General features: G+C 72.8%; 48 protein-coding genes and 1 pseudogene (1 of these 49 cut by a window edge). 18 read left to right on the top strand and 31 right to left on the bottom strand.

The genetic code is table 11. From position 1 onward, the window contains the following. The 4 genes from pulA to ACLJPL_RS01005 all read left to right on the top strand — a co-directional run. Positions 1 to 2,758 carry the 3' portion of a pullulanase-type alpha-1,6-glucosidase gene (pulA, locus tag ACLJPL_RS01020; protein ID WP_411078715.1) on the top strand. The gene continues 2,564 nt to the left of window position 1, outside the view, so the window shows 2,758 of its 5,322 coding nt (coding positions 2,565-5,322); its start codon lies beyond the left edge, outside the window; its stop codon occupies positions 2,756 to 2,758. A gap of 196 nt (positions 2,759 to 2,954) precedes the next feature. After that, positions 2,955 to 5,261: an ATP-binding protein gene (locus ACLJPL_RS01015; protein WP_411078714.1), complete on the top strand. Its 2,307-nt coding sequence runs from the start codon at positions 2,955 to 2,957 to the stop codon at positions 5,259 to 5,261. A 109-nt stretch (positions 5,262 to 5,370) separates the two neighbouring features. Further along, a complete protein-coding gene (locus ACLJPL_RS01010; RefSeq protein WP_411078713.1) occupies positions 5,371 to 6,075 on the top strand; it encodes a DUF2470 domain-containing protein in 705 nt (234 codons plus the stop codon). Positions 6,076 to 6,234: 159 nt separating this feature from the next. Continuing rightward, complete coding sequence (locus tag ACLJPL_RS01005) at positions 6,235 to 7,134, top strand: GNAT family N-acetyltransferase (protein WP_411078712.1); 900 nt, start codon at positions 6,235 to 6,237, stop codon at positions 7,132 to 7,134. Between the two features lie 40 nt (positions 7,135 to 7,174). Here ACLJPL_RS01005 and ACLJPL_RS01000 read toward each other — a convergent pair whose 3' ends face one another. The 3 genes from ACLJPL_RS01000 to ACLJPL_RS00990 are packed head-to-tail and all read right to left on the bottom strand — an operon-like array spanning position 7,175 to position 9,955. Beyond that, positions 7,175 to 7,909, bottom strand: coding sequence for a TetR/AcrR family transcriptional regulator (locus ACLJPL_RS01000; protein ID WP_411078711.1), 735 nt, complete (start codon positions 7,907 to 7,909; stop codon positions 7,175 to 7,177). Between the two features lie 60 nt (positions 7,910 to 7,969). Then, positions 7,970 to 9,046: a PDR/VanB family oxidoreductase gene (locus ACLJPL_RS00995; RefSeq protein ID WP_411078710.1), complete on the bottom strand. Its 1,077-nt coding sequence runs from the start codon at positions 9,044 to 9,046 to the stop codon at positions 7,970 to 7,972. 3 nt (positions 9,047 to 9,049) lie between these two features. Continuing rightward, on the bottom strand, positions 9,050 to 9,955 hold the full coding sequence (locus ACLJPL_RS00990) for a metal-dependent hydrolase (RefSeq protein WP_411078709.1): 906 nt from the start codon (positions 9,953 to 9,955) through the stop codon (positions 9,050 to 9,052). A gap of 123 nt (positions 9,956 to 10,078) precedes the next feature. Here ACLJPL_RS00990 and ACLJPL_RS00985 point away from each other — a divergent pair, with 123 nt between their 5' ends. Both ACLJPL_RS00985 and ACLJPL_RS00980 read left to right on the top strand, forming a co-directional pair. Then, positions 10,079 to 10,834, top strand: a complete 756-nt coding sequence (locus tag ACLJPL_RS00985) for a class I SAM-dependent methyltransferase (protein WP_411078708.1) — start codon at positions 10,079 to 10,081, stop codon at positions 10,832 to 10,834. Between the two features lie 27 nt (positions 10,835 to 10,861). Beyond that, on the top strand, positions 10,862 to 11,359 hold the full coding sequence (locus ACLJPL_RS00980) for a hypothetical protein (protein ID WP_411078707.1): 498 nt from the start codon (positions 10,862 to 10,864) through the stop codon (positions 11,357 to 11,359). Positions 11,360 to 11,422: 63 nt separating this feature from the next. On the opposite strand, the gene ACLJPL_RS00975 is transcribed toward ACLJPL_RS00980, so the two are convergent. Continuing rightward, positions 11,423 to 12,976 (bottom strand): DUF1996 domain-containing protein, encoded by a 1,554-nt coding sequence (locus tag ACLJPL_RS00975; protein WP_411078706.1) that lies wholly within the window; start codon positions 12,974 to 12,976, stop codon positions 11,423 to 11,425. Between the two features lie 134 nt (positions 12,977 to 13,110). After that, entirely contained in the window at positions 13,111 to 13,653 is a 543-nt protein-coding gene (locus ACLJPL_RS00970; protein WP_411078705.1) for a carboxymuconolactone decarboxylase family protein, read from the bottom strand. 179 nt (positions 13,654 to 13,832) lie between these two features. Here ACLJPL_RS00970 and ACLJPL_RS00965 point away from each other — a divergent pair, with 179 nt between their 5' ends. Further along, the gene (locus ACLJPL_RS00965) at positions 13,833 to 14,330 is read left to right on the top strand and encodes a MarR family winged helix-turn-helix transcriptional regulator (RefSeq protein ID WP_411078704.1); all 498 of its coding nucleotides are present in this window, start codon (positions 13,833 to 13,835) and stop codon (positions 14,328 to 14,330) included. Positions 14,331 to 14,586: 256 nt separating this feature from the next. On the opposite strand, the gene ACLJPL_RS00960 is transcribed toward ACLJPL_RS00965, so the two are convergent. From ACLJPL_RS00960 to glnII, 4 genes are all read right to left on the bottom strand, one after another. Next, positions 14,587 to 15,234: a LuxR C-terminal-related transcriptional regulator gene (locus tag ACLJPL_RS00960; protein WP_411078703.1), complete on the bottom strand. Its 648-nt coding sequence runs from the start codon at positions 15,232 to 15,234 to the stop codon at positions 14,587 to 14,589. Then, on the bottom strand, positions 15,219 to 16,487 hold the full coding sequence (locus ACLJPL_RS00955; RefSeq protein WP_411078702.1) for a sensor histidine kinase: 1,269 nt from the start codon (positions 16,485 to 16,487) through the stop codon (positions 15,219 to 15,221). The genes ACLJPL_RS00960 and ACLJPL_RS00955 overlap by 16 nt, the downstream gene beginning before the upstream one ends. Before the next feature lie 290 nt (positions 16,488 to 16,777). Further along, entirely contained in the window at positions 16,778 to 17,446 is a 669-nt protein-coding gene (locus ACLJPL_RS00950; protein WP_411078701.1) for a winged helix-turn-helix domain-containing protein, read from the bottom strand. Positions 17,447 to 17,831: 385 nt separating this feature from the next. Further along, positions 17,832 to 18,866 (bottom strand): glutamine synthetase, encoded by a 1,035-nt coding sequence (gene glnII, locus ACLJPL_RS00945; protein ID WP_411078700.1) that lies wholly within the window; start codon positions 18,864 to 18,866, stop codon positions 17,832 to 17,834. Between the two features lie 361 nt (positions 18,867 to 19,227). On the opposite strand from glnII, the gene ACLJPL_RS00940 reads away from it, so the two are divergent. Further along, entirely contained in the window at positions 19,228 to 20,163 is a 936-nt protein-coding gene (locus ACLJPL_RS00940) for a Gfo/Idh/MocA family protein (RefSeq protein WP_411078699.1), read from the top strand. Here the strand turns inward: ACLJPL_RS00940 and ACLJPL_RS00935 are convergent. Continuing rightward, positions 20,164 to 21,622 (bottom strand): annotated as a pseudogene (locus ACLJPL_RS00935) (PLP-dependent aminotransferase family protein). It lies immediately after the preceding gene. 60 nt (positions 21,623 to 21,682) lie between these two features. Beyond that, positions 21,683 to 22,042, bottom strand: a complete 360-nt coding sequence (locus ACLJPL_RS00930; RefSeq protein ID WP_411078698.1) for an arsenate reductase family protein — start codon at positions 22,040 to 22,042, stop codon at positions 21,683 to 21,685. Between the two features lie 119 nt (positions 22,043 to 22,161). Between ACLJPL_RS00930 and ACLJPL_RS00925 the strand changes: the two genes are divergently transcribed. Continuing rightward, positions 22,162 to 22,467 (top strand): hypothetical protein, encoded by a 306-nt coding sequence (locus ACLJPL_RS00925; RefSeq protein WP_411078697.1) that lies wholly within the window; start codon positions 22,162 to 22,164, stop codon positions 22,465 to 22,467. Between the two features lie 204 nt (positions 22,468 to 22,671). On the opposite strand, the gene ACLJPL_RS00920 is transcribed toward ACLJPL_RS00925, so the two are convergent. Beyond that, the gene (locus tag ACLJPL_RS00920) at positions 22,672 to 23,649 is read right to left on the bottom strand and encodes a LysR family transcriptional regulator (protein ID WP_411078696.1); all 978 of its coding nucleotides are present in this window, start codon (positions 23,647 to 23,649) and stop codon (positions 22,672 to 22,674) included. Between the two features lie 29 nt (positions 23,650 to 23,678). Here ACLJPL_RS00920 and ACLJPL_RS00915 point away from each other — a divergent pair, with 29 nt between their 5' ends. From ACLJPL_RS00915 to ACLJPL_RS00905, 3 genes are all read left to right on the top strand, one after another. Next, positions 23,679 to 24,587 (top strand): serine hydrolase, encoded by a 909-nt coding sequence (locus ACLJPL_RS00915; protein WP_411078695.1) that lies wholly within the window; start codon positions 23,679 to 23,681, stop codon positions 24,585 to 24,587. Positions 24,588 to 24,733: 146 nt separating this feature from the next. Next, positions 24,734 to 25,684, top strand: a complete 951-nt coding sequence (locus ACLJPL_RS00910) for an MBL fold metallo-hydrolase (protein ID WP_411079426.1) — start codon at positions 24,734 to 24,736, stop codon at positions 25,682 to 25,684. A gap of 148 nt (positions 25,685 to 25,832) precedes the next feature. After that, on the top strand, positions 25,833 to 26,393 hold the full coding sequence (locus ACLJPL_RS00905) for a peptide deformylase (RefSeq protein WP_411079425.1): 561 nt from the start codon (positions 25,833 to 25,835) through the stop codon (positions 26,391 to 26,393). Between the two features lie 204 nt (positions 26,394 to 26,597). Here the strand turns inward: ACLJPL_RS00905 and glnA are convergent, their stop codons facing one another. After that, positions 26,598 to 28,007, bottom strand: coding sequence for a type I glutamate--ammonia ligase (glnA, locus tag ACLJPL_RS00900; protein WP_411078694.1), 1,410 nt, complete (start codon positions 28,005 to 28,007; stop codon positions 26,598 to 26,600). 280 nt (positions 28,008 to 28,287) lie between these two features. On the opposite strand from glnA, the gene ACLJPL_RS00895 reads away from it, so the two are divergent. Together ACLJPL_RS00895 and ACLJPL_RS00890 are read left to right on the top strand one after the other, a co-directional pair. Further along, positions 28,288 to 28,695 carry an RDD family protein gene (locus tag ACLJPL_RS00895; RefSeq protein ID WP_411079424.1) on the top strand — a complete coding sequence of 136 codons (408 nt, stop codon included), beginning with the start codon at positions 28,288 to 28,290 and terminating at the stop codon, positions 28,693 to 28,695. Positions 28,696 to 28,889: 194 nt separating this feature from the next. Further along, the gene (locus ACLJPL_RS00890; RefSeq protein ID WP_411078693.1) at positions 28,890 to 29,723 is read left to right on the top strand and encodes an NAD(P)H-binding protein; all 834 of its coding nucleotides are present in this window, start codon (positions 28,890 to 28,892) and stop codon (positions 29,721 to 29,723) included. Positions 29,724 to 29,877: 154 nt separating this feature from the next. Here ACLJPL_RS00890 and ACLJPL_RS00885 read toward each other — a convergent pair whose 3' ends face one another. From ACLJPL_RS00885 to lipB, 4 genes are all read right to left on the bottom strand, one after another. Further along, complete coding sequence (locus ACLJPL_RS00885) at positions 29,878 to 30,585, bottom strand: DUF4191 domain-containing protein (RefSeq protein WP_411078692.1); 708 nt, start codon at positions 30,583 to 30,585, stop codon at positions 29,878 to 29,880. A gap of 30 nt (positions 30,586 to 30,615) precedes the next feature. After that, complete coding sequence (locus ACLJPL_RS00880) at positions 30,616 to 30,816, bottom strand: hypothetical protein (RefSeq protein WP_411078691.1); 201 nt, start codon at positions 30,814 to 30,816, stop codon at positions 30,616 to 30,618. A gap of 283 nt (positions 30,817 to 31,099) precedes the next feature. Next, complete coding sequence (gene lipA / locus ACLJPL_RS00875; protein WP_411078690.1) at positions 31,100 to 32,077, bottom strand: lipoyl synthase; 978 nt, start codon at positions 32,075 to 32,077, stop codon at positions 31,100 to 31,102. A gap of 170 nt (positions 32,078 to 32,247) precedes the next feature. Further along, entirely contained in the window at positions 32,248 to 33,117 is an 870-nt protein-coding gene (gene lipB, locus ACLJPL_RS00870) for a lipoyl(octanoyl) transferase LipB (RefSeq protein WP_411078689.1), read from the bottom strand. A 290-nt stretch (positions 33,118 to 33,407) separates the two neighbouring features. Between lipB and ACLJPL_RS00865 the strand changes: the two genes are divergently transcribed. Beyond that, positions 33,408 to 35,156, top strand: a complete 1,749-nt coding sequence (locus ACLJPL_RS00865; protein WP_411078688.1) for a regulator — start codon at positions 33,408 to 33,410, stop codon at positions 35,154 to 35,156. Positions 35,157 to 35,330: 174 nt separating this feature from the next. Here the strand turns inward: ACLJPL_RS00865 and ACLJPL_RS00860 are convergent, their stop codons facing one another. After that, complete coding sequence (locus ACLJPL_RS00860; RefSeq protein WP_411078687.1) at positions 35,331 to 36,731, bottom strand: FAD-dependent oxidoreductase; 1,401 nt, start codon at positions 36,729 to 36,731, stop codon at positions 35,331 to 35,333. Positions 36,732 to 36,921: 190 nt separating this feature from the next. Beyond that, positions 36,922 to 37,821 (bottom strand): TIGR01777 family oxidoreductase, encoded by a 900-nt coding sequence (locus ACLJPL_RS00855; RefSeq protein WP_411078686.1) that lies wholly within the window; start codon positions 37,819 to 37,821, stop codon positions 36,922 to 36,924. A 183-nt stretch (positions 37,822 to 38,004) separates the two neighbouring features. Between ACLJPL_RS00855 and ACLJPL_RS00850 the strand changes: the two genes are divergently transcribed. Beyond that, positions 38,005 to 38,526, top strand: coding sequence for a GNAT family N-acetyltransferase (locus ACLJPL_RS00850; protein ID WP_411078685.1), 522 nt, complete (start codon positions 38,005 to 38,007; stop codon positions 38,524 to 38,526). A 36-nt stretch (positions 38,527 to 38,562) separates the two neighbouring features. Here the strand turns inward: ACLJPL_RS00850 and ACLJPL_RS00845 are convergent, their stop codons facing one another. The 8 genes from ACLJPL_RS00845 to ACLJPL_RS00810 form a co-directional block, all read right to left on the bottom strand. Further along, positions 38,563 to 39,084 carry a DUF4240 domain-containing protein gene (locus tag ACLJPL_RS00845; RefSeq protein WP_411078684.1) on the bottom strand — a complete coding sequence of 174 codons (522 nt, stop codon included), beginning with the start codon at positions 39,082 to 39,084 and terminating at the stop codon, positions 38,563 to 38,565. A gap of 62 nt (positions 39,085 to 39,146) precedes the next feature. Beyond that, on the bottom strand, positions 39,147 to 40,130 hold the full coding sequence (locus tag ACLJPL_RS00840) for a helix-turn-helix transcriptional regulator (RefSeq protein WP_411078683.1): 984 nt from the start codon (positions 40,128 to 40,130) through the stop codon (positions 39,147 to 39,149). A 150-nt stretch (positions 40,131 to 40,280) separates the two neighbouring features. Next, entirely contained in the window at positions 40,281 to 42,953 is a 2,673-nt protein-coding gene (gene aceE / locus ACLJPL_RS00835) for a pyruvate dehydrogenase (acetyl-transferring), homodimeric type (RefSeq protein ID WP_411078682.1), read from the bottom strand. Positions 42,954 to 43,220: 267 nt separating this feature from the next. Beyond that, the gene (locus tag ACLJPL_RS00830) at positions 43,221 to 43,844 is read right to left on the bottom strand and encodes a GntR family transcriptional regulator (protein WP_411078681.1); all 624 of its coding nucleotides are present in this window, start codon (positions 43,842 to 43,844) and stop codon (positions 43,221 to 43,223) included. Between the two features lie 147 nt (positions 43,845 to 43,991). Beyond that, entirely contained in the window at positions 43,992 to 45,803 is a 1,812-nt protein-coding gene (gene sucB / locus ACLJPL_RS00825) for a 2-oxoglutarate dehydrogenase, E2 component, dihydrolipoamide succinyltransferase (RefSeq protein WP_411078680.1), read from the bottom strand. Between the two features lie 62 nt (positions 45,804 to 45,865). Beyond that, entirely contained in the window at positions 45,866 to 47,254 is a 1,389-nt protein-coding gene (gene lpdA, locus ACLJPL_RS00820) for a dihydrolipoyl dehydrogenase (protein ID WP_411078679.1), read from the bottom strand. Between the two features lie 371 nt (positions 47,255 to 47,625). After that, positions 47,626 to 49,185, bottom strand: coding sequence for a leucyl aminopeptidase (locus tag ACLJPL_RS00815; protein WP_411078678.1), 1,560 nt, complete (start codon positions 49,183 to 49,185; stop codon positions 47,626 to 47,628). 319 nt (positions 49,186 to 49,504) lie between these two features. Further along, a complete protein-coding gene (locus ACLJPL_RS00810) occupies positions 49,505 to 50,287 on the bottom strand; it encodes an adenosylcobinamide-GDP ribazoletransferase (protein WP_411078677.1) in 783 nt (260 codons plus the stop codon). 89 nt (positions 50,288 to 50,376) lie between these two features. Between ACLJPL_RS00810 and ACLJPL_RS00805 the strand changes: the two genes are divergently transcribed. After that, positions 50,377 to 51,141 (top strand): hypothetical protein, encoded by a 765-nt coding sequence (locus ACLJPL_RS00805; RefSeq protein WP_411079423.1) that lies wholly within the window; start codon positions 50,377 to 50,379, stop codon positions 51,139 to 51,141. On the opposite strand, the gene ACLJPL_RS00800 is transcribed toward ACLJPL_RS00805, so the two are convergent. The 3 genes from ACLJPL_RS00800 to ACLJPL_RS00790 form a co-directional block, all read right to left on the bottom strand. Continuing rightward, on the bottom strand, positions 51,039 to 51,722 hold the full coding sequence (locus ACLJPL_RS00800; RefSeq protein WP_411079422.1) for a hypothetical protein: 684 nt from the start codon (positions 51,720 to 51,722) through the stop codon (positions 51,039 to 51,041). The two genes, ACLJPL_RS00805 and ACLJPL_RS00800, sit on opposite strands and share 103 nt — an antisense overlap. Before the next feature lie 333 nt (positions 51,723 to 52,055). Next, positions 52,056 to 53,165, bottom strand: coding sequence for a nicotinate-nucleotide--dimethylbenzimidazole phosphoribosyltransferase (gene cobT, locus ACLJPL_RS00795; RefSeq protein ID WP_411078676.1), 1,110 nt, complete (start codon positions 53,163 to 53,165; stop codon positions 52,056 to 52,058). A gap of 275 nt (positions 53,166 to 53,440) precedes the next feature. Beyond that, positions 53,441 to 54,643, bottom strand: coding sequence for a bifunctional adenosylcobinamide kinase/adenosylcobinamide-phosphate guanylyltransferase (locus ACLJPL_RS00790; protein WP_411078675.1), 1,203 nt, complete (start codon positions 54,641 to 54,643; stop codon positions 53,441 to 53,443). Positions 54,644 to 54,721: 78 nt separating this feature from the next. On the opposite strand from ACLJPL_RS00790, the gene ACLJPL_RS00785 reads away from it, so the two are divergent. Then, positions 54,722 to 54,931 (top strand): hypothetical protein, encoded by a 210-nt coding sequence (locus tag ACLJPL_RS00785; protein WP_411078674.1) that lies wholly within the window; start codon positions 54,722 to 54,724, stop codon positions 54,929 to 54,931. 76 nt (positions 54,932 to 55,007) lie between these two features. Here the strand turns inward: ACLJPL_RS00785 and ACLJPL_RS00780 are convergent, their stop codons facing one another. Further along, positions 55,008 to 56,174 (bottom strand): S1C family serine protease, encoded by a 1,167-nt coding sequence (locus ACLJPL_RS00780; RefSeq protein ID WP_411078673.1) that lies wholly within the window; start codon positions 56,172 to 56,174, stop codon positions 55,008 to 55,010. Positions 56,175 to 56,233 lie beyond the last annotated feature (59 nt).

Genomic DNA, 56,233 nt, shown 5'->3' with positions numbered 1-56,233 from the left:
GGTCACCTTCGAGGTGCCGCTCGTCGACGGGGCCACCTCGCTCAGCTACATCCTGCACAAGGGCGACGAGAAGGACCTCCCCAGCGACCAGTCCCTCGACCTTGCCACGTACGGCCACGAGGTCTGGATGCTCGGCGGTAAGTCCGGCTATCTGCTCCCGCAGATCGGCGGCGGGGCCGCCCCCGACCTCGGCAAGGCCGAGGCGCAGTGGATCGACGCCGACACCGTGGTCTGGAAGGTGAAGACCACCGACGCCACCAGCCAGCAACTCGTGTACGCGAAGAAGGGCGGCATCTCCGTCGTCGACGGGGCGCTCTCCGACGAGGGCCAGTGGCTGCGGCTCGCCCCGGCCGCGCTCAGTGACGCGCAGAAGGCCGAGCACCCGCACCTGAAGGACTATCCGGCCTTCACCGTCGACGCCCGCGACCGGGACCGCGTCCGGGAGTCCCTGCGCGGCCAGCTCATCGCCACCCAGCGCGCCGCCAACGGCGCCCTGCTCGCCGCCACCGGCGTACAGACGGCGGGCGTCCTGGACGACCTGTACGGGAAGAACGCGGCCTCGGCCCGACTCGGCCCGGTCTTCCGCGGGGACACCCCCACGCTCTCCGTCTGGGCCCCGACCGCCCAGGCCGTCGCCCTCGAACTCGACGGCCGTGCCCACCCGATGAAGCGCGACGACCGCACCGGCGTCTGGTCGGTCACCGGCAGGAAGGACTGGCGGGGCAAGCCCTACCGGTACGCCGTCACCGTCTGGGCTCCCACCGTCCAGAAGCTGGTCACCAACAAGGTCACCGACCCCTACTCCACCGCCCTGACCGCCGACTCCGCCCGCAGCCTCGTCGTCGACCTCACCGACCCGAAGCTCGCGCCGCGCGGCTGGTCCGCCCTGAAGAAGCCCGCCGCCACCCCGCTGCGGGACGCCCAGATCCAGGAGCTGCACGTCCGGGACTTCTCCATCACGGACCGCACGGCGAAGCACCCGGGGGAGTACCTGGCCTTCACCGACACCCGCTCGGCCGGCATGAAGCACCTGAGGAAGCTCGCGGACTCCGGCACCAGCCACGTCCACCTGCTGCCCGTCTTCGACATCGGGACGATCCCCGAGAAGAAGGCCGATCAGCGAAAGCCCGCGTGCGACCTGCCCGCCCACGCCCCCGACTCCGAGGAGCAGCAGGACTGCGTCAGCGAGGTCGCCGCCGAGGACGGCTTCAACTGGGGCTACGACCCGCTCCACTACACCGTCCCCGAGGGCTCGTACGCCTCCGACCCCGACGGCACGCGGCGCACGGTCGAGTTCCGGCAGATGGTCCAGGGCCTCAACGGGGCCGGGCTGCGCACGGTCATGGACGTCGTCTACAACCACACCGTCGCCTCCGGGCAGGACGACAAGTCGGTCCTCGACAAGATCGTGCCCGGCTACTACCAGCGGCTCCTGGACGACGGCTCCGTCGCCACCTCCACCTGCTGCGCCAACACCGCGCCCGAGAACACCATGATGGGCAAGCTCGTCGTGGACTCGGTCGTCACCTGGGCGAAGGACTACAAGGTCGACGGCTTCCGCTTCGACCTGATGGGCCACCACCCCAAGGACAACATCCTGGAGGTCCGCAAGGCGCTCGACCGGCTCACGCCCGCCAAGGACGGCGTGGACGGGAAGAAGATCATCCTGTACGGGGAGGGCTGGAACTTCGGCGAGGTCGCGGACGACGCCCGGTTCGTCCAGGCCACCCAGAAGAACATGGCCGGCACCGGCGTCGCCACCTTCTCCGACCGGGCCCGCGACGCCGTGCGCGGCGGCGGCCCCTTCGACGAGGACCCCGGCGTCCAGGGCTTCGCCTCCGGCCTCTACACCGACCCCAACTCCTCCCCGGCCAACGGCGCCCGCGCCGAGCAGAAGGCCCGGCTGCTGCACTACCAGGACCTGATCAAGGTCGGCCTCAGCGGCAACCTCGCCGACTACACCTTCACCGACGCCTCCGGCCGCAGGGTCAAGGGCTCGGACGTCGACTACAACGGGGCCCCCGCCGGATACGCGGCCGCCCCCGGCGACGCGCTGGCCTACTCCGACGCCCACGACAACGAGACGCTGTTCGACGCCCTCGCCTTCAAGCTCCCGGCCGGCACGACGGCCGCCGAACGGGCCAGGGCCCAGGTGGTCGCGATGGCCGCCTCCGTCCTCTCCCAGGGGCCCTCGCTCTCCCAGGCGGGCACCGACCTGCTGCGCTCCAAGTCGCTGGACCGCAACTCCTACGACAGCGGCGACTGGTTCAACGCCCTGCACTGGGACTGCCGCGACGGCAACGGCTTCGGCCGGGGACTGCCGCCGGCCGCCGACAACCGGGACAAGTGGTCCTACGCGAAGCCGCTGTTGACGGCCTCCGCCACGATCGCCCCCCGGTGCGCCCAGATCGAGGGCGCTTCGGCCGCCTACCGCGATCTGCTCACCATCCGTACGACGGAGAAGGAGTTCTCGCTCTCCACCACCGGCCAGGTGCAGTCCGCCCTGTCCTTCCCGCTCTCCGGCCCGGCCGAGACCCCCGGCGTGATCACCATGCGCCTCGGCAAGCTCGCCGTCGTCCTCAACGCCACCCCCGACACCGCTGCCCAGCGGCTCGCCGCCCCGGCGGGCACGACGTACGCCCTGCACCCGGTCCAGGCCAAGGGTGCGGATCCTACGGTCAAACGAGCCAGGTACGACGGGAAATCAGCCACTTTCACCGTACCGGGACGCACGGCGGCGGTCTTCTCCCTGCGCTGACGCCGACCGGCACTACGGTGTCGGCAGACGTCGGCGAAGGAGCCGCGACAGCCGTCCTGGTCCACCCGGCCGGTCCCGCTTCCCCCCTGGAGGGGAGGCGGGACCGGCCCGGTTCGTGCGGCAGGAGTTTCGCCCGGGGCGGGCCGGCTCACCGGCGCCCTCTGCCCCAGCGTGCCGGACGGTGATGATGACCAAGGTGGGATTCCTTCCCGAGGAGACGAGCAGCTTCGTCGGGAGGCGGGCCGAACTGGCCCGGCTGGACACCGCGTTGGCCACACGGCGGATGACCACCCTGATCGGGCCCGGCGGCGTCGGCAAGACCCGGCTCGCCGTCCGGGCCGCCCGCGCCGCCGCCGACCGCTACCCGGACGGCGCCTGGTGGGCCGACCTCTCCCCGCTCTACGACGACGGGTTGCTGCTCCCCACCGTCTCGGACGCGGTCGGGCTCGCGGACCACACCCTGCGGATGCCCGTCGAGGCGCTCTGCGAATGGCTCAGCGACAAGCGCCTCCTGCTGGTCCTCGACTCCGCCGAACACCTGCGCGCCGCCTGCTCCCACCTGCTGGCCGAGCTCCTCACCACCTCGCCCGGCCTCACCGTCCTGGTCACCAGCCGGCAGCCGCTCGGCACCCGGGGCGAGCACGTCGTACGCATCCAGCCGCTGCCGGTCGACGGCGCGCCCGACGCGCTGCGGCTCTTCGAGGACCGGCTGCGCGCGGGCGACCCCCGGGCGGGCCTGGACGCGCCGGGGGACCGGGCGGCCGCCGCCGACATCTGCCGCCGCCTCGAAGGCATCCCGCTCGCCATCGAACTCGCCGCCGCGGGCATCGGCCGCCACACCGTGGCCCAGCTCGCCACCCGCATCGGGACCCGCTTCGACGCCCCGGTCGACGCCGAGGACCTCACCGCCTCCCGCCTCGACCTCCTCGCCGACGACACCCTCTGGCCCCGCCGCCACCGCACCCTGCGCACCACGATCGGCTGGAGCCACGAGCTCTGCACCCCGCTGGAGCGGCTCCTGTGGGCCCGCCTGACCCTGCTGCGCACGGACTTCGACGAGGAGGTCGCCCGCGAGGTCTGCACCGGGGGGCCGCTCACCCCGCAGGAGGTGGACCGGGCGCTGCAAGGGCTCGTCGCCCAGTCCGTCGTCCAGCGCGACGGCCCCCGCTACCGGATGCTCGACACCCTGCGCGAGTACGGCCGCATGTGGCTCACCGAACTCGGCGAGGAGCGGGCCGCCGCCGACCGGCACGCCGCCAGCTTCCTGGGCCTGGCCCGCCGGGCCCACGACGGCTGGACCGGCCCCGACCAGATCTCCTGGTACCACAAGATCGCCGACACCCACCTGGACCTGTGCGCCGCCCTGGACCACCTGCTCGCCCGCGATGTGGCGGCGGCCCAGGAGATGGCGGGCCGCGTCGGCTTCTTCTGGGCGTGCTGCGGCCATCTGTCCGAGGCGCGCGGCTACGCCCAACGGGCCCTGGACGCAGGCCCGGTGGACGGCCCGCACCGGACCCGGCTGCAATGGGTGCTGGGTGTCGCGGCCCTGCTCCAGGGGGACTTCACGACCGCCGAGAAGTACGGGGCGCTCTGCACGGCCGTCGCGCTGTACGACCGGGACGACGAGGGGATGCTCGGCGCGGCCTACCTTTCCGGCCTCACCCAGCTGATGACGGGGGAGCCCGCGGCGGCGCTGGAGGCGGCGGAGCGGGTGCTGCGGATGACGGGGGCGGCGACCGACACCGCCGCTGCCGGGACGACGCCGGCGGAAGGGGCCGAGGCCGAGGCGGCTCCGGTCGACGCGGTTCACGCCGACACGGCTCCGGTCGAGGTAGCCCCGGTCGACGCGACTTCGGCGGACGCGGCTCCGGTCGAGGTAGCCCCGGTCGACGCGGTTCACGCCGAGCCGACCCCGGTCGACGCCGGTGAGGCCGCCGCCGCCGACCGGACCGCCGCCGAGTCCGCCCACCGGCTGCGCTGCCGCCTGGTCACCGTCTTCGCGCTCACCGCCCTGGGCCGGCTCACCGAGTCCGGGCGGGCCGCGACCGAGCTGCGCCGGTCCTGCGAGCGGAGCGGCGAGTACTGGACCCGCTCCTACGCCGACTACCAGCTCGCCCTGATCGCCCTGCTCCAGGGCCGCCCGGAAGCCTCCGCCGCGCACGCCCGGGCGATGCTCGCGGGCAAGCACCGGCTCCGCGACAGCTTCGGCATCGCGCTGGGCCTGGACATCCTGGCCGCCGCCATCGCCGCCCAGGGCGAGGGGGCCCGGGCGGCCAGGGTCTACGGCACCGGACACGCGTACTGGCGGATGGTCGGCCACCCCCAGCGCGGTACGCCGGAGCTGGGGGCGGTCCGCGAGACCTGCGAGCTCCAGGCCCGGGCCGCGGTCGGCGACGAGGTCTACCAGCGCGCCTTCGAGCGCGGCCAGACGGACAACGCGGAGGTCGGCCTCGCCGCGGCGCTGCACAGCGGACTCCCGCTCCGGGGGACCCGGGGAGGGTGATGCGTACGGACCGGTTCGGACGGCGGACTACCCTCGCCAACACGTCATGGGTTAGGTTAGGCATGCCTAAGTAACCACTTGGGTCCCCTGACCGCTTCTGGAGACTCGGATGCGTCCATTCAGCGCCCGTGCCACGCAGCCGACCCGCGCCGAGCGCGTTCGGTCGATCCTCGTCGTCGCCCATTCGATGACGGTGGTGAGCGACGGCGTGCAGACCGAAGTCCGCCGCCTGGACGGCACCGGGGCGATGGGCCACATCCACCTGCACGCCCCCACCGAGGGCGGTCACGCGCCGGCCGGCCAACGGGTCCCGGCCCGCCTGGAGTTCACGGACATCGCCCCCACTCCCGTACGCGACCGGCTGCGCGCCCGGGTCACGGTGACCGGGCTGCTGGCGGCCCCGTACAGCACCGACGCCGAGAGCTCCACCTGCATGGAGTTCGGCCAGGCGGTCCTGGAGGACGCCGAGGGCCGCACGTTCACCACGCTCGAAGAGCTGGAGCAGACGGAGACCGACCCGGTCGCCGCGTGCGAGGCGGGCATGCTGACGCACCTGCTCGACGACCACAGCGAGCTCGTCCCGCTGCTGCTGCGCCTGGTCCGCCCGCTCCCGGACCGGGGGATGGTCCGAGCCCTGCCCCTGGCGATGGACCGCTACGGCGTGACCCTGCGCCTGGAGTACCCGAGCACCCACCGCGACGTGCGGCTCCCGTTCCCGAAGCCGGTGACCGACATCGACCAGGCGGGCCCCCAGATCCACGCCCTCCTGGCCGCCGCCCGCCGGGTCTCCCACCGCAACGGCCTGCTGACCTGAGCCGCCCCGAGTGAGGGCCATCCCGCAGGCGCACCCGGGAAGCGGCCCGGAGCGGGGGATGAGGAGATGGGGATAGGGTCCTGCGGTGAACGGCGCGCCCACCGGGCGAACCCGCACACCGGACCTCGCCGCCCCTCACCCCCTCACATCGGAGGCGCCGTGTCGCTGCGCATCACCCCGCTGACGGACCCCGCAGACGGGGCGTACGGCCGGCGTCTCGCCTGGCTGGCGTCCGATGCCGATTCCATCCCGGTCGGGACGGCCTTCCTGCGCCTGTTCATCGACCCCGGACAGGCCCACCTGGCGGAACTGAGCCTCCAGGTCCACCCCGTGGAGCGACGCAAGCGCATAGCCACCCGGCTTCTCGAAGCCGCCGTGGCCGCCGCCCGGGACGACGGCCGACGCTGCGTCGTCGCGCAGGCGGGGGCCGGATCGCCCGGCGACCGCTTCCTGGCGGCGCGCGGCTTCCGCAAGGTCCTCACCCTGCGGTTCTTCCGCTTGCCGCTGGCCGACGCGGACCCGGCGGCGCTCGACGCGATCGTCGAGCGCCCGCATCCCGGCTACCGGCTGACGTCATGGCGGGGGACCGTTCCCGACGAACTCGCCGCGACGTTCGCCGCGTCACGCCGCGCCATGGACGACATGCCCATGGACGACACCGACTACGGCACGGTGACCTGGGACGTCGACCGGGTCCGGGCCGCGGCGAAGGCCGTCGAGGCGCGCGGCGAGCAGTTGCACACCGTCGCGGCCGTCGACGCCTCCAACGGCTCGATCGCCGCGTTCACCGAACTGGTCGTCCCCGGCGACGGCACGGGCGACGGCCAGCACTACGGCACCGGCGTGCTGCCCGAGCACCGGGGACACGGCCTCGGCCGCTGGATGAAGGCCGAGTCGATCCGCCGGATCCGCGCGCACTGCCCGGAGCTCGGGGGCCTCCTGGCGGACACCGCCGACAGCAACACGCATATGAGACGCGTCAACGACAGCCTCGGATACGCGCCCACGCACACCACACACCAGCACCAGTTGGACCTGGACGGCGTCCGAACGGGCTGACCGCCTGAGGGGGGGAGCCGGGGGCTGTCGGGCGTCGCCCTCAAGGCATGCCCCCGGGCAGCCGCTGCGCCGGGACCGCCGGTACGTCCGGGGCCAGGGCGGACAGCCGGGCCAGCAGGTCCCCGAACGGGCCGTCCAGCGGCTCCTGGGAGAGCACCCGGAGCACGATGCCCGCCATCTCCTGGTCGTACGCGGCGCTGACGGCGGCCAGTGCCGCGAAGTCGTGCACCAGCTGCGTCTCCAGCTCGGCGCGCGGGATGCGCCGCCCGTCCAGCCAGATCAGCGCGGTCGACTCCGCGAGCGAGACCCAGGAGCGGACCACCAACTCCAGCCGGGCGGGCGGGACGTCCACCCCGAGATGCGCGATGATCTGCTCGTACGCGGCCTGCCGCACCCCGTCGATCATGGCGTTCGCCGTCGACGAGCCCACCGCCGGGCCGCCGCGCATCAGTGCGGAGAAGCCCGGGCCGTGCTCCTCGACGAAGTCGAAGAACCGCCCCATCACCCGCAACAGCCGCGCCCCCAGCGGCCCTTCGAGCGGCTCCAGGAAGCGGGTGGCCAGCTCGTCGGCCGCTCGCCGCAGCGCCGCCTCGTACAGGCTCTGCTTCCCGGGGAAGTAGTGGTAGACCAGCGGCCGTGAGATCCCTGCGGCGGCGGCGATCTCGTCGATCGACACATCCTCGGGAGAGCTCCGGCTGAACAAGTCCAGTGCCACGCCGATGAGTTGCTGTCTGCGCTCGTCGACGCCCATCCTGCGCCGTACCCCGGTCGTCATCCGGACAGCCTAACCGGGGCACGGGACGGAGGGCCCCGCAGGTCCGGGAGTCGGCATCCGCTACAGGTCCAGGACGAGACGCCCGCCCCGGCAGCGGGAGACGCAGATCAGCATCGAGTCGCCGCGCTCGTCGTCGGTCAGCAGCTCGTCGCGGTGGTCGATCTCACCTGCCAGGACGCGCTGTTGGCACGTACCGCAGAAGCCCTGCCCGCAGGAGTACGAGACATGGGGCAGCTCCTCGCGGACGGCCGCCAGCACCGACTGCCCGGCCGCGACCTGTACCGTACGGCCGCTGCGGTGCAACTCCACCTCGAACGCGCCGGATTCCGCCGCATCCGCCGTCGCGGCCGAGAACCGCTCCAGGTGCAGGGTGCAGCCCTCGGGGAGCGCGGCGGTGACGGCCGCCATCAGGGGCTCGGGGCCGCAGCAGTAGACCGCCGTGCCCGGGGCGATGCCCGCCAGCACGCCGGCGGTGTCCGGGTGACCCGTCTCGTCCTGGGCGACCACCGTGACCCGGCCGCCGTCCGCGCCGAGCTTCTCGACCTCGTCCAGGAACGGCATCGAGGCGCGGGACCGACCCCCGTACAGCAGACGCCAGTTCGCCCCCGAAGCGGCCAGCGACCGCAGCATCGGCAGGACCGGGGTGATGCCGATGCCGCCCGCGACGAAGACGTACGCCGGGGCCTCCACCAGCGGGAACCGGTTGCGCGGCCCCCGCACCTCGATCTCCGCGCCCTCCTGGAGCTGCTCGTGCACCTCGCGCGAGCCGCCCCGGCCGTCCGCCACCAGCCGGGTGGCGACCGTGTACGTGTCGGGGTCGTCCGGGTCGCCGCAGAGCGAGTACTGCCGCACCAGACCGGACGGCAGCACCAGGTCCAGATGGGCCCCGGGCTGCCAGCGCGGCAGCCCCGACCCTTCCAGGCGAAGCTGTACGACGCCCTCGGCGGCCAGGGTCCGTTCGGTGATCAGCAGCCGCCGGACGGTCGTCGGCCGCCGCTGCGAGTGGCCGGATATCGGCTCCGCCAGGGCGGGCATCGGCCACAGCGGGGACCGGGCGATCCGGCGGCGCAGCGCCCTCCGGGTGAGCAGGGCGGTACCGGCGACGAGGGCTACGGTGCGCAGACGGGGCAGGGCCATGGGTCAGGACGTTCCCGTCGTACGGGCCTCGGCGGCCAGCGCCGCGGGCGATTGGGCGAGGTAGGCGACGGCCTGGGCCGTGCTGCCCTCCTGCGAGGGGTGGTAGGACCGGCTGAGGTAGCTGGGGATGGACCGCAGGATCGCGCCCGTGCTGGGCAGCGTGCCCTGCTTGCCGCTGGTGTGGAACGCCTTGAACGACGCCTTGCCGTGCAGCAGGCTCGGGTCGTTCTCCATGAAGAACCGGGTCCCGCGCTGCCAGAGGAAGACCAGCGCCGAGAAGGCCGCCGCCCAGGTCCGCACCCGCCTGCGGTAGCCGCCGTCGACGTGCATGAACACCTCGAACGCCACCGACCGGTGCTCCACCTCCTCGGCCCCGTGCCAGCGCAGCAGGTCCAGCATGGTCGGATCGGCCCCCCGGCGGTCCAGCGCCTCGGCGTTGAGGATCCAGTCCCCGAGGAAGGCGGTGTAGTGCTCGATCGCCGCGATCGTCGCCACCCGCTCCATCAGCCACCACTTCGACGCCCGCCCCGGCGGCAGCGTCCGGTCCCCGAGCAGCTTCTCGAAGAACCAGTCGACCTGCGCGGTGTACGGGGTCGGGTCGAGGCCCAACTCCCGCAGATGCGGCAGCACATCGTCATGGGCCTGCGAGTGCACGGCCTCCTGCCCGATGAACCCGATGACGTCCTCGCGGAGTTGCTCGTCGTGGATGTACGGGAGGATCTGCCGGTACACGTGGATGAACCAGCGCTCCCCGGCCGGGAGCAGCAGGTGGAGCACGTTGATGGTGTGCGTGGTGAACGGGTCGCCCGGCACCCAGTGCAGGGGGGTCTTCTCCCAGGCGAAGGAGACCTTGCGGGCCTTGAGCGGCGTCCGCTCCGACGCGACCGCCGCTGGCTGCGTGTTAGACATGGTGTCAATGTACTGACGGGTATGCCGGGGGGCCAGAGGCGTGCGTGCACGGATTTCCGGCCGGGTTAGGACGGATCTCCGGCCGGGCCGTGCTGGAATCTCCGGCCGGGTCATGCTGGAGGGATGACGACGAACGCAGACCGGGCCCGTTCCTTCGACACGGTGGCCGCCTCCTACGCCGCTCACCGCCCCTCCTATCCGCCCGCCCTGCTGGACGCGATCGAGGAGCTGTCCGGCCGGGCCCTGGCCGGAGCGCGGGTCGCGGACGTCGGCGCGGGCACCGGCATCGCCACCGCCCTGCTGGACGGCCGCGGAGCCAGGGTCACGGCGGTGGAGCCGGGTGACGGGATGGCCGCGCAGCTCCGCCGGGGCCTGCCGCACGTGCCCGTGGTCCGGGGCGACGGCAACCGGCTGCCGCTGCGCACGGGTTTGCTGGACCTGATCACGTACGCCCAGTCCTGGCACTGGACCGACCCCGCCCGGTCGGTCCCCGAGGCCCGCCGGGTGCTGCGGCCCGGCGGGGCGCTCGCCCTGTGGTGGAACGACTCCGATCCCACCGTGGACTGGATCGGTGACCAGGACCGGCGGCTGCGGAGCTTCTTCGGAGCCGAGGCCCCGACCGCGTACGACAGCCGGGCCCGCTTCCGTGCCGCGCTGCCCGAAGGGCTCGACTTCCGCACCCGGCTGGTGGCCTGGAGCCGCCGCGTACCGATCGACGTCCACCTCGCCAACATCGCCACCTACTCCGACTTCCTGGTCGCGGACCCGGCGGCGGTGCGGGACTGCCTGGACCGCGAACGCGCGCTGCTGACCGCCCGGTTCCCGGGCGAAGAGGTGGAGGAGGTCTACGTGGTGAGTCTTGCCGTAGCCCGCCCCTGAGCCTGCCTTTGGGTGCAGGATGGGCCGATGGCGACAGAACCGGAATGGCGAGTCGGAGCCGGTCCCCGGGCCGCGGGCGTCCTCCTGGCGGCGCTGCTGCTCCTGACCGGGTGCAGCGCGGCCGGCGACGCCGGGAAGGACCGCGCCGCCGGGAAGGGCGGGGCCGCCGCTCCGCCGGCCGCGACGGGAACCCTGGAGCAGCTGGCCGAGAAGGCCGGATGCGACCCCGACGTACAGACCGACGCCGACGAGCTCCGGCAGGCCAACTGCACGACGACGACCGGGCGTTACGTGCTGACCACCTTCGCCACCGACCGCGGCCAGCGCGAGTGGATCAACGAGGCCAAGGACTACGGCGGCTCGTATCTCGTCGGCCGGCGCTGGGTGGCGGTCGGTGAGGCGAAGGTGGTCGCGGCGCTGCGCGGCCGGCTCGGGGGGACGGTGGAGACCGCCTCGCCGCACCACTCGGGGGAGAGCGGCGATGGGGGGAGCGAGGAAGGGCACTCCGGTCACCACGGGAGCTGACCGCGCAGGTTCAGGGGGGCGGGGGGCAGTGGGCTGGGGGAGACGGGCGCGGCTGGTGCCGGATCAGCGGCAGCGGCGGCCGTCGTTGATGCACCGCACCATCTTCTTCATCAGCCGCTGATCGAAGACGTTGATGAAGTCGCCGTGGTCGGTGATCGGCTTGTGCAGCTGCTCGGGGAAGGAGTCGACGGCGAAGCCGGGCCCCGGCGGCACGTCGTACACGATCCGCTGGACGAGCTGCGGAACGGCCCGGAAGCCCCTGGGGCAACGCCCGTTGGGCTGGGCGAACGCCACATGGGTGCGGTGGTTGGCGCTGTCGGTGTTGCGCCCGTCCCAGCAGTTCTGGAACGCGAACGTACGCACCACCCGGCTCCCGGCGGGACAGATCGGGTACTTGTCCTTCAACTGGCGGTCCTCGAACCCGGTGCAGCTCCAGGAGGCGTTGGCGTTGGCGTCGCCGTTGGTGAACGCCTTCGCGTCCCCGGTGATGATCCGCAGGAAGCGGGGCATCGCGGTGACCTTGCCGACAGGGGAGCCGACGAACTTCAGGGTCACCTGGGACGGCGTCTGGATCTTGCCGGTGTTCTGGTCCCTGCCCCCGCCGTCCGCGTCCGCGTCGGCCTCGTCCTGTCCGTTCTGGAGCCGCAGGACGGGCCAGTAGTAGGTGGACCGGTCGCCCTGATTGCGGCAGGTGGTGGCGCCGTTCGCCAGAACGTCGTCGCCGGCGAACGCGTCGTTGGCCTGATTGCCGATGTAATCGTGCATATGGTGCGCGCCGTTGCTCACGCCGGGCGCGACGATGACGTTGTCCGGGTTGAACTTCCCGTTCTCGTTGCGGCCGCAGTCGGTGGTGAACGTGCCCCGGGACGCGCCGCGGCGCTGGCGGGGGCGCTGGGTATTGGGCTGGACGGACTGGATGTCGACGAAATCGGCGGCCACGGGGCCGTTGCCCGATTGCCCCTGCCCCGGGTCGGGGCCGGGGTCGGGGTTCTCGCCCGGGTCGGGGTCCTGGCCGGGGCCTTGGCCTTCGTTCTGGCCCTGGCCCTCGGTCTGTCCCTGGTTCTGGCCTTGGTCCTGCCCCTGTCCGTCGTCCTGGCCGCTGTCGCCGTCGCCTGCGCCGTTGCCGCCGTTTCCGGGGCGGCTGTCGTCGGCGCGCAGGCTGCACCCGGCCAGGCCGTCCAGTCCGTCCGGCCGTTCCGCGACGCGTCCGATCGCGATGCCGATGCGGTCGAGGCTCGCGGCCCGCTTGCTGCGCAACGGGCCGAGCACGGCGTTCTCCGCCAGCCCGGGGTCCCGGGCTATCTCCTCCTTCCGGTCGGCGAACTGCCGGTAGGCGTCGGTGATCTGGGTATCCATCGCCGCGAGCTCACGGTCGACCTCGGGGCGCGCCGGGTCGGGCACATCGGGCAGCCCGTTCACGGCTTCTGGGCAGTCGATGGTGGACATCTGGCGGCCGGCGTTCTGGGTCCTGGTGGGCGGAGAACCGGACGGTCCTTCTCCCGCGGAGGCGTAGACGTTGACCGCGACCAGCCCACCTCCCCCCAGGATCAGGGCGGTACAGGCGGCAAGGGCCCGGTTCGCCGGTGTGGAACGTTTCTTGCGGGTCGTGCGTCGCATGGGACTCCTCTGCTTCGAGGGAGAAGCGTGACGTCCCATACGCGCGGCCCCCACGGCCCGTTCAGCTCCCCGGCCGATTCGTGGGAACCTCCAAAGCCGGAAAGCGGCCGGAGAGCGGTCCGAGCGCCCGACTCTCAGGCGAAGGCGGCCAAGGGGGCGTCCACCGGTGCCGCGGTGAGCCGGTTGGCCAGGGTCGACAGGGTGTACGCGCCGATGCCCAGGACCACTTCCAGGGCGTTCTGCTCGGTGTAGCCGTGGGCCAGGAAGTCCCGCAGGTCCGCGTCGTCGACCGCGCCCGCCGATGCGAGCACCGTCAGCGTGAACCGGCGTACTGCTTCGAGGCGTTCGTCCGGCAGCGGGAGCCCCGCCGGGTCACGCAGGGCGGCGACGAGCGCCGGGTCGGCGTCCAGGGCGGCCAGCTTCGCGGTGTGCATCGCGACGCAGACATGGCAGTCGTTGCGGGTGGCCATCGTCATGATCAGGACCTCGCGGGAGAGCGGATCCAGCGTGCATGCCTCGAAGATCGCGCTGACCTTCAGGAAGCCCTCCAGGGTGTGGGGCGAGGCGGCGAGCCGGGCGATGGCGGCCGGCCGGTAGCCCAGCCGCTCCGTCACCGCCTCCATGGCGCGTCGCGAACCGGCCGGGGCGGTCTCGGGGGTGTGGTCGGGGAAGGGCATGGCGGGCCTTTCGGGCAGGCGGAAGTGCGGCGGAAGCCGGGGCGGAGGGAAGTGAGGGCGGAAGGAAGCGAGGGCGAGTAGAATCGACAACATGGTTGACGAAAAAAAGGTAAACCAGGTTGTCGAATTCTGCAACGCCCGCCGTGCTTGCCGTGCCTGCGACGTCTGGAATGTTCGCGATGTCTGAGGTGGCCGGGCGGGGAGCCGGGGAGCCCGGCGGCGGGGCCGGCTTCGAGCTGCCGCTACTCCTCCTCGCGGGCTTCCGCTCGATCATCGACGCCCTGCACCGTGACCTGGCCGAGCACGGACACCCCGAGGCCCGGCCCGCGTACGGCTTCGCCCTCCAGGCCGTGGGCCGCGAGGGTGCGGGCATCAGCGAGATCGGCCGGCGGCTCGGGGTCTCCAAACAGGCCGCCGGGAAGACCGTCGAGAAGCTGGAGGCGCTCGGCTACGTGGAGCGCGCCCCCGATCCCGTGGACGCCCGCCGCACCCTGATCCGGCTGACCGCGCACGGCGTCGACCTGCTGGCCCGGTCCGCCGAGGGCTTCGACCGGCTGCGGGCCGAGTGGGCCCGGGTGCTGGGGGAGGAGCGGCTGACGCACCTGGAGGCGGACCTGCGGACCATGGCTCCCGCGAACGTGTTCCGGCTCGACGCGGCGGGTTGGTTCACGGGCTGAGGGGCGTGAGGGCCCGGGCCGAAGGCGTAACGAACCCCGGAGGGGAGGCACACCGCACCCCGGCCCCGCACACCCACCGCGCCTGGCCCGCACACCGCCCTGCCTGGCCCGCACACCCACCGCGCCCCGCCCGGAGCCCCACCGCACCCTCGCCCCGGAACCCCGCCCCGCCCGGAGCCCCACCGCCCAGGAGTCCCATCGCACCCCCGCCCCGGAACCCCGCCCCGCCCCCGGCTTCAGCGGAAGGGCTCGTCGCTCAGCCGTGGTCCAGATAGGCGAGCACCGCGAGGACGCGGCGGTTGTCGTCGTCGGACGGCGGCAGGCTCAGCTTCCCGAAGATGTTCGACGTGTGCTTGGCGACCGCCCGCTCCGTGATCACCATCTGCCCGGCGATGGCCGCGTTCGACCGGCCCTGCGCCATCAGCTCCATCACCTCGCGCTCGCGCGGCGTGAGCCCGCCCATCGGCTTGTCCTGCGAACGCCGCGACAGCAGCTGGGAGATGACCTGCGGATCCATCGCCGTGCCGCCCGCCGCCACCCTCCGTACGGCGTCGATGAACTGGTCGGCGTCGAAGACCCGGTCCTTCAGCAGATAGCCGATGCCCCCGTCGCCGTCCGCCAGCAACTCCCGTGCGTACAACTGCTCCACGTGCTGGGACAGCACCAGCACCGGAAGGCCGGGCCGCGCCCGCCGGGCCGCCAGGGCGCACTGGAGGCCCTCATCCGTGTGGGACGGCGGGAGCCGGACGTCGACGACGGCGACGTCCGGCTCCAACTCGGCCAGGGCCTTGGTCAGTTCGGGCCCGGTCTCCACCGCCGCGGCGATCTCGAACCCGTACGCCTCCAGCATCCGCACCAGGCCGTCGCGCAGCAGGAAGAGGTCTTCGGCTAGGACAACGCGCAAGGAAGCTCCATGGTCACCATGGTGGGACCGCCCGCTGGGCTGCTGACGGCCAGGACACCGTCGAATGTACCGAGTCGCCGTTCGATTCCGCTCAGGCCGGAGCCCGATCCGACGCGCGCACCGCCTCCGCCGTTGTCGGTCACGGAGATCCGGAGCATCCCCTCGTCGTGGTGCAGGTCCACCCAGATCCGGTCGCCCCCGGCGTGCTTCACGGCGTTGGTCAGGGCCTCGCTCACCGCGAAGTACGCCGCCGACTCCACCGACGCCTCCGCCCGCCCCGGCAGCTCCACCGTCACCTCCGTGGCGACCGGCAGCCGCAGGGCCAGCGCCCTGACCGCGTCGCCGAGACCGCGTTCGGCGAGGACCGGCGGATGGATGCCCCGGACCAGGTCGCGCAGCTCGGTCAGCGCCTCCGCCGACGACTCCCGGGCCATGGCGAGCATCTTCTTGGCCTGTACGGGGTCCTTCTCGATGAGCGCCTCGATGGCACCCAGGTTCATGCCCATCGCGACCAGCCGGGCCTGCGCTCCGTCGTGCAGGTCCCGCTCGATGCGCCGCAGTTCGGAGGCCGCGGTGTCCACCGCCTCGTGCCGGGTCTCGGTCAGCCGGTCCACGCGCAGCGCCAGCGTCTGCTCCGGGGTGGGGGACAGCAGCGGGCGGGCGATCACGAAGTGCAGCCGCAGGAGCGGGACCGCCGTCCGGAGCCCGACGACGAGGAGGACGACCCCGAGGGCCAGCGCGGCCAGCCCCGTCAGCTGGCTGTCCACGGGGATGAACAGGAACCAGTACCTCTCGTTCTGGAACACCCGCCACAGCCCTGCCGCCAGGACGAGCCCCTCGACCGCCCAGACCATCAGGCCGCCGGCGACCACCGCCACGATCGGGCCGGCCGTCATGTCGACCAGCAGCCACTGGAGGTCCCGCCAGGTCGCCGGGTCCTTCAGTAGCGACGTGGTGCGCTCCACCTGCCCGGCGATGCCCCCGCGCGGGGCCGGCGGGAACGGGCGGTAGGGGGCCGGTATCCGTACGCCGGCCCAGTCGGCCGACCACCGGCGGCGCTGGTCGGCGTGGCGGCGCACCAGCTTCAGCACGGCCGGGGTGGTGAACACGCCGATGCCGAGCAGGACGAAGGTGATCGAGAGCACCGCGAGGACGAAAAGGATGATGGAGACCGCCAGCCCGTAGACCGACAGGAAGAGCCCTCGCCCAGCTGCCAGCATCGGTGGCCGTATCCGTGTCGCGAGCGCATCCATCGTCGTCCCTCTCCGCCGGCAGGGACCCGATCCGGCCCCGTTCCGCAGTCAGTCTCTCCTCTGCGGGTTCCGCCCCGGCAGCCGGTCCGCCGCCCGAACGGGGGTGTACCTGGCACCACCCCCGGTCCTGGCCCCAGCCCCTCGCGGACGGGGCTTCGACGGCTGGGGCGGGGTGGTCCTCCGTCGAGAGGCTCTGACACACGCGGGCGGCCCCGGACCACGGTGGGAGACCGTGGTCCGGGGCCGCCGGATGTGCGGGGGCCGCCGACGTCGAGCGGCGAACAAGGCGGTCAGGGCGTGTACTTGTACCCCACCCGGCGGACCGTCTGGATCGAACGGCGGTGCTCCGCACCCAGCTTGCGGCGCAGCCGGGCGACGTGGACGTCGACGGTGCGCCCGTCGCCCACGTGCCCGTAACCCCACACCGTCGTCACCAACTGGTCGCGGGTGTGCACCCGGTGGGGGTGCGCCACCAGGTGGGCCAGGAGCTCGAACTCCAGGTACGTGAGGTCGAGCGTGACCCCGTCGACGGAGGCCGTGCGCCGCGTCGAGTCGATCCGGACGGGGCCGGGCGACGGCTGCTCCTCCCCGACCTGCCCCTCCGCCGGCTGCTGCGGGAACGGCGCGCGGCCCTGCCGGTCCAGCTGGCGGGCGTGCTGGGAGGCGGCGACCGCACCGGCCAGCGCCGGCTGCTGGTCGGCCGGGACGAGCACCAGGTAGCCGATCATCGGCGGCTGCCCCGGCAGGGCGGGCAGCGTGTGCTGGGGAGCGGGCAGCCAGGTCGCGCCCGGCGGGAGGAAGTCGGCCACGTCGGACAGCCGGGCGACCTCGTCACGGTCGACGGCGCGCAGACGGTGCCGGTTGGGGGAGAGGGATCGGGCGGTGGGGGTGGCCGCAGCGGGCGCCGGGGAGGCTGCGGTGGCAGCGGTGGCGGCGGAGAAAGTACGAGTGTTCGCCATGGAGGGTCAGCTCTTTCGCGCGAGGAGTCGTCGAGGACGGACTTACGTCGTGCGCGCGGACCGAAGGCCGGGTGAGCGGCTTTAGAGGGCCTGCGCGTTCCACGCGCGGCAACACACCCGGTCGAAGTCATGGTGCTGACGGGAAGGCCAGAACGGCTCGAGGTCGCTGCGACCCGACGCGATGTACTGGAAGCTGGCCATGGCTCCATTGAAGCAGACATTGCGGCTGTGCATCAGACTCCTCTCACCCGTCGATACGGCGTCTTGACGTTACCTTCCTCACGCTGCGCTCCGATGCGCTCACGGCACGCCCGCGACACACGGCGAAGGGCCCGCCGGTTCACCGGCGGGCCCTTCGGCGGTGTTCGCCGCGCGGGGGGCGGGGTCAGACCTGGTCGGCCTTCTCCAGCGCGGTGCAGCAGGTGTCGACGATGAGCCGCGTGACGACGTACGGGTCGACGTTGGCGTTGGGGCGCCGGTCCTCGATGTACCCCTTCTGGTCCTGCTCGACCTGCCAGGGGATGCGGACCGACGCGCCGCGGTTGGAGACCCCGTAGCTGTACTCGTTCCACGGGGCGGTCTCGTGCAGACCGGTCAGCCGGTCGTCGATGCCCGCGCCGTAGTTCTTCACGTGGTCCAGCGGCTTGGAACCCTCGCCCAGCGACTCGCACGCGGTGATGATCGCCTCGTACCCCTCGCGCATCGCCTTGGTGGAGAAGTTGGTGTGCGCGCCCGCGCCGTTCCAGTCGCCCTTGACCGGCTTCGGGTCCAGGGTCGCGGACACGTTGAAGTCCTCGGCGGTGCGGTAGAGCAGCCAACGGGCCACCCACAGCTGGTCGGAGACCTCCAGCGGGGAGAGCGGGCCCACCTGGAACTCCCACTGGCCCGGCATGACCTCGGCGTTGATGCCGGAGATCCCGAGCCCGGCGGCCAGGCAGTTGTCGAGGTGCTTCTCCACGATCTCGCGGCCGAAGATCTCGTCCGCGCCGACCCCGCAGTAGTAGCCGCCCTGCGCGGCCGGGAAGCCGCCCTCGGGGAAGCCGAGCGGGCGGTGGCCGTCGAAGAAGGTGTACTCCTGCTCGATGCCGAAGATCGGGGCCTGGCCCGCGAACTGCTCGGCGACCGGACGCAGCACGGCCCGCGTGTTGGACTCGTGCGGCGTCATGTCGATGTTGAAGACCTCGCACAGGACGAGGACGTCGTCGCCGCCCCGGATCGGGTCCGGACAGGTGAAGACGGGCTTCAGCACCCGGTCGGAGGCGTGGCCCTCGGCCTGGTTGGTGCTGGAACCGTCGAATCCCCAGATGGGCAGATCCGCCACGTCCTGCGACGGCGTGCCGTCCATGATCTTCGTCTTGGAGCGAAGCTTCGCGGTCGGCTCGGTGCCGTCTATCCAGATGTACTCAGCCTTGAACGTCACGGACGCCATCCTTTGCGGGTGCAGCGGTCTATGCCGCGCAGCTTGGCAAGGCGCGATTTCCCGTCCGTTGCCCGAGTGTGAACCCCGTGTTACCGAGGTTGTCTGCGTCAAAAGAGCGCCTTGTCGGGGTGCGTCGGGCGAGCGTACAGATGTTCTCCCCAGGCCGCAGCGCCCCCGGCCGCCGTACGTCGAAACCGTCCGCGTCGTATACGGGGTTGACGTGCACCACGGCCGTCCGCCGACCCAGGTCCAGCCGCTCGCGCCCCCCTGCAGCACCTCGCCCGCCGGCCCCGCCCCGTCCCCGGGAGGTGTACGGGGGTCTCCTGGCCGCCCCCGCCGCAGCACCCGGCACACTGACCCCATGACGACAGCCGCCGACCGCACCACCGCCCCCGACCGCACCGCCCCCCTCCGCATCGGCCTGCTCGGCGCGGGCCCCTGGGCGCGCAACACCCACGCCCCCGCGCTCGCCGCCCACCCCGGTGTGGAGCTGACCGGGGTGTGGGGCCGCCGCGCCGAGGCGGCGGACGCCCTCGCCGCCGTCCACGGAGCCCGGCCGTACACCGGTGAGGCGGGGATCGACGCGCTCCTGGAGACGAGCGACGCCGTGGCCTTCGCGCTGCCGCCGGACATCCAGGCCCCGCTGGCGGTCCGGGCGGCGGAGGCGGGCCGCCACCTCCTGATGGACAAGCCGGTCGCCACGACGGTGGAGGGAGCACGCGCGGTCGCGGAGGCGGCGGCGAAGGCGGGGGTCGCGTCCGTCGTCTTCTGCACCCTGCGGTTCGCGCCCGAGACGGCAGCGTGGATCGCCGAACAGGCGGCGGCGGACGGCTGGTTCACCGCCCGCGCCCAGTGGCTGGGCTCGCTCTACGCCCCGGGTTCCGGCAGCGAGTACGCCGACTCGCCGTGGCGACGCGAGAAGGGCGGGCTGTGGGACGTCGGCCCGCACGCGCTCTCGGTGCTGATCCCGGTCCTGGGCGACGTCACGGAGCTGACCGCCGCCCGGGGCCCCGCCGACACCGTCCACCTGATCCTGCGCCACACCTCCGGGGCGTCCAGCACGGTGACCCTCGGCCTGAGCGCCCCGCCCGGCGCGGCGGGCGTCGAGATCCAGCTCAGGGGCGAGCGCGGAACGGCCGTACTCCCCGGCTGGAGCGGCGCGGAGGCCGCGTTCCGGGGAGCGGTGGACGCGCTGGCGGACGCGGTACGCACGGGGACGCCGCATGCCTGCGACGCCCGCTTCGGCCTCCACCTGACGGAACTCCTGGCGGAGGCGGAGGCCCGGGCGGCCGGCTGATCAGCTCGGCGGAAGCGCCCGGCACAGGGCCTCCAACGCCTTTGGGTAGGCGTGTTCGCCGGGGGTCGCGTACCCCACGACGAGCCCGTCCCGGGCGGTGTCGGCGGCGGCGGTGTCGGCGTGCGCGCGCCGGGGCTCCCGCGCGCCCGCGTACGGTGTCGCCCCCGGGTGCAGGTAGTCGGCGAGCCCCTCCACCGCCAGCCCCTGCCGGGCCGCCGCCCGCACCACCGAACGCTCGGTGCCCGGCGGCAGCTCCACCACCGCGTGCAGCCCGGCCGCGATCCCGGTGACCCGGACGTGCGGGGCGTGCTTCTCCAGCGCCGCCACCAACTGGTCCCGGCGGCGGCGGTGGCGCTGCCGCATCCGGCGTACATGACGGTCGTACGCGCCCGAGTCGACGAAGTCCGCCAGCGTCAGCTGCTCGGTGGCGCTGGAGTACGGCTCGCGCTCGCCCTTCGCGGCGACGACGGGCGCGACCAGCCGCTCGGGCAGGACCATCCACCCCAGACGCAGGGCGGGGGACAGGCTCTTGCTGACGGAACCCAGCAGCACCACATGCTCGGGGTCGAGCCCCTGCACGGCCCCCACGGGCTGTCGGTCGTAGCGGAACTCCCCGTCGTAGTCGTCCTCCACGACCAGACCGCCGGTGGACCGCGCCCAGTCGACCGCCGCCGACCGCCGCCCGGGGTGCAACGGACCGCCGGTCGGGAACTGGTGGGCCGGTGTGAGCAGCACCGCCCGGTCCCCGCGGGTCAGTTCGCCGACCCGTGCGCCGTCGCCGTCCACGCCCACCGGCCGGGTGCCGACCCCGTGGGAGGCGAGCAGCCCGCGGTGGAACGGCAGCCCGTACGCCTCCGCCGCCCAGGGGCCGCCCACCACGTCCGCCAGCAGCCGCAGCCCGTGCGCGGCCCCCGAACAGAGCACGATGCGCTCCGGCGAGGTCCGCACCCCGCGCACCCGGGCGAGATAGCCGGCCAGCGCCTGCCGCAGCTCGGGCCGCCCGTGCGGATCGCCGGGCCCGAAGGCGTCGTTGGGGGCGGCGGCGAGGGCCCGGCGCGCCGAGGCCAGCCAGGCGGTCCGGGGGAAGGCCGCGGGATCCGGCTGCCCCTGGACCAGGTCGTGGACGGGGCGGGAGGGGCGCTGGGGGGTGCGCGGGCGGTGGGCGGGGGTGACGGGCGCGGCCCGCTCGGCGACCCGGGTGCCCGAACCCTGGCGGGCGGCGAGCCACCCCTCCGCGACCAGCTCCGCGTAGGCGTCGGCGACGGTGTTGCGGGCGAGACCGAGGTCGGCGGCGAGCGAACGGTAGGGGGGGCAGCCGGGTGCCCGGAGCGAGCCGTCCGCTGCGTACGGCGTCGCGCAGCGCGCTCATCAGGAGGGCCCGGCGGTTGCCCGCGCCGGAAAGCTCCAGAGGCAGATCGCTGCCCAGGATCTCCGCTGAATCGACCCATGAATCCGCCACTGAAGTGCTCCCCGCAACCGGTCGCTCGTCCTCGCCTGGAACCGGAGTCGCCCTGGACGACTACCGCCCCAGCGCGTCCCGTACCGCTTCATCGCTCCGTGCCACCACGGCCGTGCCGTCCTCAGCCGTGATGATCGGCCGCTGGATCAGCCGGGGATGCTCGGACAGAGCGGCGATCCACCGCTCCCGCGAACCGGCCTCGCGCGGCCATCCCTTGAGCCCCAGCTCCTTCGCCGCCGCCTCCTGGGTCCGCGTGATGTCCCACGGCTCAAGCCCGAGCCGGTCCAGAACGGCCCGGATCTCCTCGATCGACGGCACGTCCTCCAGGTATCGCCGGACGGTGTAGTCGGCCCCCTCCGCATCGAGCAGGGTGAGCGCGCTGCGGCACTTGGAACAGGCCGGATTGATCCAGATCTCCATGGGGCCAAGGTTACGCGAGGGACTGCCGAAATAGCCTCTGGCCAGGGGCGATTGTCAGTGGGGGGCGGTAAAATGGAGGAAGTTCGTGAGGGTTCCACCGCCGTGCCAGGAGGTTGCCGATGGCCTTTGCCGCAGTCACGACCGAGCCGCTCGACAAGCAGCTCCCGATGCCCTTCCACCCGCCGCTTGCGACGCCGCAGCAGAAGAAGCGCCTGCCCGCGGGCCGCCCCCGCGAGTGGTACGTCTCCCACAACCGCCGCCTCAAGGCCATGCGGCTGGCGATCGCCCTGCTCGACAGCGGGGTCTACCAGCCGTCCAGCGCCGGCAACCACAAGATACGGACCACCGCCGAGCGCCTGGGCATCCACCCGCCGTCCGACACCACCTGCCGCATGGTCCGCGCCCTGATCCGTTACGGTCGCTGACCCCACCGGCACGCCGAGCGACCTGTGCCCCCGGACGGGACCGTCCGGGGGCACAGGCACATCAGGTGCTGAGAAGCGCCGTCCGCGCCACGCGGCACGCGGCAGCCGGAAACGGCCCGGAGCCTGCCGCGAGCCCGCCCGCGACCAGCGCGTCAGCGCCTGCCCGTTGCCCGCCCCGCCGTCCCGCCCCACCCCGGCACGGCGTCAGCTCGGAGCGTCGTACACCACCGACCACGGCCGTGGCGGCCCGTCCGGCGGGCGCGGGCCCTCGTCCCGCCGCCCTGTCGCCGTACGGTCGCGGGCGAGCACATCCGCCGCCAGCTCGGCGAAGTGCGGTGCGGCCGGATGGGCGGAGCGCCCGGAGGGCCAGGCGCCGTTCGTCCGCCGGGTGAGGGGCCGGCCGGCCAGGGGACGCCAGACCACCCGGGGCTCCTTGCGGGCCACCGGCCCCTGGTCGAAGGCGATGCCGTGGCCCGCGTGGACGAGGGCCAGCAGGAACTCGGGGTTGGAGGCGTGCCGGAGCCGTCCGGGCACGAAGCCGTTGGTGCGGCAGGTGTCGAGGATCCGGTCGTACCAGCCGGGAGCCTGGGCGCGGGGGAAGAGCACGAGATCGTGGCCGGACAGATCGGCGAGCGCGATCTCGGCGATCCGGGCCAGCGGCGAGGTGCGGGGCAGGACGACACCGAGCTCCGCGCGCACTTCGGGCCCGAGGTCGAGTTCGGTGGCGTCCACGGGCTGGTGGACGAGGCCGACGTCGAGCCCGCCGGAGGCCAGCAGCCGCAGCTGCTCCCCGGTGGTGATCTCCTGGAGATCGACGGACAGACCCGGCGCGTGCTCCGCGCAGGCCGAGAGCAGGGTGGAGAGCGTGGCGACCGTGGTGTCAGGAGGAATGCCCGCGCGCAGGGTGCCCAGCGCACCGTCACCGGCGCGGTGGGCCAGCGTACGCAACCGCTGCTCGCGGGCCAGGAGTTCGCGCGCCTCGTCCAGCAGCAGCAGACCGGCGGCGGTGAGCCGGACCTGGCGGTGCGATCGGTCGAACAGCTCGGCTCCGAGGTCCTTCTCCAGCCTGCGCACCGCCTGGCTGAGCGGCGGTTGGGCCATGCCAAGCTGGTCGGCGGCCCGGCTGAAGTGCAGCTCGTCGGCGACGGCGACGAAGATGCGCAGGTGGCGAAGGAGATCCACAGCCGGAAACCTTACGTGAGGGCGTACCGATGGTCGAGGAACGGATCCGGGAGATCTTCGCGCGGGCGGGGGCAGACGGGTTGCTGCACGCGGTCCCGGTGGGCGGGACGCCGCTCACAGAGGTGACTGCCGGAGCGGAGGTTGCCGTCGGCGCGGACGAGCCCGTCGTGATCGCCTCGGTCTTCAAGGTGCTGCTGGTCCTGGAGTTCGCCCGGCAGGCAGCCGCCGGCCAGCTCGATCCCCGGGAGCGGGTGCGGGTGGGGGCGGCCGACAGGCTCGGCGGCTGGGGCACGGCGGGATGCGCGGACGACGTCGAACTGTCGCTGCGCGACCTGGCGTTCTTCGCGATCTCGGTGAGTGACAACTCGGCGGCCGACCTTCTCCTGGCGCGGGTCGGCCTGGACACGGTGCAGCTCCTGGCCGGAGAACTCGGGCTCGACCGGACCCGGATCGTGGGTGGCCCCCGTGACGTCCTGGATTCGATGCTCGCGGAGGTCGGCGCGCGCGACGAGGCGGAGTTCGCCCTCCGGTACCCCGCTCTGCCGGACGACCGGAAGAGGCGGCTGAGCGTGCTGGATCCGCTGCGGACCAACGCCGGCACGCCCCGGGAGATCACCCGGCTGCTGCGTCTCATCTGGCGCGACGAGGCGGGACCACCGGAAGCCTGCCTCCAGGTAAGGGAACTGATGACTCGTCAAGTATTCAGGCATCGCCTGGTGTCGGGGTTCCCCGACGAGGTGACGGTCGCGGCCAAGACCGGCACCCTGCCCGGACTGCACCTGGAAGCAGGGGTCGTTCGGTATCCGGACGGCGGCTGCTACGCGATATCCGTCTTCGCCCGGACCCGGAAGCTGGCCGCCTCGCGTACGGCGGTGGATGCCGCGCTCGGCGCCGCGGCGCGAATCGCCGTCGATTCTCTTCGTGGCAAGGGGCTCTGACGTGCGGTCATATGCGGACGCATATGACCGCACTCTCATTCTGATCTTGGACGTGGAGGCATGCGCCCTGATCTCCTTCCGCCATGAGCGACGACACAGACGCACGGCGCCCGAAGCGGCGCATCCAGGCACTCGGCCGACGTACGGTGCTGCGCGGAGCCGCGATCGGCGCGGCAGCCCCGCTGCTCTCCACCCCGGCCGCCGCAGCCGCCGAGACGGCAACGCGCCCGTCCCGTAAGACGGGTTCGGTGTCCTTCCGCTGGCTGGGCACCTCCGGATGGCGCATCGACGCCGCTGGGCGCACGGTGCTCTTCGACCCCTACATCACCCGGTTCGGGACCGGCCTGTTCGACGGCGGAGGCTTCAAGCCCGGCACCAGGCTGAGGTCCGATCCCGATCTCGTACGGAAGCACGTCGGCCGCCCCGAGATCGTCCTGGTCAGTCACTCGCACTGGGACCACATCGCCGACGTGCCCCACATCGCCAAGTCCACCGGCGCACGGGTCGTCGGCACGGAGACGACCTTCCATCTGCTGGTCGCCTTCGGCGTCGACCCCGCACAGATCTCGGTGGTGAAGGGCGGCGAGGTGCTGGACTTCAACGGCATCACTGTCCAGGTCGTGTCGAGCCTGCACAGCCGCAACGAGCGACGCTCCTATTTCGCCCCGGGCACGCTGAACGCTCCGCCGGCAACGCCTCCGAGGACCATCTCGGACCTGCCGGAGGGCGACACGCTCGCTTTCCAGGTGACGGCGGGCGACGGACCAGCGGCGTTCCTGATGGGCGCCAGCGACTTCTCCGAGCAGGCCGTGCAGGGGCTGAGCCCCGATCTCGCGATGATCGCGGTGCCGTCCACCACGGCCACGTTCCGCTATGTGCCACGGCTGCTGCACGCGCTGGACCGACCCGGCGTCGTCGTGCCCGTGCACTGGGACAACTTCGAGAGACCACTGAGCGAACCGCCGCGCCGCGACCCGGACGTGGACCTGGACGGCTTCGTCGCCCAGGTCCGCCAGGAGTCCCCGGCGAGCCGCATAGTCGTCCCGGACTACCGCACGACCTACGGCACGGACATGCGCGCCGCCCGCGCACGGTAGGAGGGGGAGGGGAGCGGGGGCGGCACCGCTCCCCTTCACCGCTCAGGAGCACGACCACGCCCGCGCCGCACGCTCGGTATCGTCTGGAGTGGCGGTTCCGGGCACAGCCCGAACCCCGGACGGACCAAGGAGAGTTCAGGTGACGGACATGCGGCCCAGTCAGCGGATGCGAGACCTCGGAGTCGTCCAACAGGATGCCGCCATCCTCACCGAACCGGCCCGTGCGTTCGACCTGCCCGCCGAACGGGATGAAGCCGAGCGCGTCGTCGACGAGTTGTTCGCCGCCATGGACCGCATCAGCCAGGTCCACCCTTTCGCCAAGGGCATGGGCCTCGCGGCACCGCAGATCGGCATCAGCCGCGCCGCCGCTGTCGTCCAGCCGCCGGGCGATGAGCCCGCCGTCGTCCTGCTCAACCCACGCATCACCGAACGCTCCGATGGTTCGGACGAGCATTACGAGGGTTGCCTCAGCTTCTTCGACGTGCGCGGCCTCGTACCCCGCCCCGTGAAGATCACCGTCGAGACCACGGCCCGGACCGGTCAGACCGTGACCACGGTGTACGAGCGCGGCCTCGCGCGCCTCATCCACCACGAGATCGACCACCTCGACGGCCTGCTGTACACCGCGCGTATGAGGGCCGGAGCCCACCCGATTCCCGTGGAGCTGTACCGGCAGACCGGGCAGGCGTGGGCTTACGACGAGTCGTGATCCCGGGGCGCCCAGGAGGAGGATCGAAGCGGCTCTCTACGGCGACGGCACCGAGGAGCTCCTCCAGAAGGCCCGGTCCTTCTGAAGCTGGGACCAGCGCGGCCGCCCCTGGAACGGCATGGCCGAGGGCCGCCCTCCCCTCGAAGGGGCGGGCGGCCCTCGGGGCCTCCGGCGTCAGGCGCCGCGTTCAGCGCGCCTCGCGGCTCAGATGTCGAAGTAGAGCTCGAACTCGTGCGGGTGCGGGCGCAGCTGGATCGGGGCGATCTCGTGCGTGCGCTTGTAGTCGATCCAGGTCTCGATCAGGTCGGGCGTGAAGACGCCGCCCGCCTGGAGGTACTCGTTGTCCGCCTCCAGGGCCTCGAGCACCGCCGGGAGCGAGGTCGGGACCTGCTGGACGTTGGCGTGCTCCTCGGGAGCCAGCTCGTAGAGGTCCTTGTCGATCGGCTCGGCCGGCTCGATCTTGTTCTTCACGCCGTCCAGGCCCGCCATCAGCAGCGCCGAGAAGGCGAGGTACGGGTTGGAGGACGGGTCCGGGGCGCGGAACTCGACGCGCTTGGCCTTCGGGTTCGAGCCGGTGATCGGGATACGCATCGCGGCGGAGCGGTTGCGCTGCGAGTACACCATGTTGACCGGGGCCTCGAAGCCGGGGACCAGGCGGTGGTAGGAGTTCACCGTCGGGTTGGTGAAGGCCAGCAGCGACGGGGCGTGCTTGAGGATGCCGCCGATGTAGTAGCGCGCCATGTCCGACAGGCCCGCGTAACCCTGCTCGTCGTAGAAGAGCGGCGTGCCGCCCTGCCACAGCGACTGGTGCACGTGCATGCCCGAGCCGTTGTCGCCGAAGATCGGCTTCGGCATGAAGGTCGCGGTCTTGCCGTTGCGCCAGGCGACGTTCTTCACGATGTACTTGAAGAGCATCAGGTCGTCGGCCGCGGCGAGCAGCGTGTTGAACTTGTAGTTGATCTCGGCCTGGCCGGCGGTGCCGACCTCGTGGTGCTGGCGCTCGACCTGGAGGCCGTTCTTGTCCAGCTCCAGGGAGATCTCAGCACGCAGGTCGGCGAAGTGGTCGACCGGCGGGACCGGGAAGTAACCGCCCTTGTAGCGGACCTTGTAACCCCGGTTGTTCTCCAGCGCACCGGTGTTCCAGGCGCCGGCCTCGGAGTCGATGTGGTAGAAGCTCTCGTTCGCCGACGTCTGGAAGCGGACGTTGTCGAAGACGTAGAACTCGGCCTCCGGGCCGAAGTACGCGGTGTCCGCGAAGCCGGTCGAGGCGAGGTACGCCTCGGCCTTCTTGGCGATGTTGCGCGGGTCGCGGCTGTACTGCTCGCCCGTGATCGGGTCGTGGATGAAGAAGTTGATGTTGAGCGTCTTGTCGCGGCGGAACGGGTCCACCCGAGCCGTCGACAGGTCGGCGCGCAGCGCCATGTCGGACTCGTGGATCGCCTGGAAACCGCGGATCGACGAGCCGTCGAAGGCGAGTTCCTCGGCCGGGTCGAAGCTCTTTGCCGGGATCGTGAAGTGCTGCATCACCCCGGGCAGGTCGCAGAACCGGACATCGATGAACTTGACGTCGTTGTCCGCTACGTACTTCTGCACTTCGTCGGCGTTCTGGAACATCCAACTCCTCCTACTCCCGGCCCGGGAGGGACGGGGTTGTAGCTCGTTGTGCGGCCAGTGCGGTGGCACACGCTGGACCCGACCATAGGCAGGCGGGATTTCTCAAGCATGACCCATTTGTTTCGCCCAAGTTAACCGGGGCGGGGTCGGGCGGCACCTCAGCGGCTGTTTCCGTGCCCCGCCCGGCCGGGCGCAAACATGGGCGCAGTACCGTGGACGGGTGGACAACAGGCAAGCAATCGGATCGTGGCTCTCGGGGCCCCGGGCGGCCGCCGAAGAGATGGGCGCCGACTTCGGTCACCGGGGCAAGAGGCTCGGGCTGCCCGAGGAGGGGCCGGGAGCGGTCGCGCCGCTCGGCCGCCGTTTCGGGGCCCTCTTCATCGACTGGTCGCTCTGCATGGTGATCGCATACGGGCTGCTCGCTCGCGGTGACCAGCAGGCGGCGGGGAACTGGGCGCTCGGCGTCTTCTTCCTGCTGAGCGCCCTCACAGTCGGCACCATCGGCTGCACCCCGGGCAAGCGCCTGCTGGGGCTCCGCGTGGTCTCCGAGGACGGCGGCCGCCTCGGCTTCGGGCGCGTCCTGGTGCGGACCGTGCTGCTTGTACTGGTCATCCCCGCCCTCGTCTGGGACCGCGACGGCCGCGGACTCCACGACCGCCTCGGCCGCGCCGTCCAGGTCCGGATGTGAGGACGACCCCGGTGAGTCCGGGGGAGTGAGAGGGGCGGAGGCGCAGGCGGTGTCTGCGTACGCGTCTGTGTATGCGTACGCCGGAGTTCGCACGACCGGCAGCGCGCCTGCGGCCGAGAGCTTCCTTGACCTCAAGCGTCATCGAGGTTCTAGCGTGTCATCCAGTTGATCATCTGACGACAGGAGACACGCTCATGATCCTCGTGACCGGAGCCACCGGAAACATCGGCAGTGCCCTGCTGGCGCAACTGCACGCCCATGATGTCGGGCCGCTCAGAGCACTCACCCGTGACGCCGCCCAGGCCGTCTTCCCCGAAGGGGTCGAGGCCGTGGAGGGCGACTTCGCGGAGCCGGCGTCGTTGAAGCCCGCGCTGGACGGGGTGCGCTCGCTGTTTCTCCTGTCGCGGCTGGGCCCGGACGCCGGTGTCCTCGAGGTCGCCCGGCAGGCGGGTGTGGAGCACGTCGTGCTGGTGTCGTCGATCACCGTCCAGACCCACCCCCGCCTCGGCCCCGCCGGCGAGAACCTGGCGGTGGAGCGACTGCTCAAGGCGAGCGGCATGGCCTGGACGATCCTGCGGCCGACGCAGTTCGCCTCGAACACCCTGATGTGGGCGGCTTCCATCCGTGGCCACGAGACCGTCCGCGCGCCGTACGCGGACATCGCACTGCCGACCATCCACCCCGCGGACATCGCGTCGGTGGCGCGGGTGGCGCTGACCGAGCCCGGCCACCAGGGGCACACGTACGCCCTGACCGGTCCGGAGCCGGTGAGCGCCCGGCAGCAGGTCGAGGCCGTCGCGGCGGCGCTGGGCCGGGAGGTCCCCTTCGCCGAGGTCAGCCGCCAGGAGGCGTACGCGGGGATGGTCGCGGTCTTCGGGGCCGAGGCGGCGGACGCGGTGCTCGACGTCACCGGCGGGGACGTGAACGACGAGTTGCTGATGGTGCGCGACACGGTCGCACAGGTCACGGGAGCGCCGGGCCGCCCGTTCGGGCAGTGGGCTTCGGAGAACGCCGACGCGTTCCGCTGAGCCGTCCGAGCCCGAGTACGTCTCGTGCATCCCCTGCATCCCCTGCATCCCGCCCGGCCATCCCGTACATCCGGCCCGGCAGCACTTCGTCCCGCCGGATGGATCCGGCGGGACGAAGTGATCAAGGCTTGTGGCGTACGTCGTGCGCCCGAGGTCAGCGCATCTTTCCGCCGCGCGGCATCCGCATGCCCTTGGGCATCGGACCCTTCGGCAGGGGCATGTTGCTCATCAGGTCCCCCATCGCGCGCAGCCGGTCGTTGGTGGAGGTCACCTGGGGGCCGGTCAGGACGCGGGGGAGCTTCAGCATCTTGGTGCGGACCTTCTTCAGAGGCACCTGGCCCTCGCCGTTGCCGACGATGATGTCGTGGACGGGGACGTCCACCACGATGCGGGCCATCTTCCTCTTCTCGGCCGCCAGCAGGCTCTTCACCCGGTTCGGGTTGCCCTCCGCGACCAGGACGATGCCGGCCTTGCCGACCGACCGGTGCACGACGTCCTGGCTGCGGTTCATCGCCACCGCGGGGGTCGTGGTCCAGCCGCGTCCGATCCGGTCCAGGACGGCGGCCGCCGCACCGGGCTGGCCCTCCATCTGACCGAAGGCCGCTCGTTCGGCCCGTCGCCCGAAGACGATCGCCATCGCGAGGAGGGCCAGGACGAAGCCCAGGATGCCCAGGTAGATCGGGTGGCCGATCGCGAAGCCGATGCCGAGGAGGACACCGAACGTGGCGATGCCCACGCCCGCGATGATGAGACCGATCTTGCTGTCGGACCGCCTGGTCATCTTGTAGGTCAGGGCGATCTGCTTGAGCCGCCCTGCGTTCTCGGCGCTGTCCGCGCCCTCGGTTTTTGCCTTCCTCGCCATGTATCGAAGTTTACGTGGCGCGGAAGTGGGCTAGGAACGGTGGTCGGCCACGGCCTCCCGCGCGTACGGCGTCTCCACCCGGTCCTTGGCCCGGCGGCGGTCCTCCAGGACGGCCGTCCAGGCGTTGCGGCGGGCGGTGCGCTGGCCGCTGCTCAGCAGCAGCGACTCCACGGCGCGCAGGGCGGTGGTGACGGACGGGATGGCGTGAGCACGGACCGGTGCGGTCTGCATCGTGGTGTTCCCCCTCGGAGCGGATGCGCCACCCGGGGCGCGGACTGAGTACGGGAAGCGGTGACGGGCAGGGGAAGCGGTGGCCGCGAGAAGCTGCCGCCGCCCATGTACCTAGGGTCACTGTTCGGTGTTACCAGCGCGTGACCGGTCGGTCAAACACCAATGAACCCTTCATTCCGGAGCCCCGCACGCCGGGGCGGCCCGTACGCGTCCCTCACCTGCGGGGAACGCGCGGGCCGCCTCGACCATGCGGTTACTGCTCGGTAGCCCGGGGTGAGCGGACTCACACGGCCTGGGCGGTCGGCACGCTTCCGGCGGTCGCGCCGCGCGCCTCCATCGCCTGCTGGAACAGACGGCCCGCGCGGTACGAGGAACGCACCAGCGGCCCCGACATCACGCCGGAGTAGCCGATCGCGTCGGCCTCGTCCTTCAGCTCGACGAACTCGTGCGGCTTCACCCAGCGCTCGACCGGGTGGTGCCGTACGGAGGGGCGCAGGTACTGCGTAATCGTGATGAGCTCGCAACCTGCGTCATACAGGTCCTGGAGCGCCTCGCTGACTTCCTCGCGGGTCTCGCCCATGCCGAGGATCAGGTTCGACTTGGTGATCAGACCGGCCTCACGGGCCCGCGTGATGACTTCGAGGGACCGCTCGTAGCGGAAGCCGGGGCGGATGCGCTTGAAGATGCGCGGCACCGTCTCCACGTTGTGCGCGAGCACCTCGGGGCGCGAGGAGAACACCTCGGCGAGCTGCTCGGGCTCCGCGTTGAAGTCCGGGATCAGCAGCTCGACCTTGGTCGCGCCCGCCTCCCGCTCGGCGGTCAGCGTGTGGATCTGGCGGACGGTCTCCGCGTACAGCCAGGCTCCGCCGTCCTCCAGGTCGTCGCGGGCGACGCCGGTGATGGTGGCGTAGTTCAGGTCCATCGTGACGACGGACTCGCCGACCCGGCGGGGCTCGTCACGGTCCAGCGCCTGCGGCTTGCCCGTGTCGATCTGGCAGAAGTCGCAGCGCCGCGTGCACTGGTCGCCGCCGATGAGGAAGGTGGCCTCGCGGTCCTCCCAGCACTCGAAGATGTTGGGGCAGCCCGCCTCCTGGCAGACCGTGTGGAGCCCCTCGCCCTTCACCAGCTGCTGCAGCTGCTTGTACTCGGGGCCCATCTTCGCCCGCGTTTTGATCCACTCGGGCTTGCGCTCGATGGGGGTCTGGCTGTTTCGGACCTCCAGGCGCAGCATCTTGCGCCCGTCGGGTGCGACAGCGGACACTCCGGCACTCCCTTTGCTTTCGCTGCATTGGATTCGCATCCAATTCGCATTGGATTCTTCGGCGAACACCAGGGTACGCCCGTAAATCAAACGGCTTTACGTCTGCCCAACCTGCGGCCGACGGAGCCTATTCCCCGGTCGGCGGTGGCCTACGGGGTTACTGACCGGTACTACGCCGGAGCCTGAGCCTGAGCCGGAGCCGAAGCTGCGGCCGGAGCCGGAGCCACCGCCTCGGCCGGGGACGCGGACACCGGCTGCTCGATCACGCGGGGCGCGAGCGCCGCGTTCTCCAGGATGTCCCGCAGGTGCTTCTCCACGACCGGCAGCACCTCCTCGATGGTGACCTCCCGGCCCAGCTCGTTGGAGAGGGACGTGACCCCCGCGTCCCGGATGCCGCACGGCACGATCCGGTCGAACCAGGTGTTGTCCGGGTTCACGTTGATGGCGAAGCCGTGCATCGTCACGCCCTTGGCGACCCGGATCCCGATCGCGGCCAGCTTGCGGTCCTCGCGCCGCTGGCCCGCGTTGGACGGGGCGTACTCCGGGCCGTTCAGCCGGGGGTCGAACTCCTCGTCCTGGAGCCGGGGGTCGAAGTCCAGCGAGAGCCCGCCGAGCGCCTGCCGCCGCTCGACCGGGTCGCCGAGCACCCAGACCCCGCTGCGGCCCTCGACCCGCGAGGTCTCCACCCCGAAGTCGGCGGCCGTACGGATCAGCGCGTCCTCCAGGCGGCGGACGTGCGCCACCACGTCGACCGGGCGCGGCAGCTTCTGGATGGGGTAGCCGACGAGCTGCCCCGGGCCGTGCCAGGTGATCTTCCCGCCCCGGTCCACGTCGATGACCGGCGTACCGTCCAGCGGGCGTTCGCTCGCCGCGGTACGGCGGCCCGCCGTGTAGACGGGCGGGTGCTCCAGGAGCAGGCAGGTGTCCGGCACCAGGTCCTCGAACCGGGCGGCGTGCACCTCGCGCTGCTTCTGCCAGGCCACCGTGTACTCGACGGCCTCGTCACCGAAGCCCAGACGGACGAACCGCAGCTCGCTCACGACAGATGCCTCCCTACGTCGGACGCCGTGTGCCCGAAGGGGTGTCCCCGGGATGACGGCGCCCTGCACTGGTCGCGCCCGCAACCACTGTACGACCGTCACCCGGCCGGCCCACCGGCAGGTGGAGAGCCCGGGGGCGTCCGGCCGCCGCCGTCAGCTCACTCCGCAATCCTCACACGATCGGATGAACGTGGAGCAAAGGGTGTCTCCGACCGCCCCGTCGGACGCTAAATTCGCGCCGTTCCCCAGGGGCCGGTCCGGGCCCCCGAAGGCAGGAGACCGTACAGCTGATGTCGGAACGACCCCCGCAGCGCACGCCCAACCGCCGCCTCGCCTCACTCATCGCGGAAGCCGGGTTCTCCCATGCGGGTCTCGCCCGCAGGGTCGATCAGCTCGGCCTCGAACACGGACTCGATCTGCGGTACGACAAGACCTCCGTCACCCGCTGGCTGCGCGGACAGCAGCCGCGCGGCACCACCCCCGCCCTGATCGCCGAGGTCTTCACCCGGCGGCTCGGCCGGCGGCTCTCCGCGCAGGACCTCGGCCTGGACGCCTGCGCGCCCGTCTACGCGGGGCTGGAGTTCGCGGCGTCCCCCGCCGAGGCGGTCGACATCGTCAGCGGACTGTGGCGCAAGGACTCGGGCTCCCACACGGAACTCCGGAAGATCGCCTTCACCCCCGCCGGTCTCGTCGTCCCCAGCCGGGACTGGCTGATCGGCCGCGCCGACGAGTGGGTGGCGCGCGACGGCGCGGCGGCCGGCCCGCACCGCAGGGGAGGAGCCGGTGCGAGCGGCTCACCGGCAGCGGCCCCCGCACCGGGCCGTACGGACGGGCCCCCGCGCACCGACCTCCGCGGCGCGCCCCGCCCCGGCGGACCCCTGCGCCCCGCCGGCCACCCCGTTCCGTCCGCCCCGTCCCCGGCCCAGCCGTCCGTGGCCGACCGGTCCGGCGCGGCCCTGCCCGGCGGCGTGAGAGGTCTGCCCGGAGCGGGCCCCGCCGGCGGCATGGGCGCGGGCGCCGCTGCCGGCCCGGGGACGGCGACCGGCCCGGGAGCCGCACCCGGCCCAGGAGTGGCGTCCGGTACGGAGGCGCTGCCCGTGGTCCCACGGCAACGCCAGACCGACCGGGGCCCCGGTCAGCGGGTCAGCGGCGGGGACGTCGCGGCGCTCCGCTCGGTCGGCGAGCTCTTCCGCACCCTCGACCACGCGTACGGCGGCGGCCACGCCCGGCAGGCCCTCGTGCGGTATCTGGAGCACGAGGCCGAGCCGATGCTCCGGGGGAGTTACGGCGAAGCCACCGGACGCCGCCTGTTCGCCGCGGCCGCCGACCTGACCCGGCTGGCCGGCTGGACCTCGTTCGACATCGCCGCCCACGGCCTGGCCCAGCGGTACTTCGTGCAGGCGCTCCGGCTCGCCCAGGCCGCCGGGGACCGCGGCTACGGCGCGTACGTCCTGATCACCATGAGCCGGCAGGCCGTCTACCTCGGCCACGGCAGGGAGGCCGTCCAGCTCGCCCGCGTCGCCCAGCAGGGCATCGGCTCCGCCGCCCCGCCCCTCGTCCAGGCCCTGCTGCACTCCGTCGAGGCGCGCGGCCACGGCATCCTCGGTGAGGCGCGCGCCTGCACCGCCGCGCTGACCCGGGCCGAAAACGCCCTGGAGACGGCGCGCCCCGGCGACGAGTCGCCGCACTGGGCCCGCTCCTTCGACGAGGCGCAGTTCGCCCATGAGCTCGGCCACTGCCACCGCGACCTCCAGCAGTACCGGACCGCCGCCCAGCACGCGGAACGCTCGCTCCAGCTGCGCGCCCCGGCGTACGCCCGGAGCCGGCTGTTCTGCCGGGTGGTGCTCGCCTCCGCGCGACTGGGTCTCGGCGAGCTCGAACAGGCATGCCTGCTGGGGGCCGAGGCGGCCCAGCAGGCGTCCGAGATGCGCTCGGCCCGGGCCACCGAGTACGTACGCGCCTTCGAGCGCAGCCTTGAGCCGTACCGGGACGCGAGCCCCGTGCGCGGCTACCGCGACCGGGTCGCCGCCCTGGGCTGACCCGGCCACGGCACAGGGGCGCCCGGCTGCCGCGCCCTCCCGCCCGCCGCACGCGGGAATCACCCGGCCGCAGCACACCGAACGCACCCGCACGCCGGAGGCGCCCGCACGCCGTAGGCACCCCGGGCGCACCCGCACCCGCCCCGGGCACCCCGGGCGCACCCGCACCCGCCCCTACGCCGCCTCCGGCAGCCCCGCGCCCCCCTGGTGCACCGGGCGTACGCCCAGGTCCGCGAGGATGGCCTCGGCCGCCCGGCGGCCCGAGTGCAGCGCCCCCTGGACCGTGCTCGTGTCGCGGTGGTCCCCGCACACGTACAGCCCGGCCAGCACCCGCACCGGGCGGCGCGGATCGTGCGGGGCCTCCATCGCGGGCACCGCCTCCGGGTCGTGGTGGGCGGCCAGCAGCTCCCAGTCGTCGGTCGGGGTCCCGTACAGCGCCGCCAGATGCGTGCGTACGGAACGGTCCAGGTCCGGCGGCGGAGTGCCGAGCACCGTGGAGGTGATCAGCGTCCGGCCCTCCGGCGCACGCGCCGGGTCCACCTCGCTCATCACCGCCGTGTACGCCACCGGCCCCGACCGGTCGGCGTCCAGCACCAGCGAACGGCCGGTCGGCGGCGGCGCGGGAGCGGTGTGGTGCAGGACCGTCACCGGGCGGAAGGACGGCACCCGCAGACCCGGCAGCAGCTCGGCCGCCGCCCCCGCGCCGGTGGCCAACAGCAGCGAACGGCAGCCCAGTTCACCGTGCTCCTTGGTGCGTACGGAGGTGATGCCGGCGGCCGTGACATGCACCCCGGTCCGCACCGTGCCGGGCGGCAGCGCGGCCGCCAGCAGATCCGGCAGCGCCCCCGAACCCCCCGCCGGAACACACAGCCCGCCCCGTGCGTAGTCCCGCAGGGCCAGGTCCGCGCACCGGCTCGACGTGGTCAGGTCCGGGTCGTTCAGCAGGGCGGACAGCAGCGGACGCAGGACGCCGTCCACCGTACGGGCGGGCATCTGGCCGTCCGCGAGGGCGGCGAGCGCGGTCCGCTCGGGGCGGGTCAGGAGCCGGGCGGCCGGGGTGGCGGCCAGCCGGGAGAGCGCCGCGCCCAGCCGGGCCCGGTCGATCGCCTCGGCCATCGTGCCGCCGCTGAGGCAGCCGCCGTTCCTCGGGCCGTCCGGCCCGGGTCCGCCGCGCGACACGATCCGCAGATGGCTCCCGTACCCTCCCGCCGAGAAATGGGGGGCGCTCGATCGGGTGCGTACCGCTTTGAGTGCGCCCCTCGCGCTCCGTATGTCGCCGGTGCGATGGCGGCGGCCCTCGCTGTGGACCAGTACCCCCGGCGCGAACTTCCGCAGCTCCGGGGCTCCGAGCCCCGGAGTGGAGCTCAGCTCCGGCCAGGAGGTGCAGAGCAGGGGGCCGAACCGGTCGAGGCGGAAGCCGTCCACCTCATGGGTGACCAGCCGGCCGCCCGCTCTGGGGGCGGCCTCGAGAACACTGACGCCGATTCCCGCGGCGGTCAGTCGGTGGGCCGCTGACAGGCCGGCGATCCCGGCCCCGATGATGACCACGTCCGCGTGGTGTGCCGTGCTGCGCACAAGCCCTCCCCGAGTCGGTGCGACTGGTGACTGGTGGGGGTCTTGCCCCCAACCGGTCCCCGGAATGCCGCAGTTCGCATCGAGGCTAGGAGGATGGCTGATAGTCAGTCAGACGCGCGTGCCCGGGAGCACCGGGGCACGGGGTCGCACGGAGCACCTGCGGACGACCGGGGGCGGGGGCGGGTGCGGCTCAGCGCAACGCCGCGCGGATCGCCGCGTCGATGCCGGGGAACGCGAACGAGAAGCCGGAGTCCAGCAGCCGGCCCGGGATCACCCGCTGGCTGCCCAGCACATCGCCGGCGAACTCCCCGAGCGCGACCCGCAGCGCGGGCGCGGGGGCCGTGAACAGCGTCGGGCGGCGCAGCACCCGGCCCATCGCGGCCGTCACCTCGGCGTTGGTGACCGGGTCGGGCCCGGTCAGGTTCACCGGGCCGGACAGCGAGTCGGTGTCCAGGATGTGGCGCAGGGCCGCGACGTGGTCGTGCAGCGCGATGAAGCTCCAGTACTGGCGGCCGTCGCCCATCCGCCCGCCCAGCCCGGCCTTGAACAGCGGGAACAGGCGGCCCCACGCCCCGCCCTCGCGGGCCACCACCAGACCCGTGCGGGCGTGCACCGTGCGGACGCCCCGCTCCTCGGCGGCGGCCGTCGCGGCCTCCCACTCCTCGCACACGGAGGGCAGGAACCCGTCCCCGGGCGGCGCGCTCTCGTCCACGGCGCGGTCTCCCGTATCGCCGTAGAAGCCGATGGCCGACCCGGAGAGCAGCACCGCGGGCGGGGTGTCGAGCGAGGCGACGGCCTCGGCGATCGCGGCGGTGCCCAGCACCCGGCTCTCGCGGATCTCCCGCTTGTAGTCGTCGGTCCAGCGGTGGTCGCCGACCCCCGCCCCGGCGAGGTGGACGACCGCGTCGCAGCCCACCAGCCCGGCCACGTCCACGTAACCGCGCTGGGGGTCCCACTCCACCTCGTCGCCGGACGTGGCGGGCCGCCGCACCAGGCGGGCCACCTCGTGCCCGTCGGCGCGCAGCGAGCGCACGAGCGCCGCTCCGATGAGTCCGGACGATCCAGTGACGGAGATACGGGAGGTCGGCATGGTGCCATCCTGCCCCACGCACCCCGGGAAACACGGCAGGTCCTCCGGAGGAGGGAGAGGGACGGGGAGGGAGGGGGACACGGAGGGACAGGGACAGGGACAAGGAGGGACAGGGAGGGGCAGGGAGAGATACGGGGGAGAACACCGTGGATCACCGGGGAGGGGCCGTGGCACAGTGACGCCATGGCCGCCGCACTGACACTCCACCCCGTCCGCCACGCCCTGCCCGCCGACGAGGACGAGCTCGGGGAGCTGGACCGTTCCGCCTGGTCGACACTGCACGCCGTGCTCCCGAAACCGCAGCCCCCGTACGCCCCCTTCTTCGGCGAGCGCCACCGGCCCCAGGACTTCCTGGTGGCGGACGCCGCGACGGAGTCCGGCGGGACGCGCATCGCCGGGTACATACGCCTGGTCCCGCCCACCCCGCTCGCCTGCACCGCCCATGTGCGGCAGATACAGGGCCTCGTCGTGGCGGGATGGGCGCGCCGGGCCGGTGTCGGGCGGACCCTGCTGCGGGCCGCGTTCGCCGAGGCGCGGCGGCAGGGGGCGAACCGGATGACGCTGCGGGTGCTCGGGCACAACGCCCCCGCCCAGGCGCTCTACGCCTCCGAGGGGTTCGCCGTGGAGGGCGTGCTGAGGGGCGAACTCTTCCTGGAAGGGCGCTATGTGGACGACGTGTTGATGGGCCGCCCGCTGACGCCCTGACCCGGCCTCGTCCAGGCCGGGGTGCGTCGGCCCGGCTCAGCGTGGCGCGAAGCGGTCCCAGAGCTCCGGGTAGCGGGCCGCCAGCGTCTCTTCGTCCTCGAAGTCGACCGGGGAGCCCAGTGGCTCGGCAGGCTGCGGCGGCAGGCCCAGATCGGGTGCGACGACGCCCGTGAGCTGCTCGTACGCCTCGTCGGCCGCGTACCCCAGCTCCTCGCCGTCCCCGTCGAACTCCTCGTCGAACTCCTCCAGCAGCTCGGCCAGGTCGTCCGGGTCGTGCAGCGCGCCCTCGAAGACCTCCCGGCCCTGGCCGATCAGCCAGCACCGGAAGTAGTCGAACGCGTCGTCGCTCGCCCCGCCGAGCAGCACGGCGGCCGCAGCCCACAGGTCCCAGCGGTAGGCGCGGTTGTAGCGGGCCTCGAAGTGCCGGGCGAAGTCCAGCACGGAATCGGGGTCGAGCCGCACCAGCCGTTCCACGAGCAGATCGGCCTGCTCGTCGGGGTCGCCCTCGGCGGCCTCGCGGCTGCTGTCGATGATCTCCCAGAATTCCGTCTCGTCCATCACGGGTCCAGCATCCAGCCTGCCGGGACCCCCCGCACGCCCAGACGGCGAAAAGAAGCCTTTCAGCGATACAGCTCGCGCAGGCGTTCGGCCGCCGCGGCGAACCGGCTGCGCAGCTCCCCGGGCTCCACGACCTCCAACTCGGGGCCCAGCGACAGCAGCTGGCCGTACGCCACGTCCAGTGATTCCACCGGCAATGTGACCGTGCGCCACCCGTCAGGACCGGCGGGAGGGGCCTTCGCGAGGGCCGCCGAGGCCGCCGCCCGGTCCCCGGAGTACGCGAGCTGCCGAGCACCCCTCTCGGACACCCGTACGGTCACCTCGGTACGCAGGAGGGACCGGGCGAACTCGGCGGCCCGCTCCTCCCAGAACCCGGGCAGGTCGAAGCCCTCGTCCCGCTCAAAGCGCTCGCCGGCCGGCTCCACCGCGGTGAACCGGTCGATCCGGTAGACCCGGAAGTCGTCCGCGACCCGGGCGCAGAGGTACCAGACCCCGGCCTTGAGGACGAGCCCGTACGGAGCGAGCTCCCGCGCCACCTCCGTACCCACGCGCTCCCGGCCGCCGCCCCTGCGGTAGCGGACCCGCAGCAGGCGGTCGTCCCAGACGGCGTCGGCGACGGCGGGCAGCAGCTCCGGGGGCTCGGGCTCGTGGTACCAGGACGGGGCGTCCAGGTGGAAGCGCTGGGCGGCGGAGGCCGAGGCGTCGCGCAGGGAGGGCAGCAGCGCGGCCGACACCTTGAGCCGGGCCGCCGACGCCGCGTCCTCCAGCCCCATCTCCCGCAGCGCGGAGGGCAGGCCGGAGAGGAACAGGGCCTCCGCCTCGTTCCGGGCGAGGCCGGTCAGCCGGGTGCGGTAGCCGCCGACGAGCCGGTAGCCCCCCGCCCGGCCGCGCTCGGCGTACACCGGGACGCCCGCCTCGGAGAGCGCCTGCGCGTCCCGGGTGACCGTACGCTCCGACACCTCCAGCTCGGCCGCCAGTTCGGCGGCGGACATGGCAGGGCGGGACTGGAGGAGCAGCACCATCTTGATCAGCCGGGCAGCGCGCATGGGCCCATTGTGGCGGCAGCGGAACCCCTCGGCCGCCCGCACCGAAACCGCCCCGGCCGCTGCCGACGCCGAAACCCCCGGCCGCCGGGGCGGACGCGTTGTCGGACGCGCCCGCCCCGGTGACCGGGGGCCTCGGAACCGTACGGCGGATCAGAGCCCGTAACGCTCCCGGGCCTCCTTGACCGCCGAGGCCGGGACCTCGCCGCGCTTGGCGAGCTGGGCCAGCGACGCCACGACGATCGACTGGGCGTCGACGCCGAAGTGCCGGCGGGCCGCCTCGCGGGTGTCGGAGAGGCCGAAGCCGTCCGTGCCGAGCGAGGACCAGTCCTGCTCCACCCACTGGCTGATCTGGTCCGGGACCTGGCGCATCCAGTCGCTGACCGCGAGCACCGGGCCCGGAGCGCCGGAGAGCGCCTGCGACACGTACGGGACCCGCATCTCACCGCGGAGGAGCGCCTCGTCGGCCTCCAGCGCGTCGCGGCGCAGCTCGCCCCACGAGGTGGCGGACCAGACGTCGGCCGTGACGCCCCAGTCGGCGGCCAGCAGCTCCTGGGCCTTCAGGGCCCAGTGGATCGCCGTGCCGGAGGCCAGCAGTTGCAGGCGCGGCGCGTCCGCCTTGGCGGGCGTGCCCTCCTTGAAGCGGTACAGGCCCTTGACGATGCCCTCCTCGACGCCCTCGGGCATCGCGGGCTGCGGCTTCGGCTCGTTGTAGACCGTCAGGTAGTAGAAGACGTCCTCGGCCTCGGGGCCGTACATCCGCCGCAGGCCGTCCTTGACGATCACCGCGACCTCGTACGCGAACGCCGGGTCGTAGTTGAGCGAGGCCGGGTTGGTGGCCGCGATCAGGTGCGAGTGGCCGTCCGCGTGCTGGAGGCCCTCGCCCGTCAGCGTCGTACGGCCGGCGGTCGCGCCGACGATGAAGCCCTTGCCGAGCTGGTCGGCGAGCTGCCACATCTGGTCGCCGGTCCGCTGCCAGCCGAACATCGAGTAGAAGATGTAGAACGGGATCATCGTCTCGCCGTGCGTCGCGTACGACGTGGCGGCGGCGATGAAGTCGGCCATGGCCCCGGCCTCGGTGATCCCCTCGTTGAGGATCTGGCCGTCCTTGGCCTCCTTGTAGTACATCAGCTGGTCGCGGTCGACCGGCTCGTACGTCTGGCCCAGCGGCGAGTAGATGCCGGCCGAGGGGAACAGCGACTCCATACCGAAGGTACGGGCCTCGTCCGGGACGATCGGCACCCAGCGTTTGCCGGTCTCCTTGTCCCGCATCAGGTCCTTCACCAGGCGGACGAACGCCATGGTGGTGGCCATCTCCTGCTTGCCGGACCCCTTGTACAGGGCCTTGAACGCGCGCTCCTCCGGCTGCGGCAGCGGCGCGGAGGCGTGCATCCGGCGGGCCGGGGCGGGGCCGCCCAGGGCGGCGCGGCGCTCCTGGAGGTAGCGGACCTCGGGGGAGTCGGCTCCCGGGTGGCCGTAGGGGACGAGACCGTCCTCGAAGGCGCTGTCGGGGATCGGGAGGCCGAGCAGCTCGCGCATGCCCTTGAACTCGTCGATCGACAGCTTCTTCATCTGGTGGTTGGCGTTCTTGGACTCGAAGCCCTTGCCGAGCGTGTAGCCCTTGACCGTCTGGGCCAGGATCACGGTCGGCGCGCCCTTGTGCTCGACGGCCGCCCTGTAGGCCGCGTAGACCTTGCGGGCCTCGTGGCCGCCGCGCGAGGTGTAGAAACACTCGGCGATCTTCGCGTCGGTGAGCAGCTTCGCCAGCTCGACGAGGGCGGGCTCGGCGCCGAAGAAGTGCTCGCGGATGTAGGCGACGTCACGGGTCGCGTACGTCTGGAACTGCGCGTCCGGGACCTCGCGCAGGCGGCGCAGCAGCGCGCCCGTGGCGTCCAGCTGGAACAACTCGTCCCAGGCGTTGCCCCAGAGCGTCTTGACGACGTTCCAGCCCGCGCCCCGGAACTGCGCCTCCAGCTCCTGGACCACGCGGAAGTTGGCGCGGACCGGGCCGTCGAGGCGCTGCAGGTTGCAGTTGATGACGAAGGTCAGGTTGTCGAGCTGCTCACGGGCCGCCAGCGCCAGGGCGGCGGTCGACTCGGGCTCGTCCATCTCGCCGTCGCCGAGGAAGGCCCAGACGTGGGAGTTGGACGTGTCCTTGATGGAGCGGTTGGCCAGATAGCGGTTGAAGCGCGCCTGGTAGATGGCCGAGAGCGGGCCGAGGCCCATCGACACGGTGGGGAACTCCCACAGCCACGGCAGCCGCCGGGGGTGCGGGTAGGAGGGCAGGCCCTCGCCGCCGGACTCCTGGCGGAAGTGGTCGAGCTGCCGCTCGCTGATCCGGCCGTCGAGGAAGGCGCGGGCGTAGATGCCGGGGGAGGCGTGGCCCTGGATGTAGAGCTGGTCGCCGCTGCCGTCCCCCTCCTTGCCGCGGAAGAAGTGGTTGAAGCCGGTCTCGTAGAGCCAGGCCGCCGAGGCGAAGGTGGCGATGTGGCCGCCGACCCCGTGCCTGGCTCCCCGGGTGACCATCGCGGCCGCGTTCCAGCGGTTCCACGCGGTGATCCTCGACTCCATCTCCAGGTCGCCGTCGAACGCGGGCTCGGCGGCGGTCGGGATGGAGTTGACGTAATCGGTCTCCAGCAGCTTGGGCAGCGCGAGACCGGCGCCCTCGGCGTGCTGCAACGAGCGGCGCATCAGGTACGCGGCGCGGTGCGGGCCGGCGGCCTGGGTGACGGCGTCCAGGGAGGCCGCCCATTCGGCGGTCTCCTCGGGGTCACGGTCCGGGAGCTGGTCGAGCTCGCTCGGAAGCTTTCCTACGGGGTCGGTCATGATCGCCGCCTTCCGGAGAGGAGGGGGGTGGAGAAGGCCCTGGCTGGCAGGACAGGGCGATGGGGCCGGTGGGCCCGCGAAGTGAACTGTAAGTCGCTGATCGATGATCGATCAAAGGATTGAAGGCAAAACTTCTTGATACGAAGAAAAGTGGCATGCGGTGCCTCGAAACGGGGCACGGAGTGACGCGAAAAAGCGCGCAAAAAGGGCGCTGACCTGCACGGAAGAGCAGGTCGCGCGCCAGATGATCGAGGCGGGCCGCGTGCGCTACGCCCGGGGCGCGCAGCCCAGCACATGCGCCTTCACCAGGGCCCCGATCTGCGGGTCCCCGGCGAGGAACGCGTCGATGAGGGCCTGGTGCTCCTCCGCGTACGACTTCTGCACCGTGCCCAGCCAGCGGATCGACAGGGCCGTGAACACCTCGATGCCCAGCCCCTCCCAGGTGTGCAGCAGCACCGCGTTCCGGGCGGCCCGGACCATCTCCCGGTGGAAGCCCACCGTGTGCCGCACCTGGGCCTCGCCGTCCGCCAGCCGGTCCGCCTCGTACAGCGCCGTCACGTGCGGCTCCAGCGCCGAGCAGTCCGTGCCGAGCCGGGGGGCCGCCAGCTCCGCCGCGATCTGCTCCAGGCCGGCCCGTACCGGGTAGCTCTCCTCCAGATCGGCCGCGGTGAGGTTGCGGACCCTCACGCCCTTGTTGGGGGCCGACTCGATCAGCCGCAGCGTCTCCAGCTCGCGCAGCGCCTCGCGTACGGGCGTCTGGCTGACCTCCAGCTCGGTGGCGATGCGGCGCTCCACGATCCGCTCGCCCGGCTTCCAGCGCCCGCTGACGATCCCCTCCACGATGTGCTCGCGGATCTGTTCGCGCAGCGAGTGGACGACGGGCGGGGTCATGGGGTGCTCCTTCTGGGCAAACCGGTGGTGCCTACACCATCACGTCGGCAGGCGCGACCGGTGGTGTTTAGACAATACGGCGGCGCCCCCGCCCGGAAGAGTTCCGGACGGGGGCGCCGCTGGTGAGGCTGGTTACAGCCGGAGCGTTCAGAGGCCGAGCTCGACCTCGAACTCACCCGCCTCCAGGATCGCCTTGACCGACGTCAGGTAGCGGGCGGCGTCCGCGCCGTCCACCAGACGGTGGTCGTAGGAGAGCGAGAGGTAGGTCATGTCGCGCACCGCGATGGTCTCGCCGAGGTCCGGGTGGTCGATGACCACCGGGCGGCGGACCGTGGCGCCGATGCCCAGGATGGCCGCCTGGTTCGGCGGCACGATGACGGTGTCGAACAGCGCACCGCGCGAACCGGTGTTGCTGATGGTGAAGGTGGCGCCGGACATGTCGTCCGGGGTCAGGCCGCCGCCGCGGGCCTTGCCGGCCAGCTCGGCGGTCTTCTTGGAGATGCCGGCGATGTTCAGGTCGCCCGCACCCTTGATGACCGGGGTCATCAGACCCTTCTCGGCGTCCACGGCGATGCCGATGTTCTCCGAGTCGAAGTACGTGATGGTGCCTTCGCCCTCGTTGATCCGGGCGTTGACGACCGGGTGGGCCTTCAGCGCCTGGGCCGCCGCCTTCACGAAGAACGGCATCGGGGACAGCTTGACGCCCTCACGGGCGGCGAACGCGGCCTTCGCCTGGTTGCGCAGCTTCATCAGCTTGGTGATGTCGACCTCGACGACCGAGGTCAGCTGGGCCTGCGAGTGCAGCGCCTTCATCATGTTGTCGCCGATGACCTTGCGCATGCGGGTCATCTTGACCGTCTGACCGCGCAGCGGGGACGCCTCCAGCTTCGGCGCGGCCTTGGCGGCTGCCGGAGCGGCGGGGGCCGGAGCGGCGGCGGCGGCCTTGGCGGCCTCCGCGGCGGCGACGACGTCCTGCTTGCGGATACGGCCGCCGACGCCGGTGCCCTTGACCGAGCCCAGGTCCACGTTGTTCTCGGACGCGAGCTTGCGGACCAGCGGCGTGACGTACGCGCCGTCGTCACCGGAGGGCGCGGCCTGGGCGGGCTGCGCCGGGGCGGCCGGAGCGGCGGGGGCCGCCTGCTGGGGAGCCTCGGCCTTGGGGGCCTCCGCCTTCGGGGCCTCCTGCTTCGGCTGCTCGGCCTTGGGGGCCTCCGCCTGGGGAGCCTCCTGCTTCGGCTCCTCGGCCTTCGGCGCTTCCGCCTTCGGCGCTTCCGCCTTCGGGGCCTCGGCCTTGGGGGCCTCCTGCTTCGGGGCCGCGCCCGGGGCGCCGATGACGGCGAGCTTCGCGCCGACCTCGGCGGTCTCGTCCTCGGCGACCACGATCTCCAGCAGCACACCGGCGACCGGGGCGGGGATCTCGGTGTCGACCTTGTCCGTGGAGACCTCGAGGAGGGGCTCGTCCTCCGCGACCTCCTCGCCGACCTCCTTCAGCCAGCGGGTGACGGTGCCCTCGGTGACGCTCTCGCCGAGCGCCGGGAGGGTGACGTCGGTGCCCTCGGCGGACGAACCGCCGGTGGCCGCCTCGGCGGTCGGGGCCTCGGCCGGAGCCTCGGTCTCGGTCGACGGGGCGGTGGGCGCCTCTTCGGCGGCCGGGGCCGGGGTGGCGGCCGGCTCCGTGGACTCGGCCTGGGCCGGAGCCTCGGACTCGGCGGCGGCGCCGGAGCCGTCGTCGATGACGGCCAGCTCGGCGCCGACCTCGACGGTCTCGTCCTCGGCGACCTTGATGGACGACAGAACGCCGGACGCGGGGGCCGGGATCTCGGTGTCGACCTTGTCGGTCGAGACCTCGAGCAACGGCTCGTCGGCCTCGACGCGCTCGCCCTCGGCCTTCAGCCAACGGGTGACAGTGCCCTCGGTGACGCTCTCGCCGAGCGCCGGAAGGGTTACGGAAACCGACATGGTTTCAGTTGCTCCTTACGAAAATGCGGAAGTGGTCGGTCGTCGCGCCCGGAACCGGGGGATCAGTCGTGCGAGTGGAGGGGCTTGCCGGCCAGCGCCAGGTGAGCCTCGCCCATCGCCTCGTTCTGCGTCGGGTGGGCGTGGATGAGCTGGGCGACCTCGGACGGCAGCGCCTCCCAGTTGTAGATCAGCTGCGCTTCGCCGACCTGCTCGCCCATGCGGTCGCCCACCATGTGGACGCCGACCACGGCGCCGTCCTTGACCTGGACGAGCTTGATCTCGCCCGCGGTCTTCAGGATCTTGCTCTTGCCGTTGCCCGCGAGGTTGTACTTGAGGGCGACGACCTTGTCCGCGCCGTAGATCTCCTTGGCCTTGGCCTCGGTGATGCCCACGGAGGCGACCTCGGGGTGGCAGTACGTCACCTTCGGCACGCCGTCGTAGTCGATCGGGACGGTCTTGAGACCGGCGAGGCGCTCCGCCACCAGGATGCCCTCGGCGAAGCCGACGTGGGCGAGCTGGAGGGTCGGGACGAGGTCGCCCACGGCCGAGATCGTCGGGACGTTCGTCTGCATGTACTCGTCGACCACGACATAGCCGCGGTCCATCGCGACGCCCTGCTCCTCGTAGCCGAGGCCCTGCGAGACCGGCCCGCGGCCGATCGCGACGAGCAGCAGCTCCGCCTCGAAGGTCTTGCCGTCGGCCAGCGTCACGCGGACGCCGTCCTCGGTGTACTCGGCCTTGTCGAAGAACGTGCCGAGGTTGAACTTGATGCCGCGCTTGCGGAACGCGCGCTCCAGAAGCTTCGAGCTGTTCTCGTCCTCGACCGGGACGAGGTGCTTGAGGCCCTCGACGATGGTGACCTCGGTGCCGAAGGACTTCCACGCCGAGGCGAACTCGACGCCGATGACGCCGCCGCCCAGCACGATCGCGGACTTCGGGACGCGGTCCAGCTTCAGCGCGTGGTCCGAGGAGATGATCCGGTTGCCGTCGATCTCCAGGCCCGGCAGCGACTTCGGCACGGAGCCGGTCGCCAGGAGCACGTGGCGGCCCTCGACGCGCTGGCCGTTCACGTCCACGGAGGTGGGGGAGGAGAGCTTGCCCTCGCCCTCGATGTAGTGGACCTTGCGCGAGGCGATGAGACCCTGGAGACCCTTGTACAGGCCCGAGATCACCTCGTCCTTGTACTTGTTGACGGCCTCCATGTCGATGCCCTCGAAGGTCGCCTTCACGCCGAACTGGGCCGAGTCGCGGGCCTGGTCCGCGATCTCGCCCGCGTGCAGCAGCGCCTTCGTGGGAATGCAGCCGTTGTGCAGGCAGGTGCCGCCGACCTTGCCCTTCTCGATCAGGGCGACGTCCAGGCCCAGCTGCGCTCCGCGCAGGGCCGCGGCGTACCCGCCACTGCCACCGCCGAGGATCACTAGGTCGAAAACGGTGCTGGCGTCGTTCGCCACGTCACGTCCTCCATGCATGTGCGCCGTACGCCGGGCCCCGTCGCTGGGGTGTGACCGGCCGGTCGGCTGGTGTTCGGCCGCTTTTGTCTTCGGCCCTGTGGTGGGGGCCCTGTCCTGCCGAGAACCCATCTTCGCACTTGTCGACGGTGGGCGGGACGCGGGGCCCGGGTCCGGGAGGGACGATCATCCGTTCCGGAGGGTTACTGCTGCGTAGATACCTACGGATTCGGCCGGTGTTCGTCGAGAGCGAAACCCGGCCCTCCTCCGTCACCGTTCCTCTGCCGCTCTTCCTTGCCGCTTTCGCTCCGACAACACGTACGGCCCCGGACCTATGCCCGGGGCCGTACGCGGGGCCGTTCGCGGCGGAGGGCTCAGCCCAGGTCGCCGGCGGCGGTGCGCTCGGCCAGCCGCACCAGGGTGCGGACCGCGGAGCCGGTGCCGCCCTTGGGCGTGTAGCCGTACGGAGCGCCCTCGTGGAAGGCCGGGCCCGCGATGTCCAGGTGCGCCCAGGCGATGCCCTCGCCCACGAACTCCTTCAGGAACAGACCGGCCACCAGGCCGCCGCCCATCCGCTCGCCCATGTTGGCGATGTCGGCGGTGGGGGAGTCCATGCCCTTGCGCAGGTCGGCGGGGAGCGGCATCGGCCAGGAAGCCTCGCCGACCTCCTCGGCGATCTCGTGGATCGACGTACGGAAGGCGTCGTCGTTGGCCATGATCCCGAAGGTGCGGTTGCCGAGCGCCAGCACCATCGCGCCGGTCAGGGTCGCCACGTCGACGATCGCGTCGGGCTTCTCCTCCGAGGCGCGGGTCAGCGCGTCCGCGAGGACGAGCCGGCCCTCGGCGTCGGTGTTGAGGACCTCGACGGTCTTGCCGCTGTACATGCGCAGCACGTCACCGGGGCGGGTGGCGTTGCCGGACGGCATGTTCTCGGCGAGCGCCAGCCAGCCGGTGACGTTGACCTTCAGGCCGAGGCGGGCGGCCGCGACGACGGCGGCGAACACGGCGGCGGCGCCGCTCATGTCGCACTTCATCGTCTCGTTGTGGCCGGCCGGCTTGAGCGAGATGCCGCCCGAGTCGTAGGTGATGCCCTTGCCGACGAGGGCGAGGGTCTTCTCCGCCTTGGGGTGGGTGTAGGCGAGCTTCACCAGGCGCGGGCCGTGCGCAGAGCCCTGGCCGACGCCCAGGAGACCGCCGAAGCCGCCCTTGACGAGGGCCTTCTCGTCGAGGACCTGGACCTTGACGCCGTGCTCCTTGCCCGCGGCGGTGGCCACGGCGGCGAAGGACTCGGGGTAGAGGTCGTTGGGCGGGGTGTTGATCAGGTCGCGGGCGCGGTTGATCTCCTCGACCAGGGCGAGGGCGCGCTCGACGGCCGCCTTGTAGCCCTTGTCGCGCGGCTTCGCGCCGACCAGGGCGACCTCCGCGAGCGGCAGCTTGGGGCCCTTGTCCTTGGCCTTCGCGTCTTTCGGGGCGAGCTTGTCCTCGCCGCCCTGGTAGGCGGTGAAGGCGTACGCGCCGAGCAGCGCGCCCTCGGCCACGGCCGCGGCGTCCTCGACGGAGCCGGCGGGCAGCGCGAAGCCGGCCTTCTTGGAACCGGCCAGCGCGCGGGCGGCGACGCCCGCTGCGCGGCGCAGCGCCTCCGCGTCGTACGCGTCCTCCTTGTCCGGGACCGGACCGAGCCCGACCGCGATGACGACCGGCGCCTTGAGGCCGGACGGCGCGGGCAGCTTGGTCAGTTCGCCCTCTGCACCCACGGCCCCCAGGGTCGCGAGAACGGTGGCGAGCTTTCCGTCGAACGCCTTGTCCACGGCCTCGGCGCCGGGCGCGAGGACCAGGTTCCCCGACGCGGACGCGGCGCCCTTCGCGACGCCGACGACGAGTGCGTCGGCGCGCAGCGTCGCCGCACCGGCAGTGCTGAGAGTGAGAGCAGTCACGGTGGTGAAATCTCGCTTCCGTTGAGTTCCAGTTCGGTCGAGGGGTGGGCCGACCGTGCCCGGCGCATCGTAGACGCCTCCGCGACGCGCCAGGAACGAGCCTACGCGCGCCGTACGCCGGGGGTTACGGCGGCGGGCCGTTCCCCGTCCGGCGGGGCGGCCGTTCCCGTTGGGCGGGGCGGCCGGTACCGGCGGTTCCGGGCGTACGGAGGCTGATCCCGCAGGCGTACGCACGTGGTCGGGCGCCCGGCCACGCTGCGGCCGGGGCCGAAGTGGCGGCGGCACGGCCACGCCGGTCGGCGCGCGCCCGCACGGGAGGTCAGGGCCCGAGTGCCAGCGCCACCAGGGCCGCCGTCGCCGCCGTCTCCGCCAGCCCGCCGAACACGTCCCCGGTCACCCCGCCGAACCGCCGCACACAGTGCCGCAGCAGGAGTTCGGCGGCGGCCAGGGCGCCCAGCACCGCCAGCCCGTGGTGCAGCGCCCCGTACGGGCCGAACACCGCGCCCGCCGCCGCGCACAGCCCCGCCGTCACCACGGCCGCGAGCACCGCCCGCCCCACCGGGACCGTGGCCGCCACCACCGCGCCGAGCCCCTCCGGCCGGGCCGCCGGGACCCCCTGACGGGACGCCAGGGTCAGCGCCAGACGGGCGGCGACCGCCGCGACGACGGCCCCGAGCGCACCGTGCGCCCAGCCCTCCCCGTACAGCTCGAAGAGGACCGCGACCTGGGCCAGCAGGACCAGGAGCAGCGTGATGACACCGAACGGCCCAATGTCGGACTGCTTCATGATCCGCAGCGCGTCCCCGGCCGGTTTCCCGCTGCCGAGGCCGTCCGCCGTGTCGGCCAGGCCGTCCAGATGCAGCCCCCGGGTGAGGGCGGCGGGCGCGGCGACGGAGGCGACGGCCGCGAGCAGCGGCCCCGAGCCCAGCAGCAGGAGGAGCGAGCCGAGCGCGGCGGCGAGCAGGCCCACGACGAGCCCCGCGAGCGGGGCGCGGAGCATGCCGGCCCGGGCGGTCGCGCGGTCCCAGCGGGTCACGCGGACGGGCAGCACGGTCAGGGTGCCGAAGGCGAAACGCAGCCCGTGGCTGTTCAGGGAGGTCACCGCGGGCAGGCTAGCCGCTCCCGCCCACCGATAGATTGGCGTGAAACGGACAGACCGTGACAAAAGGTCGAATGTCGGGAGCGGGTGGCATGGGCAACTGGTGGCACACCAACATCGCCGAACCGGGCAAGCTCCCCCTGCTCCTCGCGCTGGCCGCCTTCGTCCTGACCTTCGCGATCACCCGCACGATCACCCGGATGATCCGCGCCGGGAAGGGCCCGTTCCGCAACATCACCCCGGGCGGGATCCACATCCACCACGTGGTGCCCGGAGTCGTGCTGACGGTGATCGGGGGCTTCGGCGCGGTGGCGGCGGGCCGGCACGGGGTGGCCGCCGGGGTCTTCGCGGTGATCTTCGGGATCGGGGCCGGTCTGGTGCTGGACGAGTTCGCGCTCATCCTGCACCTGGACGACGTGTACTGGACCGAGGAGGGCCGCCAGAGCGTGGAGGTCGTCGTGCTGACGGCCTCGCTCGTCCTGCTGGTCCTGGCGGGGTTCTCACCGCTCGGGGTCGACGACGTCACCGACGAGGAGCAGCAGAGCCGGATCGGCGTCATCACGTCGTACGCGGTCAACTTCTGCTTCGTCCTGATCGCGCTGTTCAAGGGCAAGACCCGGATGGCGGTGCTCGGCACCCTGGTCCCGTTCGTCGCGCTGATCGGCGCGCTCCGCCTGGCCCGCCCCACCTCGCTCTGGGCCAGGCGCTTCTACCGCGACCGCCATCGCGCCCGCTCCAAGGCGGTGCTGCGGGCCTACCACCACGACGTGCGCTGGGCCGGGCCGCGCCGCAGGTTCCAGGACCTCATCGGCGGGACCCCGGACCGGAATCCGCCGCCGCCCGCCCGCACGCCCTGACCCCGGTCCTCCCGCCGCCGCCCGAGCCACTCCCGTACGCCGCACACCACCAGCACCACGGCGATGGCCGCCAGATGCTCGCGGCCCGCCAGGTTGTCCTTGACGAGGACCTCCACCACCATCGCGACGATCACGAGCGCCCCGGTGAACCAGGCCCGGTAGCCGTGGCAGACGTACACCGCGAGCCCCACCACCGCCGCCGAGGGGCCCGTGTCCACCACCTGCGCGTCCGAGGCGGGCAGCCCGAGGAACGCGTCCGGACCGAGCGCGATGCCGATCCGGGCGTACAACGTCCCCGCCAGCGTCGCCGCGAACGCGACGGCGAGCGTGCGCCACCGCCCCAGGCACAGCTCCGCGAGGCCGAACACCAGCAGGATCTGCGCCAGCGCACCCCACACCGGCAGATCGAGCGCCGGCACGAACAGCGACAGCGGGGTACGCAGCAGAGCGAGCCACACCGGGTCCTCGGCCCGGACCGCACCCAGGTTCTGCACGGGGCCGTAGCCCCACGCCTGGTTCTGGATCAGCTGGACGAGCGCCGTCAGCGTCACCGCGGTCAGCGTCAGCGCGAGCGCCCGCACCCCGTGTTCGGACAGTCCGGTGCGTACGGCGGTGACGAGCGGGCCCCACTCCCGCCGCGCGGCCCGGCGCAGCGCCGGAAGCCGTTCGGCACGTCTCCCGCCGGACAAGCGGCTCCCGCCGGACAAGCGGCTTCTGCCGGACAAGCGTCTCCCGCCGGACAAGCGGCTTCTGCCGGACAACATGAAACGGCCCCCGGATCGGTCGGTGCTCGGCGTCAGCGCTGGAGCGACTCGATTCGAGAAGACGGGCCGGAGCGCGGCGAAGTTGAGCGGCGTCGGAGTGATCCCGATCTCGCCGCGCGGCCACCGCGCCTCGGGCCGCGTCGGGCCTCGTCAGGTCGCGTCGAAAACCGTCGCCCCGTCGGCCGACCACTCCGCCGTGTCCTCGGCGTCCTCGGCGGCCTCCGGCGTACGCTCCGGCAGCTCGGCCGCGAGCGCGGCCGCCGCCTGCACCAGGGGCAGGGCCAGCAGCGCGCCCGCCCCCTCGCCCACCGTGACGCCGTGGTCCAGCAGCGGGGTCAGCGCCATCCGGTCCAGCGCCTTCGTCTGCGCGGGCTCCCCGCTGACCTGCCCGGCCAGCCACCAGTCCGGGGCCCGGAACGCCGCCCGCTGCGCCACCAGCGCACAGGCCGCCGCGACGACCCCGTCCAGGATCACCGGCATCCGGCGCACCGCCGACTGGAGCAGGAACCCCGTCATCGCGGCCAGATCGGCCCCGCCCACCGTGGCCAGCAGCTCCAACTGGTCGCCCAGCACCGGCCGGGCCCGGCGCAGCGCGTCCCGGATCGCGGCGCACTTGCGCATCCAGGCCAGATCGTCGATGCCCGCACCGCCGCGCCCGGTCACCACGGAGGCGTCCGTACCGCACAGGGCCGCCACGAGGGTCGCCGCGGCCGTGGTCCCACCGACGCTCAGGTCGCCCAGGACCACCAGATCGGTGCCGGAGTCGGCCTCCTCGTCGGCGATCGCCATGCCCAGGCGGACGGCCCGCTCGGCCTCGTCGGCGCTGAGCGCGTCCTCGACGTCGATGCGCCCCGTGCCCCGCCGCACCCGGTGGCGTACGACGGACTCCGGCAGCAGCTCGGGGTCGCAGTCGAGGCCGGCGTCCACCACCCGCAGCGGCACCGAGAAGCGCCGGGCCAGCACCGCCGCCGGGCTCGCCCCGTCCAGGACGGCCCGCACCAGCTCATGGGCGCTGCCCGCCGCCCGCCCGGAGACGCCCAGCTCCGCCACCCCGTGGTCACCGGCGAAGAGCACCAGGCGCGGCTGCTCGACGGCCTTGACCGGTACGGACTGCTGCGCGGCGCTCAGCCACTCGCCCAGCTCGTCGAGCCGGCCCAGCGCCCCCGGGGGGACGGTCAGCCGCTCCCGCCGTTCCTCGGCGTCGCGCCGCACACCCCCGTCGGGGCGTTCGATCAGGTCGGAGAAGTCGTCCAGGTTCACGGAGGTCTGCCTCGCGGGTCGTCACGTCGGTTTCCGGTCCCAGAACCCGGCGGCGGGTCCCTGCCGGGAACAGTACCGCTCGGCCCGCAGGAGCCGGGATCCCGCGTACTGACGCCCCCTCACCCCCGTAACACCGCTACGGCCGTCCGCCAGTCCCTGCCGCCACTCGGCCACGACCGCCCGCCCCTCACCCCCGCTACGACCGTCCGCCCGTCCCTGCCGCCACTTGGCCACGACTGCCCGCCCCGCTCACCCCGCCACGACCGCCCGCCCTCTCACCCCCGCAGCACCACCGCCTGCCCCGCCACCACCAGCAGGACCTCTTCGCACTCGGCCGCCACCGCCGCGTTCAGCCGCCCCAGCTCGTCCCGGAACCGCCGCCCGGCCGAAGTCGCCGGGACCACCCCCGCGCCCACCTCGTTGGTCACCAGCACCACCTGACGCCGGGTCGCGCGCACCGCGGCCACCAGCTCCGCGACCCGCGCCCGCAACGCCTCCTGGCCCCCGTCCCGCCACCGCGCGTCGTCCCAGGCGTCCACCCGGTCCATCGCGTCGGTCAGCCACAGCGACAGGCAGTCGACCAGCAGCGGCGGCCCGTCCGCGCCCAGGAGCCCCGCGACCTCACAGGTCTCCTCGGTCCGCCACGCGCCCGGCCTGCGCTCCCGGTGCAGCCCCACCCGCGCCGCCCACTCCGGGTCCCCGTCGCGCCGCCCGCCGGTCGCCACGTACACGACCTCCGGGAACGCCTCCAGCCGCCGTTCCGCCTCCAGCGACTTCCCCGACCGCGCGCCGCCCGTCACCAGCACCCGGCGCGGCACGTCCGGCACCGCGTGGAACTCGCCCACCACCAGCGTCGTCCCGTCCGGCACCGCCCGCGCCCCGGCCGCCGCGAGCCGCCGGTCCAGGGCCGCACCCGGCGGGGCGTCGTGGTCCAGATGGACCGCGATCACCTCGGTGGCCGGGCCGACCGCGCCGGCCGCCCGCAGCCGCGCCACCGCGTCGGGCCGCCCCACCACATCGCAGACGACCATGTCCAACGGCCGCTCCGCCCGTCCGTCGAGCCCGGCGGGCGCGGCCCCCGGCGGCAGGTACAGCAGCCGTTCGCCGTCCGGGGCGCTCACCTCGTAACCGGTCCCCGGCGCGTCCATCGGCACCGCCCGCACCCGGTGCCCGCTGATCAGCGTCAACACCTGACCGTCCGGCACCCGCCCGGCCGGGGGCAGTGCGGCGGGCAGTTCGACGGCGGGCCCGTCGTGCGGGTGGGTCAGCAGCACCTGGCGCACCGCGCCCAGCGAACGCCCCGCGCGGGCGGCCGCGAACACCGCTCCCGGGGTCAGGTCGAGCAGCAGCGCGTCGTCCACCAGCAGGGCGGTCGCGGCCCGCGCCCACGGGCCGCGGGCGCTCGCGCAGGCCGCGCAGGGGCAGGAGGGGCGGGGCAGCCCCTCGGGGGCTCCGGTGCCGAGCAGAGTCAGTTCCACACCTTGATCCTCCCGTGTCCCCGCTGTGGGTGCGCGCCCGGCTACGCTTCGGGCAGCAACGTGACCCAGGAGGCGGACATGGCGTGGACGTGGCGGTTCGAGAAGTCCGACGGTACGGAGACGGAGCCGGCGCTGCAGCCGGAGGAGTTCACCACTCAGGGCGACGCGGAGTCCTGGATCGGTGAGTACTGGAAGGAGCTCCTGGAGGGCGGCGCCGCACAGGTGACGCTCTTCGAGGACGGGACGAAGATCTACGGCCCGATGAGCCTTCAGGCGGACGGCGCCTGACGCTCGGGCGGCACAGATGGGGGCGGTACGGGGTTCCCGTACCGCCCCCATCTGTGCCGCGTCCGGGTCCGCCGGGTCAGATCTCCCCGAGCGTGACCTCGGCCGTCCTGCTGTCGCCGTCCCGGGTGTACGTCACGGTCACCTTCTGGCCCGGCTTGTCGCCCGCCAGGGCCTCGGAGAGCGAGGTGATGGTGGTGACCGGGGTGTCGCCGATCTTCGTGACGATGTCCCCGGCCCGCAGCCCCGCCCCGGCCGCGGCCCCGCCCCGCTCCACGCTGACCAGCGCGACCCCGGCCGGCCGGTAGGAGTCGTCGACGACCGTACGGCCGGTGATGTTCAGAGCGGCCCGGCCCGAGTCGGTGACCCGGCCGTCCTTGATGATCTGGTCCGCGACCGTCCTGACCATCGAGACGGGGATCGCGAAGCCGATGCCGGGCGCGGCGCTGTCGCCCATCTGCGGGTCGGTCGCCGCGAGCGTGGGGATGCCGATCACCCGGCTGTCGAGGTCGACCAGCGCCCCGCCGCTGTTGCCCGGGTTGATCGCGGCGGAGGTCTGCACCATGTTGGCGATCGTCGCGCCGGTCCCGCCGCCGGCCCGGGTCTCGCTGACGGTCCGGCCGAGCGCCGAGACGATGCCCTGGGTGACGCTGCTGGACAGGCCCAGCGGCGAGCCCATCGCCATCACGATCTGCCCGACCTCGACGTCGTCCGCGTCGCCGAACTTCGCGGGCTTCAGCGCGTCCGGCACCTCGTCGAGCTTGATGACGGCGAGGTCCTGCTCCGGGTAGGAGGAGACCAGTGAGGCGTTCAGCACCGCCTCCCCGGTGGCCACGCTGACCTTGAACTTCTTCTCGTCGCCGACGACGTGGGCGTTGGTGACGATATGGCCCTTGTCGTCGTAGACGACCCCGGAACCGAGGCTGTCCGAGGCGTCGATCTGCACCACCGAGGGCAGGACGTCGTTGATGACCGCCTGGTAGGCGCGCTCCAGGTCGTTGGTGGCGCGGGTCGCGGAGCCCTGGGCCGTACCCGAGGCGCTGGCCTCGGGCGCGGGGGCGGCCGCCGGGGTCGCGCCGGAACAGCCGGCCGCCAGGGCGAGCGCACAGGCGCCGGCGGCCAGGGACGGCAGCAGACGGCGGACCCGGCCGCGGGGCTGACGGAGGGCGGGGCGGCGGGGCTGACGGAAGGCAGGGCGGGAGGGGGAGCGGCGGGAGGCGGAGCGGCGGGAGGGGGAAGCGTCCATATCCGGAGTCTGGTGCCCCCGCCCTTTCGGGTGCCCGCACTGATGGGCTGAACGAGGGT

This window comes from Streptomyces sp. cmx-18-6 (assembly GCF_046548915.1).
Lineage (GTDB): Bacteria > Actinomycetota > Actinomycetes > Streptomycetales > Streptomycetaceae > Streptomyces.
Note: the sequence above shows the minus strand (reverse complement) of the source record. Positions and strands in the feature narration are given on the sequence as shown.

What these genes read in the sequence shown, in the direction of transcription:
- ACLJPL_RS01010 (WP_411078713.1), top strand. Translation starts at nt 5,371, where the DNA reads ATGCGTCCATTCAGCGCCCGTGCCACGCAGCCGACCCGCGCCGAGCGC.
- ACLJPL_RS01000 (WP_411078711.1), bottom strand. Translation starts at nt 7,909, where the DNA reads ATGACGACCGGGGTACGGCGCAGGATGGGCGTCGACGAGCGCAGACAG.
- ACLJPL_RS00995 (WP_411078710.1), bottom strand. Translation starts at nt 9,046, where the DNA reads ATGGCCCTGCCCCGTCTGCGCACCGTAGCCCTCGTCGCCGGTACCGCC.
- ACLJPL_RS00990 (WP_411078709.1), bottom strand. Translation starts at nt 9,955, where the DNA reads ATGTCTAACACGCAGCCAGCGGCGGTCGCGTCGGAGCGGACGCCGCTC.
- ACLJPL_RS00985 (WP_411078708.1), top strand. Translation starts at nt 10,079, where the DNA reads ATGACGACGAACGCAGACCGGGCCCGTTCCTTCGACACGGTGGCCGCC.
- ACLJPL_RS00980 (WP_411078707.1), top strand. Translation starts at nt 10,862, where the DNA reads ATGGCGACAGAACCGGAATGGCGAGTCGGAGCCGGTCCCCGGGCCGCG.
- ACLJPL_RS00975 (WP_411078706.1), bottom strand. Translation starts at nt 12,976, where the DNA reads ATGCGACGCACGACCCGCAAGAAACGTTCCACACCGGCGAACCGGGCC.
- ACLJPL_RS00970 (WP_411078705.1), bottom strand. Translation starts at nt 13,653, where the DNA reads ATGCCCTTCCCCGACCACACCCCCGAGACCGCCCCGGCCGGTTCGCGA.
- ACLJPL_RS00965 (WP_411078704.1), top strand. Translation starts at nt 13,833, where the DNA reads ATGTCTGAGGTGGCCGGGCGGGGAGCCGGGGAGCCCGGCGGCGGGGCC.
- ACLJPL_RS00955 (WP_411078702.1), bottom strand. Translation starts at nt 16,487, where the DNA reads ATGGATGCGCTCGCGACACGGATACGGCCACCGATGCTGGCAGCTGGG.
- ACLJPL_RS00950 (WP_411078701.1), bottom strand. Translation starts at nt 17,446, where the DNA reads ATGGCGAACACTCGTACTTTCTCCGCCGCCACCGCTGCCACCGCAGCC.
- ACLJPL_RS00940 (WP_411078699.1), top strand. Translation starts at nt 19,228, where the DNA reads ATGACGACAGCCGCCGACCGCACCACCGCCCCCGACCGCACCGCCCCC.
- ACLJPL_RS00930 (WP_411078698.1), bottom strand. Translation starts at nt 22,042, where the DNA reads ATGGAGATCTGGATCAATCCGGCCTGTTCCAAGTGCCGCAGCGCGCTC.
- ACLJPL_RS00925 (WP_411078697.1), top strand. Translation starts at nt 22,162, where the DNA reads ATGGCCTTTGCCGCAGTCACGACCGAGCCGCTCGACAAGCAGCTCCCG.
- ACLJPL_RS00915 (WP_411078695.1), top strand. Translation starts at nt 23,679, where the DNA reads ATGGTCGAGGAACGGATCCGGGAGATCTTCGCGCGGGCGGGGGCAGAC.
- ACLJPL_RS00905 (WP_411079425.1), top strand. Translation starts at nt 25,833, where the DNA reads ATGCGGCCCAGTCAGCGGATGCGAGACCTCGGAGTCGTCCAACAGGAT.
- glnA (WP_411078694.1), bottom strand. Translation starts at nt 28,007, where the DNA reads ATGTTCCAGAACGCCGACGAAGTGCAGAAGTACGTAGCGGACAACGAC.
- ACLJPL_RS00895 (WP_411079424.1), top strand. Translation starts at nt 28,288, where the DNA reads ATGGGCGCCGACTTCGGTCACCGGGGCAAGAGGCTCGGGCTGCCCGAG.
- ACLJPL_RS00890 (WP_411078693.1), top strand. Translation starts at nt 28,890, where the DNA reads ATGATCCTCGTGACCGGAGCCACCGGAAACATCGGCAGTGCCCTGCTG.
- ACLJPL_RS00885 (WP_411078692.1), bottom strand. Translation starts at nt 30,585, where the DNA reads ATGGCGAGGAAGGCAAAAACCGAGGGCGCGGACAGCGCCGAGAACGCA.
- ACLJPL_RS00880 (WP_411078691.1), bottom strand. Translation starts at nt 30,816, where the DNA reads ATGCAGACCGCACCGGTCCGTGCTCACGCCATCCCGTCCGTCACCACC.
- ACLJPL_RS00865 (WP_411078688.1), top strand. Translation starts at nt 33,408, where the DNA reads ATGTCGGAACGACCCCCGCAGCGCACGCCCAACCGCCGCCTCGCCTCA.
- ACLJPL_RS00855 (WP_411078686.1), bottom strand. Translation starts at nt 37,821, where the DNA reads ATGCCGACCTCCCGTATCTCCGTCACTGGATCGTCCGGACTCATCGGA.
- ACLJPL_RS00850 (WP_411078685.1), top strand. Translation starts at nt 38,005, where the DNA reads ATGGCCGCCGCACTGACACTCCACCCCGTCCGCCACGCCCTGCCCGCC.
- ACLJPL_RS00845 (WP_411078684.1), bottom strand. Translation starts at nt 39,084, where the DNA reads ATGGACGAGACGGAATTCTGGGAGATCATCGACAGCAGCCGCGAGGCC.
- ACLJPL_RS00840 (WP_411078683.1), bottom strand. Translation starts at nt 40,130, where the DNA reads ATGCGCGCTGCCCGGCTGATCAAGATGGTGCTGCTCCTCCAGTCCCGC.
- aceE (WP_411078682.1), bottom strand. Translation starts at nt 42,953, where the DNA reads ATGACCGACCCCGTAGGAAAGCTTCCGAGCGAGCTCGACCAGCTCCCG.
- ACLJPL_RS00830 (WP_411078681.1), bottom strand. Translation starts at nt 43,844, where the DNA reads ATGACCCCGCCCGTCGTCCACTCGCTGCGCGAACAGATCCGCGAGCAC.
- sucB (WP_411078680.1), bottom strand. Translation starts at nt 45,803, where the DNA reads ATGTCGGTTTCCGTAACCCTTCCGGCGCTCGGCGAGAGCGTCACCGAG.
- ACLJPL_RS00805 (WP_411079423.1), top strand. Translation starts at nt 50,377, where the DNA reads ATGGGCAACTGGTGGCACACCAACATCGCCGAACCGGGCAAGCTCCCC.
- ACLJPL_RS00785 (WP_411078674.1), top strand. Translation starts at nt 54,722, where the DNA reads ATGGCGTGGACGTGGCGGTTCGAGAAGTCCGACGGTACGGAGACGGAG.
- ACLJPL_RS00780 (WP_411078673.1), bottom strand. Translation starts at nt 56,174, where the DNA reads ATGGACGCTTCCCCCTCCCGCCGCTCCGCCTCCCGCCGCTCCCCCTCC.